The 57,671-nt window shown below is 62.9% G+C and carries 45 protein-coding genes and 4 tRNA genes (2 of these 49 running past the window's edge); 40 read left to right on the plus strand and 9 right to left on the minus strand.

The annotated features are described in order from the left end of the window. From KIH76_RS04865 to KIH76_RS04920, 12 genes are all read left to right on the plus strand, one after another. Window positions 1-95: the 3' end of a response regulator transcription factor gene (locus KIH76_RS04865; protein ID WP_219069607.1), read on the plus strand. It extends 610 nt beyond the left edge of the window; 95 of the gene's 705 nt are visible here — the last part of the coding sequence; the start codon falls outside the window, past its left edge; the stop codon is at window positions 93-95. A gap of 436 nt (window positions 96-531) precedes the next feature. Beyond that, complete coding sequence (locus KIH76_RS04870) at window positions 532-1,677, plus strand: phosphate ABC transporter substrate-binding protein PstS (RefSeq protein WP_219069609.1); 1,146 nt, start codon at window positions 532-534, stop codon at window positions 1,675-1,677. 129 nt (window positions 1,678-1,806) lie between these two features. Further along, window positions 1,807-2,766, plus strand: coding sequence for a phosphate ABC transporter permease subunit PstC (pstC, locus tag KIH76_RS04875; RefSeq protein ID WP_219069611.1), 960 nt, complete (start codon window positions 1,807-1,809; stop codon window positions 2,764-2,766). Further along, the gene (gene pstA / locus KIH76_RS04880) at window positions 2,766-3,764 is read left to right on the plus strand and encodes a phosphate ABC transporter permease PstA (protein WP_219069613.1); all 999 of its coding nucleotides are present in this window, start codon (window positions 2,766-2,768) and stop codon (window positions 3,762-3,764) included. The genes pstC and pstA overlap by 1 nt, the downstream gene beginning before the upstream one ends. 57 nt (window positions 3,765-3,821) lie before the next feature. Next, on the plus strand, window positions 3,822-4,601 hold the full coding sequence (pstB, locus tag KIH76_RS04885; RefSeq protein WP_152359196.1) for a phosphate ABC transporter ATP-binding protein PstB: 780 nt from the start codon (window positions 3,822-3,824) through the stop codon (window positions 4,599-4,601). Window positions 4,602-5,042: 441 nt separating this feature from the next. Further along, on the plus strand, window positions 5,043-6,437 hold the full coding sequence (locus tag KIH76_RS04890) for an NCS2 family permease (protein WP_219069615.1): 1,395 nt from the start codon (window positions 5,043-5,045) through the stop codon (window positions 6,435-6,437). A gap of 300 nt (window positions 6,438-6,737) precedes the next feature. Beyond that, window positions 6,738-8,045: an MFS transporter gene (locus tag KIH76_RS04895; RefSeq protein WP_219069617.1), complete on the plus strand. Its 1,308-nt coding sequence runs from the start codon at window positions 6,738-6,740 to the stop codon at window positions 8,043-8,045. Between the two features lie 434 nt (window positions 8,046-8,479). Then, window positions 8,480-9,001, plus strand: a complete 522-nt coding sequence (gene rplJ, locus KIH76_RS04900) for a 50S ribosomal protein L10 (RefSeq protein ID WP_214372553.1) — start codon at window positions 8,480-8,482, stop codon at window positions 8,999-9,001. A 105-nt stretch (window positions 9,002-9,106) separates the two neighbouring features. After that, the gene (gene rplL, locus KIH76_RS04905; RefSeq protein WP_219069619.1) at window positions 9,107-9,490 is read left to right on the plus strand and encodes a 50S ribosomal protein L7/L12; all 384 of its coding nucleotides are present in this window, start codon (window positions 9,107-9,109) and stop codon (window positions 9,488-9,490) included. Between the two features lie 176 nt (window positions 9,491-9,666). Then, window positions 9,667-11,073, plus strand: a complete 1,407-nt coding sequence (locus KIH76_RS04910; RefSeq protein WP_219069621.1) for a variant leucine-rich repeat-containing protein — start codon at window positions 9,667-9,669, stop codon at window positions 11,071-11,073. Between the two features lie 11 nt (window positions 11,074-11,084). Then, on the plus strand, window positions 11,085-14,690 hold the full coding sequence (locus tag KIH76_RS04915) for a helicase (RefSeq protein ID WP_219069623.1): 3,606 nt from the start codon (window positions 11,085-11,087) through the stop codon (window positions 14,688-14,690). Then, window positions 14,687-14,896 (plus strand): hypothetical protein, encoded by a 210-nt coding sequence (locus tag KIH76_RS04920; protein ID WP_214372550.1) that lies wholly within the window; start codon window positions 14,687-14,689, stop codon window positions 14,894-14,896. Before KIH76_RS04915 ends, KIH76_RS04920 begins: the two co-directional genes overlap by 4 nt. Window positions 14,897-15,183: 287 nt before the next feature. Here the strand turns inward: KIH76_RS04920 and KIH76_RS04925 are convergent, their stop codons facing one another. From KIH76_RS04925 to KIH76_RS04935, 3 genes are all read right to left on the minus strand, one after another. Beyond that, window positions 15,184-15,849 carry an SAF domain-containing protein gene (locus tag KIH76_RS04925; RefSeq protein ID WP_219069625.1) on the minus strand — a complete coding sequence of 222 codons (666 nt, stop codon included), beginning with the start codon at window positions 15,847-15,849 and terminating at the stop codon, window positions 15,184-15,186. Window positions 15,850-15,945: 96 nt separating this feature from the next. Further along, on the minus strand, window positions 15,946-16,143 hold the full coding sequence (locus KIH76_RS04930; RefSeq protein ID WP_214372548.1) for an FmdB family zinc ribbon protein: 198 nt from the start codon (window positions 16,141-16,143) through the stop codon (window positions 15,946-15,948). Between the two features lie 154 nt (window positions 16,144-16,297). Then, window positions 16,298-17,002, minus strand: a complete 705-nt coding sequence (locus tag KIH76_RS04935) for a 5-formyltetrahydrofolate cyclo-ligase (RefSeq protein WP_236036832.1) — start codon at window positions 17,000-17,002, stop codon at window positions 16,298-16,300. Between the two features lie 66 nt (window positions 17,003-17,068). Here KIH76_RS04935 and KIH76_RS04940 point away from each other — a divergent pair, with 66 nt between their 5' ends. The 13 genes from KIH76_RS04940 to dapC all read left to right on the plus strand — a co-directional run bounded on the left by KIH76_RS04940 (window position 17,069) and on the right by dapC (window position 31,008). Next, window positions 17,069-17,761 (plus strand): GNAT family N-acetyltransferase, encoded by a 693-nt coding sequence (locus tag KIH76_RS04940; protein WP_420829252.1) that lies wholly within the window; start codon window positions 17,069-17,071, stop codon window positions 17,759-17,761. A gap of 90 nt (window positions 17,762-17,851) precedes the next feature. Then, entirely contained in the window at window positions 17,852-19,129 is a 1,278-nt protein-coding gene (locus KIH76_RS04945; RefSeq protein ID WP_214372545.1) for a hypothetical protein, read from the plus strand. A 243-nt stretch (window positions 19,130-19,372) separates the two neighbouring features. Further along, on the plus strand, window positions 19,373-19,666 hold the full coding sequence (gene groES, locus KIH76_RS04950; RefSeq protein WP_094730336.1) for a co-chaperone GroES: 294 nt from the start codon (window positions 19,373-19,375) through the stop codon (window positions 19,664-19,666). Window positions 19,667-19,920: 254 nt separating this feature from the next. Continuing rightward, window positions 19,921-20,961 carry an AAA family ATPase gene (locus KIH76_RS04955; protein WP_214372544.1) on the plus strand — a complete coding sequence of 347 codons (1,041 nt, stop codon included), beginning with the start codon at window positions 19,921-19,923 and terminating at the stop codon, window positions 20,959-20,961. Window positions 20,962-21,129: 168 nt separating this feature from the next. Next, window positions 21,130-25,599: a transglutaminaseTgpA domain-containing protein gene (locus KIH76_RS04960; RefSeq protein ID WP_219069627.1), complete on the plus strand. Its 4,470-nt coding sequence runs from the start codon at window positions 21,130-21,132 to the stop codon at window positions 25,597-25,599. A gap of 113 nt (window positions 25,600-25,712) precedes the next feature. Further along, window positions 25,713-25,793 (plus strand) — tRNA-Tyr (locus tag KIH76_RS04965). Window position 25,794: 1 nt separating this feature from the next. Then, window positions 25,795-25,866: transfer RNA gene (locus tag KIH76_RS04970), tRNA-Thr, on the plus strand. Between the two features lie 4 nt (window positions 25,867-25,870). Continuing rightward, window positions 25,871-25,944 (plus strand) — tRNA-Met (locus tag KIH76_RS04975). A 50-nt stretch (window positions 25,945-25,994) separates the two neighbouring features. Next, entirely contained in the window at window positions 25,995-26,165 is a 171-nt protein-coding gene (rpmG, locus tag KIH76_RS04980; protein WP_152359166.1) for a 50S ribosomal protein L33, read from the plus strand. Window positions 26,166-26,232: 67 nt separating this feature from the next. Beyond that, on the plus strand, window positions 26,233-27,423 hold the full coding sequence (locus KIH76_RS04985) for a UDP-N-acetylmuramate dehydrogenase (RefSeq protein ID WP_214372542.1): 1,191 nt from the start codon (window positions 26,233-26,235) through the stop codon (window positions 27,421-27,423). A gap of 149 nt (window positions 27,424-27,572) precedes the next feature. Next, window positions 27,573-29,093 (plus strand): amino acid permease, encoded by a 1,521-nt coding sequence (locus KIH76_RS04990; protein WP_219069777.1) that lies wholly within the window; start codon window positions 27,573-27,575, stop codon window positions 29,091-29,093. Between the two features lie 98 nt (window positions 29,094-29,191). Continuing rightward, a complete protein-coding gene (gene fdxA, locus KIH76_RS04995; protein WP_151916205.1) occupies window positions 29,192-29,512 on the plus strand; it encodes a ferredoxin in 321 nt (106 codons plus the stop codon). Between the two features lie 299 nt (window positions 29,513-29,811). Continuing rightward, on the plus strand, window positions 29,812-31,008 hold the full coding sequence (gene dapC / locus KIH76_RS05000) for a succinyldiaminopimelate transaminase (RefSeq protein WP_214372541.1): 1,197 nt from the start codon (window positions 29,812-29,814) through the stop codon (window positions 31,006-31,008). Window positions 31,009-31,087: 79 nt separating this feature from the next. Here the strand turns inward: dapC and dinB are convergent, their stop codons facing one another. Further along, window positions 31,088-32,386, minus strand: a complete 1,299-nt coding sequence (dinB, locus tag KIH76_RS05005) for a DNA polymerase IV (protein ID WP_214372538.1) — start codon at window positions 32,384-32,386, stop codon at window positions 31,088-31,090. A gap of 195 nt (window positions 32,387-32,581) precedes the next feature. Here dinB and KIH76_RS05010 point away from each other — a divergent pair, with 195 nt between their 5' ends. From KIH76_RS05010 to KIH76_RS05050, 9 genes are all read left to right on the plus strand, one after another. Then, window positions 32,582-33,517 carry an EamA family transporter gene (locus tag KIH76_RS05010; RefSeq protein WP_214372536.1) on the plus strand — a complete coding sequence of 312 codons (936 nt, stop codon included), beginning with the start codon at window positions 32,582-32,584 and terminating at the stop codon, window positions 33,515-33,517. Between the two features lie 129 nt (window positions 33,518-33,646). Then, window positions 33,647-33,737: transfer RNA gene (locus tag KIH76_RS05015), tRNA-Ser, on the plus strand. Window positions 33,738-33,986: 249 nt separating this feature from the next. Next, complete coding sequence (locus KIH76_RS05020) at window positions 33,987-35,453, plus strand: tyrosine-type recombinase/integrase (RefSeq protein ID WP_219069629.1); 1,467 nt, start codon at window positions 33,987-33,989, stop codon at window positions 35,451-35,453. Between the two features lie 398 nt (window positions 35,454-35,851). Continuing rightward, window positions 35,852-36,061 carry a helix-turn-helix domain-containing protein gene (locus KIH76_RS05025; RefSeq protein ID WP_219069631.1) on the plus strand — a complete coding sequence of 70 codons (210 nt, stop codon included), beginning with the start codon at window positions 35,852-35,854 and terminating at the stop codon, window positions 36,059-36,061. Window positions 36,062-36,093: 32 nt separating this feature from the next. Then, window positions 36,094-36,474 carry a hypothetical protein gene (locus tag KIH76_RS05030; RefSeq protein WP_219069633.1) on the plus strand — a complete coding sequence of 127 codons (381 nt, stop codon included), beginning with the start codon at window positions 36,094-36,096 and terminating at the stop codon, window positions 36,472-36,474. Between the two features lie 837 nt (window positions 36,475-37,311). Continuing rightward, window positions 37,312-41,655, plus strand: coding sequence for a SpaA isopeptide-forming pilin-related protein (locus KIH76_RS05035; protein WP_219069635.1), 4,344 nt, complete (start codon window positions 37,312-37,314; stop codon window positions 41,653-41,655). Window positions 41,656-41,867: 212 nt separating this feature from the next. Further along, window positions 41,868-43,754, plus strand: coding sequence for an isopeptide-forming domain-containing fimbrial protein (locus KIH76_RS05040; RefSeq protein ID WP_219069637.1), 1,887 nt, complete (start codon window positions 41,868-41,870; stop codon window positions 43,752-43,754). Between the two features lie 440 nt (window positions 43,755-44,194). Next, entirely contained in the window at window positions 44,195-44,728 is a 534-nt protein-coding gene (locus KIH76_RS05045) for a hypothetical protein (RefSeq protein ID WP_219069639.1), read from the plus strand. Window positions 44,729-44,956: 228 nt separating this feature from the next. Further along, window positions 44,957-45,868, plus strand: coding sequence for a class C sortase (locus tag KIH76_RS05050; protein WP_338023578.1), 912 nt, complete (start codon window positions 44,957-44,959; stop codon window positions 45,866-45,868). A 314-nt stretch (window positions 45,869-46,182) separates the two neighbouring features. Here KIH76_RS05050 and KIH76_RS05055 read toward each other — a convergent pair whose 3' ends face one another. The 5 genes from KIH76_RS05055 to abiEi all read right to left on the minus strand — a co-directional run bounded on the left by KIH76_RS05055 (window position 46,183) and on the right by abiEi (window position 50,591). Beyond that, complete coding sequence (locus tag KIH76_RS05055) at window positions 46,183-46,476, minus strand: hypothetical protein (protein ID WP_219069643.1); 294 nt, start codon at window positions 46,474-46,476, stop codon at window positions 46,183-46,185. A 164-nt stretch (window positions 46,477-46,640) separates the two neighbouring features. Further along, entirely contained in the window at window positions 46,641-46,973 is a 333-nt protein-coding gene (locus KIH76_RS05060; RefSeq protein WP_219069644.1) for a hypothetical protein, read from the minus strand. A gap of 944 nt (window positions 46,974-47,917) precedes the next feature. After that, a complete protein-coding gene (locus tag KIH76_RS05065; RefSeq protein ID WP_219069646.1) occupies window positions 47,918-48,595 on the minus strand; it encodes an HAD domain-containing protein in 678 nt (225 codons plus the stop codon). After that, complete coding sequence (locus tag KIH76_RS05070; protein WP_219069648.1) at window positions 48,592-49,956, minus strand: metallophosphoesterase; 1,365 nt, start codon at window positions 49,954-49,956, stop codon at window positions 48,592-48,594. The genes KIH76_RS05065 and KIH76_RS05070 overlap by 4 nt, the downstream gene beginning before the upstream one ends. Window positions 49,957-50,033: 77 nt before the next feature. Then, window positions 50,034-50,591, minus strand: coding sequence for a type IV toxin-antitoxin system AbiEi family antitoxin (gene abiEi / locus KIH76_RS05075; protein WP_219069650.1), 558 nt, complete (start codon window positions 50,589-50,591; stop codon window positions 50,034-50,036). A 284-nt stretch (window positions 50,592-50,875) separates the two neighbouring features. Between abiEi and KIH76_RS05080 the strand changes: the two genes are divergently transcribed. From KIH76_RS05080 to rplM, 6 genes are all read left to right on the plus strand, one after another. Beyond that, on the plus strand, window positions 50,876-51,031 hold the full coding sequence (locus KIH76_RS05080) for a hypothetical protein (RefSeq protein WP_219069652.1): 156 nt from the start codon (window positions 50,876-50,878) through the stop codon (window positions 51,029-51,031). 754 nt (window positions 51,032-51,785) lie between these two features. Next, window positions 51,786-53,186 (plus strand): CapA family protein, encoded by a 1,401-nt coding sequence (locus KIH76_RS05085; RefSeq protein WP_420829254.1) that lies wholly within the window; start codon window positions 51,786-51,788, stop codon window positions 53,184-53,186. Window positions 53,187-53,247: 61 nt separating this feature from the next. Beyond that, window positions 53,248-53,886, plus strand: a complete 639-nt coding sequence (locus KIH76_RS05090) for an IMPACT family protein (protein WP_214372761.1) — start codon at window positions 53,248-53,250, stop codon at window positions 53,884-53,886. Between the two features lie 83 nt (window positions 53,887-53,969). Further along, on the plus strand, window positions 53,970-54,581 hold the full coding sequence (locus KIH76_RS05095) for an AbrB family transcriptional regulator (protein ID WP_236036834.1): 612 nt from the start codon (window positions 53,970-53,972) through the stop codon (window positions 54,579-54,581). Between the two features lie 162 nt (window positions 54,582-54,743). Continuing rightward, a complete protein-coding gene (gene malQ / locus KIH76_RS05100; RefSeq protein WP_219069654.1) occupies window positions 54,744-56,906 on the plus strand; it encodes a 4-alpha-glucanotransferase in 2,163 nt (720 codons plus the stop codon). A gap of 366 nt (window positions 56,907-57,272) precedes the next feature. Beyond that, window positions 57,273-57,671, plus strand: the 5' portion of a protein-coding gene (rplM, locus tag KIH76_RS05105) for a 50S ribosomal protein L13 (protein ID WP_214372531.1). Its footprint extends 51 nt past the window's final position; the window shows 399 of its 450 coding nt (coding positions 1-399); its start codon is at window positions 57,273-57,275; its stop codon lies beyond the right edge, outside the window.

Consider the following 57,671-nt stretch of genomic DNA (forward strand, 5'->3'; position numbering starts at 1 on the left):
GCGTGCGTGCCAAGATCGAGGTCGATCCGGCGCATCCGAAGTACCTGACCACCGTGCGCGGACTGGGGTACAAGATCGATGCTCCAACGGAGTGACGGGCGAAGCTCGTCACGCAGTACCCGGCGCGTGCGCTGGTGCGCGCGGCTACGGACAGTCCGCTGGACTGTCCGGCTGTCCGTCCACGCAGATGCCGAACGAAGCTCATCACGCAGTGTCCTGTGCGTGCACTGGCCGAACCGGGACGCGTGGCAGAAAACGCTCGCTCAGCTACGGCTGAGCGAGCGTTTTCTGCCACTGGGCGACGGTCGTGGCGGTTTTCGCTCGCTGACGGACCGTCAGCGAGCGAAAACCGCCACGCGGGGATGGGGGATCGCGCCCTGGCTATGTCAAAAAACGACGTAGCCGGGGCGTAGTCGTATTGATTGGCAACTGTTCATCCTGCGTTCACCGATTTTGGCCGGCGACCCCCAAAATCTCCCATAGTCTTGAACTGTCAAAAAGAATTATTGACAGAATAGAGAGAAACAAGACATGCGTAAGAATGTTCTTTTCCGTTCCGTCGCGGCCATTTCCGGCCTTGCGATGCTGGCCGCCCTCGCGGCCTGCGGTGACAACACCACCGCCTCCACCAACAACGGCTCTTCCGACAACTCTTCCGACACCACCTCCAAGTCCGAGCCGATCTCGGGCAACTTCAACGGCGCCGGCGCCTCCTCGCAGCAGGCCGCCGTCGAGGCGTGGGTCGCCGGCTTCCAGGGCACCAACCCGGACGCCAAGATCGCGTACGATCCGTCCGGCTCCGGCGCCGGCGTCAAGACCTTCCTGACCGGTGCCACCGCGTGGGCCGGCTCCGACAAGGCCCTCGCCGACGACGATGTGGACAACTCCAAGTCCGTGTGCGCCGCCGACACCACCGCGTTCGACGTCCCGGTCTACATTTCCCCGATCGCCGTGATCTTCAACCTCAAGGGCGTCTCCGATGCCGGCAAGCACATCAACATGGATGCCGCCACCATCGCCAAGATCTTCGACGGCAAGATCACCAAGTGGAACGATCCGGCCATCGCCGACCAGAACAAGGATCTCGATCTGCCGGATACCGCGATCACCGTCGTGCACCGTTCCGACAAGTCCGGCACCACGCAGAACTTCGTGAGCTACTTCAAGGATCAGGCCGCTGACGCATGGTCCTACGACCTGTCCGAGAACTGGCCGAACGAGGTCGGCCAGGGCGCCAAGGGCACCTCGGGCGTCGTGAACACCGTCAAGCAGGCCGACGGCACCATCGGCTACGCCGACTTCTCCGCGGTCGGCGACCTTGGTACCGTGGCTGTCAAGGTCGGCGACAAGTACAGCGAGATCTCCGCTGACGGCGCGACCAAGGTCATCGACGATTCCGAGCTTGACTCCTCCGTCAAGGGTGACAACCGCGTGGTCGTCAAGATCAACCACGCCACCACCACCGAGGGTGCCTACCCGATCGTGCTGGTCTCCTACATGATCGCCTGCCCGCAGTACAAGGACACCAAGACCGCTGAGTTCGTCAAGTCCTGGCTCACCTACGTGACCAGCTCCGACGGTCAGAAGGCCGCCTCCCAGGCCGCCGGCTCCGCTCCGCTGCCGGACTCCATCGCCCAGAAGGACGCCGCTTCCATCGAGGCCATCAAGACCAAGTGAACCGGTCATCCGGACGCTGACTGAAGTGAAATCCTGTAGGCCGCAGTCGCATCACGCGGCTGCGGCCTACAGGCGGTCAGGCTCCGAATGCGATTCACTCGCACATCGCCCAGATAATAAGGAGAACCTGTGAGTTCGCAAGACAAAGCAGCGGCCACGATGCCAGCTGCGAGCGGCAAGACCGCCGACAAGGTGTTCCGCGTCATCGCGTACGCCTGCGGCATCTTGATCCTCGTGGTGCTCGCCGCCGTGTTCCTCTTCCTGCTCTTCCGCGCATGGCCGCTCATCGGCGGCAACCAGGCCGACAACAGCAAGACCATCGCCGACTTCACCGGCGGCAAGGCCTCCGGCTTCTGGCAGTACGTCGGCCCGTTGCTCTTCGGCACGGTGCTCGTCTCGGCGCTCGCGCTGCTGCTGTCGTTCCCGGTGTCGATCGGCATCGCGCTGTTCATCTCGCACTACGCGCCGAAGAAGCTCGCCACTGCTTTAAGCTACGTGGTCGATCTGCTCGCCGCCATCCCGTCCGTTATTTATGGTCTGTGGGGCGGCCTGATCCTCGTGCCGGCCATCTACCCGTTCTGGAACTGGGTGGCCACGTACTTCGGCTGGATCCCGCTGTTCTCCGGCCCGGCCGCCAACCCGTCGCGTACCGTCGCGACCGTCGCCGTGGTGCTTGCCGTCATGATCCTGCCGATCATCACCTCCCTGTCTCGCGACATCTTCCTGCAGACCCCGCGCCTGCAGCAGGAGGCCGCTCTCGCGCTCGGCGCTACCAAGTGGGAGATGGTCAAGCTGGCCGTGCTCCCGTTCGGCAAGTCCGGCGTCGTGTCCGCCTCCATGCTGGGCCTCGGCCGCGCGCTCGGCGAGACGATGGCCGTGTTGATGATCCTGTCCCCGGGCCTCAACTACTCGTTCAAGCTGCTGCAGGCCTCGCAGAACCAGACGATCGCCGCGAACATCGCCGCGCAGTACCCCGAGGCCAACGACCTCGGCGTGTCGGTGTTGATCGGCACCGGTCTGGTGCTGTTCCTCATCACATTCGTGGTGAACTACGTCGCCCGCAAGATCACTGAAAAGAAGGTGGGATGATGGCTGACCTGACCCAGGATCCCAAGGCGTCGCTCGAAGGCGCGCCCGTCATCGACTTCGACAAGTTCAAGCCGTCGCGTTCGTTCATCGCGTCCCGCAAACGCAAGGACCTCATCATGCGCGTGCTCATCTCGCTCGCGTTCGTGATCGCGCTCATCCCGCTGGTCTCCGTGCTGTGGACGACGCTCGTCAACGGTCTCAAGCGTTTGAACCTCAACTTCCTGAGCTTCAACATGACCGGCGTGGTCGGCGGTAACCCGACCCCGTCCGGCGGCTACGGCGGCGTGTTCCACGCGATCGTCGGCACGCTCGAGATCACGTTCGGCGCGATGGTCATCTCCATCCCGATCGGCCTGCTGTGCGCCGTCTACCTCGTCGAATACGCGCACGGCGGCAAGCTCTCGCAGACCATCACGCTGCTCGTCGACGTCATGAGCGGCATCCCGTCCATCGTCGCCGGCCTGTTCGCGTTCTCGATGTTCACCATCTTGATCGGACCGGGCTCGGTCAACGGCTTCGCGGGTTCCGTTTCGCTCTCCCTGCTCATGCTGCCGACCGTCGTCAAGTCCAGCGAGGAAATGCTCAAGATCGTCCCCGGCGACCTGCGCGAGGCCTCGTACGCGCTCGGCGTCACCAAGCAGCGCACGATCACCAAGATCGTGCTGCGCACCGCCCTGCCGGGCATCGTCTCCGGCTGCATCCTCGCCATCGCGCGAGTCATCGGCGAGACCGCGCCGCTGCTCATGACCGCCGGCTACATCGCGTCCACGAACTTCAACCTGTTCGACGGCAAGATGACCACGCTCCCGGTGTACGTCTTCCAGGAGTACTCCAAGCTCAACGCGAACTGCCCGGCCAACGCGACCGCCGCCTGCGTCACCACGATTCCTATGGAGCGTTCGTGGGCCGCCGCACTCGTGCTGATCCTGATCGTCCTCATCCTCAACGGCATCGGCCGACTCGTGGCGAAGGTCTTCGCCGTCAAGTCCGAACGCTGATGCGGCTGCGCTGATCGCGACGTAAGAACTTCGGTAAATAACAAATAAGGAATTCACATGGGACAACGCATTGATGTCAACCATCTGAACATCTACTACGGCAACTTCCTCGCCGTGGAAGACGTGAACATCAACATCGAACCGAACAAGGTGACCGCGTTCATCGGACCTTCCGGCTGCGGCAAGTCGACCGTGCTGCGCACCCTCGACCGCATGCACGAGATCATCCCCGGCGCCCACGTCAAGGGCGAGGTGCTGCTCGAAGGCAAGAACCTGTACGACAAGGACGTGGATCCGGTATCCGTGCGCCGCGACGTTGGCATGGTGTTCCAGCGCCCGAACCCGTTCCCGACGATGTCGATTCGCGAGAACGTGCTCGCCGGCGTGCGCCTGAACAACCGCAAGATCTCCAAGTCCGACGCGGACGATCTGGTCGAGTGGGCGCTGCGCGGCGCGAACCTCTGGAACGAGGTCAAGGACCGTCTCGACAACCCGGGCATCGGCCTGTCCGGTGGCCAGCAGCAGCGTCTGTGCATCGCGCGCGCCGTCGCCGTGCACCCGCAGGTGCTGCTCATGGACGAGCCGTGCTCCGCTCTGGACCCGATCTCGACCCTCGCGGTCGAGGATCTGATCCAGGAGCTCAAGGGCGACTACACGATCGTGATCGTGACCCACAACATGCAGCAGGCCGCGCGTATCGCCGACTACACCGCGTTCTTCAACCTGAAGGCCGTGGGCCAGCCGGGTCACCTCGAGTACTTCGCGGACACGACGACCATGTTCAACAACCCGCAGAACGAAGAGGCCGAGCGCTACGTCTCCGGCCGTTTCGGCTGATCCGTGAAGCGGGCAATCCAGTGGATTGCCCGTAGGATCAGTCTGAGTGAGCTGATAAGCGAACGAAGGTTGATCTGAGCCTCGTCGTAGACGAGTCCGTTGTTGCAGGATTGATCGCGCGACGGATTAAGCCGTCCCGCATGTTTTCGGAAAGCCCCGCCTCGTGCGGGGCTTTCCGCGTTTTCGGACTTGTGGCCCGATTGCTGGCGCGGATTGGAATAACCGAGTCGGGCGTCGGCCTGTGCCGGGGCTCACGATGCGGATTTCGTTCACGAAACCTCCATGACTTGTGACGGTGCTATCGTGGGCGCGTTCGACAAAACGGACGTACGGCGAGTCGCGATTCTCGCCGGGGCCGTGGGTCGTCGGCATCCGTCCGCCGCCGCGGGCGCACACCGCACGACCGGCCCCTAACAACCCACGAAAAGGAAGCAGAGATATATGGAGAAGTTCTTCCATTTGAAGGAGAACGGCACCACCGTGTCCACCGAGGTCATGGCCGGTCTGACCACGTTCTTCGCGATGAGCTACATCATCGTCGTCAACCCGCAGATCCTGAGCCAGACGGGCATGCCGTGGGGCGGCGTGTTCCTCGCCACGATCATCGCGGCCATCATCGGCACGCTCGTCATGGGTCTGTTCGCCAACGTGCCGTACGCGCAGGCCGCCGGCATGGGCCTCAACGCGTTCTTCACCTACACCGTCTGCTTCGGCCTGGGCTTCTCCTGGCAGGAGACGCTGTGCATGGTGTTCCTGTGCGGCCTGATCAACATCATCATCACCGTCACCAAGATTCGTAAGATGATCATCCAGGCGATCCCGGAGACCCTGCAGCATGCGATCGGCGGCGGCATCGGCCTGTTCGTCGCGTACGTCGGCATGCTCAACGTCGGCCTGATCACCTTCACGCCGAAGGACGCGAAGTTAGCCGGCAAGGGTCTCGCCACCGCCGCGACCCCGGGCCTTGCCGCATTCGACAACAAGGTGCTGTGGGTGTTCCTCATCGGCCTGTTCCTCGCGATCGTCTTTACCGTGCTCAAGGTCAAGGGCGGCATGCTGCTCGCCATCGCCATCACCACGATCGTCGGCATCCCGTTCGGCGTGACCAACTTCGGCCAGTCCGTCTCCATCGGCGACACGTTCGCCCAGCTGCCGCAGACCTTCGGCGTGATCTTCACCGGTGCCGGCTTCCCGGCCCTGTTCTCCGACGTCGCGCGCCTGCCGCTCGTGATCGTCACGATCTTCGCGTTCTCCATGTCCGACACGTTCGACACGATCGGCACGTTCATCGGCACCGGCCGCCGCACCGGCATCTTCTCCGAGGCCGACGAGAAGGCCCTCGAGAACGGCTCCGGCTTCTCCTCGAAGATGGACAAGGCCCTGTTCGCCGACTCCATCGCCACCTCGATCGGCGCGATCTGCGGCACCTCGAACACCACCACGTACGTCGAGTCCTCCGCGGGCATCGCGGCGGGCGGCCGCACCGGCCTGACCTCCGTGGTCGTCGCGATCTGCTTCGCGCTGTCCGCGTTCCTGTCTCCGATCATCTCCGCCGTGCCGTCCGCCGCGACCGCTGGCGTGCTCGTGATCGTCGGCTGCATGATGGCCGCCTCGCTCAAGGAGATCGACTGGGCCGACATCACCGAGGCGATTCCGGCGTTCTTCGCGGCCGTGTTCATGGCGTTCTCGTACTCGATCTCGTACGGCATCGCCGGCGGCTTCATCATGTACTGCATCGTGATGACCTGCAAGAAGAAGGCGAACAAGGTGCACCCGGTGATCTGGGTCGTGGCGATCCTGTTCGTGCTCGACTTCATCCTCAACGCGGTGCTGTGATCCTGATCTACTGATGATCCACTGATCCGCTCTGCGCAATCCCCGTGGGAGTTTCCCGCGGGGATTTTTCGCATCCACGACGTGACGAGGCATTGCTGCCGTTCACTATGTGGTCAAACCTATCCTTGATGACCGGTTATCGGCCACACTCGTGTACCAGCACAGCGGTGTGCGGCACCGCTGGCCAAAAGCCCCTGATGCGGATGTCGCATACCCAGTGCGTTATCTCACGCGACCGCCGCGCAAGCAACAGCAGACCCGCGGCCGCGATCACCAATCAATGAGGGGAAGAGACGCATCATGTCCGCAACCGCGTCGCTGTCGCAAGCTACCACGAAGCGCGATTCCGTGCCAGAGATCATCGCCGCGTCGATGGTCGGCACCGCAATCGAGTTCTACGACAACTACTGCTATTCCATCGCCGCCGCAAGCTATTTCGGCACGATTTTCTTCACGTCCGTCGCCAAGTCCAACCCGGCCCTGGCCACGCTGATGGCGTTCGTCACGTTCGCCGTCTCGTTCCTTGCCCGCCCGTTCGGCTCTCTGCTGTTCGGCCACTTCGGCGACAAGATGGGCCGCAAGAAGACGCTGGTCATCGCGCTGATGACGATGGGCATCTCCACGTTCGTCGTCGGTCTGCTGCCCGGCTATGAGCAGATCGGTGCGTGGGCCGTGGTCATCCTGTGCCTGTGCCGCGCCTGCCAGGGCATCGGCCTCGCCGGCGAATGGTCCGGCGCCGCGCTGGTCGCCACCGAGAACGCGCCCGCCAACAAGCGCGCGCTGTACGGTTCCTTCCCGAACCTCGGCGCCCCGATCGGCTTCTTCTGCGCGTACGGCATCAACCTGCTGCTGACCACCACGCTGAGCAAGGATCAGATGCTCGCGTTCGGCTGGCGTATCCCGTTCCTGCTGTCCGCGGTGCTGGTCATCATCGGCCTGTACGTGCGTGAGCGCATGAGCGAGACCCCGATCTTCGCGAAGGCCGCCGCCGAGAAGCGCACCTCCAAGCACCCGCTCGCCGACCTGCTGCCGTACTGGAAGGAAGTCCTGCTGGGCACGGTCGCGATGGGCATCACCTACACGCTGTTCTACATCCTCGGCACCTGGTCGCTGAGCTACGGCGTGTCCGGCCTGAACTTCACCCAGCCGCAGTATCTCGGCATGCAGATGGTCTCCGTGTTCTTCTTCGCCGCGTTCATCGTCGTCGGCTGCCTCGCCGCGGATAAGTACGGTCGCAAGAAGACGCTGATCTTCTTCACCGCGGGCACGCTGATCTTCAGCTTCTTCGCCCCGGCCCTGCTGCAGCACAATTCGGTGACGATCATGCTGTTCCTGTGCATCGGCTTCGTGTTCATGGGCGGCCTGTTCGGACCGTGCGGCGCGTACCTGCCCGAGCTGTTCCCGACGAACGTGCGCTACTCCGGTGCCGGCCTGAGCTACAACCTCGCCGCGATCTTCGGCGGCGCGTTCGCCCCGTCGCTGGCGACCTGGCTGGTCGAGACGCACGGCGTGATGTCGGTCGGCTGGTACCTGGCCGTGATGGCCGCGCTCGCTTTGGTCGCCCTGTTCCTGATCAAGGAGAGCAAGGACAAGGATTACGAGCTGTGATCCGCTGACTGAGCGATATGATCCCGTGACCACGTGGGTCAGGGATATATGACGTCCGGCACGCTCCAGGCCGCTCGGCCAAGTCTTACGGCCGGACATCATATATCCCTGACCCACGTTCGTTTGTGTGGCGATATTGCGCTTCGTGCAATCATGGGGAGCGACGACACGCCCGGGTTTGACGGAAGTCAAGACCCGGGCGTACTTTATCTATTCGTAAACCACAGACCGTTGGTTTGGGATGCAAGTCCCACGAAGTTTGGTTCGCCAGGCCAGCGCAGGTTGAGAAATGTGTGCCCGTTCGCGGGATGCCGCATGTCGCCAAAACGAAACGCGGTAGATGTTGCTCTGCCTGTGCGCAGGGCTTTTTTATTACCCTGACAGCCCGGGGTTCCGAACCGAGAAGATCAACGGCCGATCTAGGAAGGAACGCCATGAAGAGGCCCGAAAAGGAAGCGGTGGTCGCTCAGCTTACGGAGCAGTTCCGTAACGCCGATGCCGTCTACCTGACCGAGTACCGCGGGCTTACCGTTCCGCAGGTTTCCGAACTGCGCGAAAAGCTAGGCCGCGATACTTCCTACACTGTGGCTAAGAACACGCTGGCGCGTATCGCCGCCAAGGAAGCGGGCATTGAGGGTCTTGACGACCTGCTCAAGGGCCCGACCGCCATCACCTTCGTGAAGGGCGACTTCATTGAGGCTGCGAAGGTCCTGCGTGACTTTGCCAAGACCAACAAGGCTCTCGTTATCTCGGGCGGCTATGCCGATGGCACCGTCTACGACGGCGAGGGTGCGAAGAAGCTGGCGGACATGATGTCTCGCCCGCAGCTGCTCGCCAAGTTCGCCGGCGACCTCAAGGCCACGACCTCCAAGGCCGCGTACCTGTTCGTCGCTCTGCCGACCAAGGCCGTGCGTACTATCGACGCCCTGCGCGAGAAGCAGGAAAAGGCAGCTTGATCCCCATGCGGCTTGCCGCATGAACCATTCGGAAAACAAACAAAACATTGAGACGGTGCGCCGGCGAGAACGTGCAGGCCGCCGCCAGAATGAAAGGAAGCCATCATGGCTAAGTACACCAACGAAGAGCTGCTGGAAGCTTTCGGTGAAATGACCCTCGTCGAGCTCTCCGAGTTCGTCAAGGCCTTCGAGGAGAAGTTCGACGTCGAGGCTGCCGCTCCGGTCGCCGCCGTCGCCGCCGCTCCGGCCGCTGGCGCTGCCGCTGAGGAAGAGGAGAAGACCGAGTTCGACGTCGTCCTGACCGCTGTCGGCGACAAGAAGATCCAGGTCATCAAGGCCGTCAAGGCCATCACCAACGCTGGCCTGGCCGAGGCCAAGGCTCTGGTGGACGGCGCTCCAAAGGCCGTCCTCGAGAAGGCCAAGAAGGAAGACGCCGAGAAGGCCAAGGCTCAGCTGGAAGAGGCTGGCGCCACCGTCGAGCTCAAGTAATGCACGCGGGAGTGAAGCCCGCACATTACCAAGCTTTTGCGAATACCCCGTCATCGCGCTGCACGCGCGGAGGCGGGGTTTTTGCGAATAAACGCGCAATGTCGAGAGAAACATGACACAATGGCACGTAGCATATTGGCAGAAGTCCCGTGGAAGGCAGAAAGGAAGGCTGCGCGGTGAGTGATGAACAGCGGTCTCGCAGGTGGCTGGTGAAGGTCAAGGGCTGCGATCAGGTGAGCGTGCTGCCGTCCGAAAGCCTGGAGATCGGACGCAAGCCGATCCGTCCGCTGCCGGATGACGGTACTGCGCGGTTCGAAGTGAACGACGAGACCCGTTCGATGTCCAAACGTCACGCGGTGCTGCGTGTGCTGACGAACGGATCGGCGACGCTGCGCGACATGCGTTCGACGAACGGCACGTACCTGGTACGCGACGACGGCCGACTGGTGCGTCTGCCGGCGGACGTGGATTTCCCGATGCCGTCCGCGGCGGTGCGCATGCAGTTCGGCGACGTGCCGGTCGATTTCGTACAGGTCGAGGAGACGGCGGAACCCGAACCGTCCGTGACCGATCTGTTCGAATACGCGACCGACGACGGCAAGCCTGCAGAACCCGACGTGGCCGACATGTCGGTCGACGACATCCTCGACCTGCGTGCCGGCGAGCCGACCAGCGCGTTCGACGCGAGTAGCGTGGAGGCGCGCACCAAGGCACTGCGCGCGGCCGCTCTGCAGAGTTTCACGCCGATGGTCGCACCGGTCGATGACCCGAATCGCCCGGTCGCCATCGCCAACCCCGTGCCGCTGCACGTCGAGCAGCCCAAGCGCGAAGAGCCGCGCGACCTGTTCGTGGACGCGTTGTCGACCACGTCAGGCGTGACCGCGGACGGCATCGAGATGCCGAAGACCGATCAGGCCACGCAGAGCGCCGACGAGGCGACGCTGCCGGTGGCGACCCGTATCCCGGTGCTCGACACCACGCCGCTCGACACCTTCGATCCCCATCCGACCGACGCCCAGACGGCAACGCCGTCCGAAACCGCTGTGCAGCCCGAGACTGCCACGCAACCCGAGACCGCTGTGCAACCCGAAACCGCTGTGCAGTCCGAGTCGACGGCATCGGACGATCAACCGGTAGGTGAATCGTCGGATGCGCGCTTCCGTCCGGCCACACAGGATGACCAGCAGTCCGTGCAGCCGGTAACGCAGCCGGCGGACGAACAGTCCGTGCAGTCCGTGCAGCCGTCGGCAGGCGAATCGTCCGAGCCGGAGACGACCGCCGCGTACACCCCGGTGTTCGAACCGGGTTCGGTGTTCGACCGTGTCGCCAAGGGCGAGTTCCGTAAGCCCGAACCCACCGTCGAGATCGACGGGCTGACCTCCGACGAGGCCAAGCGCACCACCGACTTCACCGTGCAGTTCAGCATGGCGGCTCATCGTCAGCTGCTGCCGTTCCTCGCCATGAACCCGTCGCTGTACGACGACCTGTACGCATGGCTGTCGGCCCGAGGCGACGCCGACATCGACGCGGCGCTCGCCGACAATCCCGGATACCAGGAATACCGCCATGCGGTAGGCAAGTGAGGCCATGATCCATGAGTGAGAACACCACGAACGCCGCGTTGGCCGACATCCGCGCCTGGCGTGAGCAGTACCGCGACGGGCTCGATCCCTCGCCGCTGGAGAACATCGGACAGCTCAACGTCAAGCTCGACCTGACGCATGCGCATCCCTCCGGCATCGCCCAGCTGTTCGCCAGTGGCCACGCCCCGATGGACGCGTTGTTCCGCGACACGGCCATGCGCCGCGCCGCCGGTCGCCGCATCGAACGCGTGCTGGACGACAAGGCCACGCGAGCACGCGTCAGCGGTGTATCCGAGCTCTCGCTCGCGGTCGGCGTGGCCGACTGGGACGGCAACCAGATGCCCGTCCTGCTGTATCCGGTCGACGTGACGCGCGACGAGAACGGCCTGCGTGCGACGATCCGCTTCACCGGACGGGTTGAACTCAATCCGGCGTTCGTCGCGGCGATGCGTGAGCACGGCGTGACGGTGAGCGCCGACGATCTGTTCGACGGCTCGCACTACGCGAACGGCACGCCCGACACCGCCGCGGTGTTCGGCGCGATCACCGACTTGGCGACCGTCGCGTTCCCCGACTTCACGATCGAGCGCCAGCTTGTCGTCGGCTGCTTCGTCGATCCCTCGTCGATGGTGCTTGCCGAAAGCCAGCGCATCATCGACCAGCTCGAACAGGGCCACAGCGGCAACCGCATGCTCGACGCACTCGCCGGATACGAGGACGCGACCGGTGAGCTCAACGGCGAGGCAATGCCCGATTACAGCCCGTTCGACGCCGATCCGCACACCGAATACGAGATCGGCGACGTCGACAACACAGTGCGGTACGCGGCGAACATGGCCGCGACCGGGCGCAGCCTGTTCGTCGACAGCGAGGTCGGCAAGGACAGTGCCGACCAGGCGGCCGCGATCGCGTCTCGCTGCGTGATGACCGGACGTACCGTGCTGTATGTGCCGTGCGTGGCCGATCAGAAACGCCGCTTCCAGCAGGCGGTGCGCGAAGGCGAGATGGGCGGGCAGATGCTCGACATCGCCGACGCGAAGGCCGCATCCGACATCGACCGCCAGCTCATCGCCGCGGTCGGCTTCCATCCGGGGGTCGCATCCTCTCGTTTCGACCAGCTTGCCGACGAACTCGTCGGTGTGCGCTCGCGTCTGACCCGATACCTCGGCGACCTGCACGGCACCAACGAGCAGTGGGGCGTCTCCGCATACCAGACCATCCAGAACCTCGCCAACATCGCCGCGCTGCCCACGCATCCGGCCACGCACGTGCGCCTGCAGCCGCAGGCCGCGCACTCGGTCGCCGCGAACCTGGACGAATGGGCCGGCAAGCTGCGCCGTGCCGCCGAGCTCGGCGAATTCACCATCGGACCGGAGGACACCGCATGGTTCAAGGCCTCGCTCAACAGCGAGGAAGAGGCGATCAACGCTTACCAACATGTGGTCGACCTGCTCAACAAGCTGCTGCCCGCCACGCGCGAACAGGTCACGTCCACCGTGCAGGCGTGCGGGTTCCCCGTGCCGAACACGGCGCGCGAATGGGGTCGGCAGGTCATGGTGCTTAAGAACCTGCGCCGCGTGCTCGACGTGTTCCAGCCCGAGATCTTCGAACGCGACATCGACTCGATGATCGAGGCGAGCAAGCCGAAGGCCGAACGCAAGGCCGAAGGCACGTCGATGGGCTTCTGGGAGCGTCGCCGCCACATCAAGGAGGCCAAGAGTCTGCTGCGCGTCGGCGCCCAGGTCGAGAACCTGCACGAGGCGCTCAAGGTCGTCTCCAAGCAGGCCGACCAGTGGCGCATGTTCGTGCCGCACGGCGGCTGGCCGGTGCTGCCGCCCAAGCTTGATTCGATCATCGAGACGCAGGAAGCCCTGTCGGCCGGCATGACCGCGCTTGACACGGTGCTGGCGACTACCCCGGCCGGCGGCAATATCGATGCGGTGGACTTCAACGACGTCGAGACGCGGCTCAAGGCGCTCTACGACGACCGTCACGCGCTCGACACCCTGCCGGAACGCTGCTGCCTGGAACAGGAGTTCCAGTCGGTCGGATTGACCGAGCTGGTCGACGACCTGCACAACCGTCGCGTCGGCGCGGATGCGGTCGCCGGCGAACTGCAGCTCGCATGGTGGACGACCGTGTTCGAGAACATCGTGCAGTCGTCCGCGATCATCTCGAACCAGGACGGTTCGGCCATGCAGGCCGCAGCCGACCGGTTCGCGCAGGTCGACGTCGAGCATGTGCGCTCGATCGGCCCGATGGTCGCGCAGGAATCCATGCGCAAACTGTCCGATCTGCTGTTCTCTCGTACACAGGAGGCGAACCAGCTGCATACGGTGCTCGCGGGATCGGCGTCGCGCGCCTCGTTCGCGCGCGTGCAGCGCGACTACGGACAGATTCTCGCCGCCGCCAAGCCCATTCTCATCGCGACCCCGTCCACGCTAGCCGCACTCACCGGCCCGGCCCCGGTCGCCGACGTCGTCATCATCGACGCCGGCGCGCATATGCCCTCCATCGAACTGCTTACGATCCTCGCCCGCGCCCGCAGCGTGGTCGTGCTCGCGCACCGCGCCACGGTCACGTCAGCGTCTCTCGCCAAGCTCATCGGGCTGCTGCCCGGGGTCGAGGCCGGCACGCATCCGGTGCGCCGCTCGCCCAAGCTCACCGCGTTCCTCGAGACGCACGGCTACGGCGAGGTGAGCCACGACGCGGCCACCGTGCAGGGGTACGTGCGATTCCATCCCGTCGACGGCAGCGGTGTGCCGGTGATGAGCTCCGGTCTGGTCGAATCCAGCCAGCAGGAGATCGAGGAAGTCGTGCGTCTCATCACTGAGCGCGCCGGCACCTTCACCATCGTGCCTGCAAGCTACGTGCTGACCGTTGTGAGCCTGACCGACACGTTCCGTTCACGGCTCGGCGCCGAACTGAAGACGCTGGCTTCGCGCGACAAGACGATGGGACGATTCCTGCGCCACGTACGCATCGTGAACATTACCGAGGTCGCCGGGGCACACGCCACCGACGCGATCGTCGCGATCAGCTACGCCAAGACCACGCACGGATGGCTGCTGCAGCAGTTCGGCACGCTGGAGATTGAGAACGGGCAGAACCTGCTGCTCGACGCGCTCGCGCTCGCCGACCGCAACGTGGACATCACCGCCGCGTTCACGGCGGCCGATCTGGACGAGGATCGCATTCACCAGAGCGGTCCGAAGATGCTCAAGGCCGTGCTTGAATGGGCCGGCCAGCTCACGCAGGATTCGGTCAGCGCCTCGCCGGCTCCGATCGACGGCAACGTGCTGTTCGACGATCTGGCTGAGAGACTGCGTATGCGCGGGCTGAACGTGGCCGTCAACTACGGGTTTGACCGTGGCCTGCGCATCCCGTTGGTCGTAGGTGTCAACGGCAAGCCGTTCGCGTTGGCCGTGCTGACCGACGATGTGCAGTTCATGAGCACCCAGTCCACGCGCGACCGTCACCGTCTCATGATGCAGAACCTGACGACGTTGGGATGGTCGGTCATGACCGTGTGGAGCGTTGCCGCGTTCGTCAACCCGGACAAGGAAGTCGACCGCATCGTCTCGCGCATCAGCGAACTGTACCAGGAGACGCGATGAACGATCAGCCCGCCTATGATCCCAATCGCCGCACCACGCGCAAGCACCGGCGTGTGGTGTTTCATGGCACCGAACTGTTCGACGCCGACGGCGTCAAGCTCGAACCCGGCGACATGACCACCGCCGCCCAGCGCGACGCCGACGACGACAAGCGCATCCTCGGAGAGCTGCCGCCGCATTGGGGTATCTTCAACGACAAGCGCTGAAGATACCCCAATGCGGCGGCCTTCGCGAGTTGCCTGTCTTGCAACTCGCTCACCTCGCCTACAGACAGTCCACTGGACTGTCTGTTTGACGGCTCGGCGCATTGGGACATCTTCAACGACAAGCGCTGAACATGCTATGGTATCGCCGTACCACGGCGATACCAGCCGGCGGAGCCTCAGCCCCTCGGCTGCAGGGGCTGTCCACTCTTGAGTTCTCAAACAACTGCTCGCCTCTCGCGGAGGGAGTTGGATTGGGACGCAGCGCGCAAGCGCGTCGCGCGACCTCGCTACCGCGTCACTGCCACGATGGCGCCGGCCTCCTGTGCGGCCATCACCCGCAACGCGTCCACGGCGCTCATGGCCAGCGGTGTCGTGGACACGGCCGCATAGCCGTTCGAGGTACGTCCTGCGCTCGTACCTAAACGCATCACCACGGCCCGTTCCACCAGCACACAGGCATCTGAACTCGGCCCGTCATCGGCCGCATCCGTACATCCCGTAGCCGAAGCCAACGCGATCTCATCACCGTTCATCAGCGCGTCCCCATCACTCGCCAGACGCACCTCCACCACGGTGAATCCGTCCGGTATCGTCGGCTGGTCGCGAATCATCGGACGGTACATCGGCTGTCCGGCGACGATGTCGACCTGCGCGATCCCACGCAGACCGTCCAACGAATCGAGCGCGTCCTCCAGCACAGCGCCATCGCCGATCGGCCATTCAGCCAATCGCAGCATACCGGTCTCGATCGCCGTGCCCCGCTCGATATCGACTGCGGCAACCACCACCGTGCGCGTGGCCACCGTCCCCAGCACGCACATCAGCGTGGCGAGCATCGTCAAACCGGCCGCGGCCGCACACGCGACCCGCCGCATCGCATACGTGAATCTGCGTCGTCGCAGACTCCTTGCCGGTCCGACCAAGCGGCCCAGCGAATCAAAAAAATCCGTCACCATCTCATGATGATGACGGATGCGAAATGCATTACGCAAGCCGAAACGGGGTATGTGGTCGAAAGGTCGAGTTATCCACATTCCGGCGTGTCGAGGTCACTTGGACTTGGAACCCGAACCGCTATCGGTGCGGTAGAATCCGCTGCCCTTGAACTCGATGGGTACGGCGGAGAACACCTTGCGCACCTGCTCCTTGCCGCACTGGGGGCAGACGGTGATCGGGTCGTCGCTGAACGACTGCTGCTCGGTGAAATCGTAGTTACAGCTCTTGCAACGGTAATGGTACGTAGGCACGGCTCTTCCTCCACGTCAAACGGTTCATCACGATACTCAACGAATCATTATCCTAATCGCAAGCCCGACAGCAGCGACAGAAGTTCTCGCATGGCTGGACATGGCCGCCGTGAACGCGCACACCGACGGGATTCGCCCGCCGCCGCACACGTTGTCAGCGCAACGTCAGCAGCCCGTCCGGCGTCAGCGCGGATTCGACCGGGATGTCGTGCGCCTCGCGGGGAAGCGGGCCCTCCACGACCTCCCAGGGCCAGCAGACCGTGACGGTGTGTGCGGCCGGATCAAGCCATTCGAGCGCACGATCGTACCAGCCGCCGCCGCGACCGAGTCGTGTGCCGGCATGATCGACCATGAGCGCGGGCAGGATGACCAGATCGGCGTCGCGCAATGCCTCCTTGCTGAATACGCGCGTATGCACCGGCTCGTCAGGACGCGTATGCTTACGCGGGGAGGACGCGAGACGATCAGACATGCCGCCTCTCGCCGGCGTCGCATCGCCGCCGACCGCGCGCAGATCATCCAGCGACGCCAGCTCGCCCCAGCCCACGTCCATGCCGCTGCCCAGCATCGGCACCAGCAGCCGCACGCCTCGCTCCAGCAACGCTTGCAGCAACGATTGCATCGGAATCTCGCTGCCCATCGACACATACGCGGCCACCGTGTTGCCCGCCCCATACTGTGCGATCAACGATTGCGAGACGGCCGCCAGCCGTTCGCCGGCCCGAGCGCGATCCTCGAGCGGCACCGACTTGCGTCGCGCGATCGCCGCCTTGCGCAACGCCCGCTTGCGTTCGGCCTCGCCGCTCATATCGTCCGCCGCACGGCCGATCCCGTCCGGCTGTATCCGCATGTTCTGCATACGCACGTTGTACCACACTGCACCATCGCACGCTCGCCGGCGATGTCATCGTGGCACAATGGGGGCGTGTCAGTTTTCCAATCGTTGCGGGCGGTTTTCCACCCCTCGGATGCGCCGGCGATCCGTATGCCCGCGCGGCTGCCCGAACGGCCGGTGATCGTCGCGTCGGGTGGCGTCGCCGCGCAGCCGCCGATTTACTTGCGCCCGCTGACCCTCGACGACGAGGACGAGTGGAACGCCGTTCGCTGGGACAATCGCGACTGGCTCGCCCCCTGGGATTCCGGCGACCCGACGCACGGCGCGCCGCTCACTTTCAACACGTGGATCCAACGTCAACGTCGCAGCGAGGAACAGGGTGCAGGCGCACTGTTCGGCATCATCCACAACGGCCGCATCGTCGGCCAGATCTCGCTCGGCGCGATCAGCTACGGTTCGATGCGCACCGGTGTCGTCGGCTACTGGGTGTCGCGGCAGGTCGCCGGCCACGGCTTCGCGCCGCTCGCGCTCGCCCTGCTCGCCGACTGGGCGCTCGCCGATCCGGACGGCCCGAGGCTGCACCGGCTCGAGATCGCGATCCTGCCCGAGAACTATCGTTCGCGCCGCGTGGTCGAGAAGATCGGCGCGCATCACGAGGGATTGCGCCCCAAATACATGTACATCAATGGTCGGTGGCGCGACCACGAAACGTACAGCCTGCTCGCCGAGGACGCGGGGGAGGGCTTCGCGGCCCGGCTGATGGCGGCTCGGCGGAGCGCGTGACCCGTCTGCTCGCGGCGCGTTTGCGACACGTTCACGACACGCCCGAGCGCAATTCTCGATTTGTGCCCGGCCTCTCCTATTCTTAAGGGCATGGGTTACGAGTCGTTAAGTGCTGTGGTGGTACTGGCGATATTCGTAATCATCATGGTTGGCTGGCTGCCTGTGCGGACGGCCAAAGGCATGAGAAAAGTGGCGGAGCACCGTGAGGACAAGTACTCGTCGTCGCTGCACCTGATCAGTGCAAACGATGGCACGCGGTTCTGTGACGAGCACACGCCGCAGGCGAAAGGGATTATTATGCAGTCTGACCCGAAATACACGGCGGAACGTGTCGCCCGTGTGCGGCAGCTTCGTCGCGCAGCGATTCGTCGTCGCCGTATGCTTGTCGTGTCGCTGCTGGCCATCACCGTCGTGGTGCTCGCCATCGCTTTCCCGCTCAAGTTCAGCCCGTTGTTCGCGTTGATCCCGTTCACCCTGACGTTGGTGGTGGTCGCGTTGGGCGCCCGCGCCGCGGCTCAGGCCCGCGCATGGGAGCGCAAGGTCGCCGCCTCGCGTGCACAGACCAGAAAAGCCAAGAAGACGCCGGCGCAGACGGTAGTTGAATCCGCGGCGCAAGCTGCCCGGCAGATCCATGATGTGAAGCCGGCCAGCGGTGCGGCCTCGGTTGACGGTGCGGTTCAGACCCGCGTGGACGAACCGGACACGCATGTGATGGAACAGCGCGAGATCAGGCGAGCCTTGGAACAGGCACGTCGCGAACAGGCGCAGGCGTTCGCCGAGCGCGAGGCCCGTCGCCGGAACGAGGAACGGGCAGCCGCTCAGGTTGCAACCGAGCCGGTGCGGGAATCCTCCGACCCGTCCCAGGCCACTATCGCCGACGAGCTGCCGGTCGATTCCGTCGCGGAATCAGCCCAGGTCGTCTCGACGAGCGAATCCGTCCAATCCGATGAGCAGGTGCCGGACGAGACGAGCGAACTGGCCCATGTGAGCCCGTCCCGCGCGCTCGATGCGTTCGACATGGCGTCCGGACAGGATCTGATCTCGTTCTCGCTGGGTACGCCGCGCAACGGCGTGGACGTGTCCGTCCCCGCGCCGGAAAGTTTGGAGATCAAGTCGGCCAAGCAGGTCGCCAAGGCCGTGCCGGTCGAGCAGAACGCGGCCGAGTCCGTCGCCGAGCCGGCAGTCGAACCGACCGAAGACGCCACACCGGCCGATGATGCGACCAAGTCTGATCAGACCGCCGAAACGGTCAACGACACGGCCGCCTTCCACGCTTCGGAAGAACAGGGTGCGGTCGACGCACCCGAGGCGACGTCCGACTCGCTGGGCAACGGTCTCGAGGCGATCCTCGCTCGCCGATCTGTCTGACCGCACGAGGCCGGCCATACGAGGCCGACACCGCAGCACATGAGGCTCCCGAACGGGAGCCTTTCGCCGTTTCCGGGGCGTTTCACTCTCAGCGTTAGCACTCGAGTTGGCAGAGTGCTAAAAACCGCGCTACGATGTGTAGCAGCGCAAAGGAGAAGCGCGGCGGGTGATCGTCAGCCTCTCGCCTCACGGTTCTCTGGCGCGGACATACTGGTTTTTACTAGATATACGAGGTGACCTACAGTGTCGATCAAGCTCACACCGTTGGAAGACAAGATCATCGTCAAGCAGGCTGAGGCCGAGACCAAGACCGCTTCCGGTCTGTACATCCCGGACAACGCCAAGGAGAAGCCGCAGCAGGGCGAAGTCCTGGCTGTCGGCCCGGGCCGCCGCGACGACAAGGGCGAGCGCATCCCGATGGACGTCAAGGTCGGCGACAAGGTGCTGTACTCCAAGTACGGCGGCACCGAAGTCCACTACGAGGGCGAGGACTACCTGATCGTCTCCGCTCGCGACATTCTCGCCATCCTCGGCTGAGATACGTGCGCACAGCGCGGTATCGTATCTGATCCCGTTCGGCATTCCGCCGGGCGGGATTTTTGTATGCGCTGGGAGTGATGTGGCGTTTCCGTGCGCGGCGGTTTTCGCTCGCTCAGTGGTGTCTCAACAAGCGTTTTCCGCCACGTGGGAACAGTTGTGGCGGTTGTGTCGCGTATGGTCTGCCGGCAGCGAAACGCTGCATCCTCACTGCTAAGCTGGACAGCGGATAATCGATGTTGATTGGGGGACTTATGCAGGGTGGCGCACAGGCCGATACGGTTGATCGGCGGAACGATCTCGACAATCCAGCTGCCACCGATGCCGTGGCGTCGTCGACCGGCGCAACGCCGTCGACCACCATCGCCGCGCTGTCCGAGGCGCTCGCCGGCGTGCTTTCATGCTCCCGCGAGGTCATCGACCTGGCCATCACCACGTTCGTCGCTGGTGGTCACCTGCTGCTCGAGGACGTGCCCGGCGTCGGCAAGACCACGCTCGCCCGTGCGATGAGCATCGCGATCGGCGGCGAATCGCGCCGCATCCAGTTCACTCCCGACCTGCTGCCGTCCGATCTGACCGGCGTGAGCGTCTATTCGCAAGGAACCGGCCGTTTCGACTTCCATCCCGGCCCGCTGTTCGCGAACATCGTCATCGCCGACGAGGTGAACCGCGCGAACCCGAAGGCTCAATCGGCCATGCTCGAGGCGATGGGCGAGCGCCAGATCAGCGTCGACGGGTCCACGCACGAGCTGCCCGATCCATATTTCGTCGTCGCCACGCAGAATCCGATCGAGCTCGAAGGCACCTACCCGCTGCCTGAGGCGCAGCTCGACCGCTTCATGGCGTGCACGAGCTTCGGCTATCCGAGCGCCGCCGCCGAATCCGCGATGCTCACCGGATCGCACATGCTGCGTCCGTTGGAGGGACTCGCGCAGGTCTGCTCGACCGACGACGTGCTCGCGATCCGCCACGCCGCCGAACAGGTGACCGTAAGCGCCGCCGTGGCCGACTACATCGTCACGCTGGTCTCGGCCACACGCACGATGGACGGCGTCAAATACGGTGCGTCGCCGCGTGGCAGCCTCCATCTGGCCGCGATGTCGCGGGCCCGTGCGATCGCCGCCGGGCGTTCGTTCGTGACCCCCGACGATGTGCAGGCGCTCGCCGTACCCGTGCTCGCACACCGTCTGGTGCTCGACAACGCCGGCTACGGGTTCTCCTCGATGGAACGTGCGCGCCGACTCGTCGCCGATCTGGTCGGCACGGTCGCGGTGCCGCGTCCTGATCGGCTCTGACGGCGGGAGCAGACCATGCAGCGCACCCGACAGTCTCATCGTCGTGCCCGTTCGCGGTCCCGTCAGCGGTTGTTCGGACGACATCCCCGCCATTGGCGCACGCACGGTACGATCCGGCCTAGCGTGGCCGGCGTCGCCGCGGTCGTGTTTGCCGCCGGATTCCTGTTTATGGGGTTGCTGCTGGATGACCGTGCGCTCATGGCCGCCGCGGTTGCGGTCGCGGTGACGTTCGGCTGTTCGCTGATCCTTGCCGTTACGCAATGGCGGCTTGTCGGGCGGTACGGCGTCGCACTGATCGACGAGCGTCGCGGGCTTGTCGACGTGCCGCAATCGGCCCCGCGGCTCGCACGAGTGCTGTTGCCGCGCGCGATGCGCGTCCGCAGCCAGTACGAGCGACTTGATCAGGACGGTGGCGTTGTCGCCCGCATGGTTGGCGATATCGGCTCGTCGCGCGGCCTGTACCGTCGCGCGGCCATATTCGCACGCTGGCATGACCCGTTCGGCCTGTGGTCGGCATCGCGCCTGCTGCCCGACCGCGACGAGCGGATCGTACTGCCCGACGTGCCCACGCAGCCGGCATCCGGTCAGCGCATGGCCGACCAACGATTGCAGGGGCTGACGCAGTCCGAGAACACGGGCGGCGTGCGTGCGTACACGCCAGGAGACCCGCCGAAACTCATCTCGTGGAAGGCCACTGCACATCGCGGCGAGCTCATGACCCGCGAAACCGGTCGTGACATACGCGTCTCCACGATCGTCATGCTTGACGCAAGATCGGCGGGGATAACGGACGCGCAGATCGACGCGCAGGTCGAACAAGTGCTGCCGTTGCTGGAATCGACGTCGATGGATTGCCGACTGATCGTGACGGACGGCATACGATTCGCGGATGATGCCGAGGATTGCGCGCGACTGTTGGCCGCGATGTCACCGATCTCGACGGACGGGAGTGTGACGGCCGATGATGCGGCCAGGCAGACGCAGCCCGACAAAACGCAGGATTCCGCCGCGACTGATGTTGCTGCGACGGATGCTCCGCAGATGGGCGCCGCGCCCGACCGGCTCGCCGCACACGTGGCTGAAATCGCGATGCGGCAGACTGGTGCGGTCGGCGTGCGGCTGCTCACGCCACATCCGCAGGGAGAGCTGGCCACGGCCCTGCGCCAGGCCGTTGGAACTGATCATCTGCGCGTCATCGAAACCGCCGCCGCTCCCGTTATTCCGGAGCGGAAGATTGCTCGACTCGCTTCGCTCGCTCGGAATGACAGGGGAAGAGCGGTTGCGTCCGTTCGAAATGACAAGAGAACGGCTCTCGTCTCCCGCGCTCTCACTGCAGCCGCCCTGCTGGTCTTCTGCGAGCTGTCGGTCGTCTCGCTCACCGGACTGGTCGCCGCCACCGGATACTGGCCGTGGTTCGCGCTCGCCGCGCTCGCGGTCGTCGCCGTCGAATCGAACGTTCCCTCGCGATCCCGACTGCGCTACGCCGTCCGCGCCGCATCCGTCATCATCGCGACCCTCGTTGCTGCCGTGACTCTCGTCGTCGTCCGCATCCACGACATAACGCAACTGTGGTTGTTCGACTCCGCCGCATTCCGTCGGGTCAATGCGGAAGCCGCGACCCTGGCCGCGCGCAACGCCACCGGAACGGTCACCAGTGTCCAACGAGTCACACCGCTCGGCGTCGTGCGGGACGTGTTCGAACGCGGCTTCGACTCGCTCGATTCGCAGCTGCCGCCGCTCACCGTCGACGAATACGGTGACATCATCCTGATCCTCGCGGTCGCCGTCGTCGTCATCGTCATCCGCCTGATCCTGGTCGCGCGCCGCACGGCCCCGGCGTTCGCCGTCCTGCCGGTCATCGTGCTCGCGTCGAACTATGCGCTCATCGGACGGCAGACCGACTGGTGGCAGATCGCGCTGATCATACCCATGTTCCTGATCGCGCTCTGGCAGACCCGGCCCGAGCGAACGTTCGCACCCACGCCCGCCGCTGTCACCGCGCTCGTCACCGCCGTCACGCTCGCCCTGACCACGCCCGCCGTCAGCCTGGCCGAAGCCGTGCCCATGTCGTTCGGCGACTCGACCGGCTTGCTCTCGGCGAATACGATCAATCCGATGGTCGACCTCAAACGTTCGCTCCAGGCCGGCTCCGACTCCATCGTGCTCACCTACCGCGCGACGAAACGCACCTACCTGCGCATGACCACGCTCGACGGCTTCAACGGCGACACGTGGAGCTTCGACGAGGCGCTCGCCAAGGACGCGAACCTGTACGGTTCCGGCATCCAACTCGGCCTCGACTCGAGCAACATGATGTCGGACGACGACCGGTATCGCAACGCTGACGATCCACTCTCGTACTACCTGTACATGGGCTATCTCGGCATGTACGGATCGACCGCAGACAGTGCGGGCACTGGCGCGATCGGCTCCTACGAATACGATCCCACCGGCTCCGGGTATGGTGCGGGCTCCGGATCCGGCGTGGGCGTCGGCGCCGGTTCGGGTTCCGGTGCCTCGGACGGCGGGGAAGCCGCCATGTTCTTCGGATCCTCGGAATACACCGACATGGCCAGCATCACCATCGAAACGCTCAGCTCCCGTTTCCTGCCCGTGCCAGGTGTCACCAACTCGCTGATGAACGGCATCGGCGGGCTCGGATCCGACTGGGATCAGGCCGGTTCCACGATCTACAGCCGCATGGCCACCACCACGCAGGACATGCACTACCGTGCGCTCGGCATCGGCCTGCAACCGATCTCATCAACCAGCGGATTCACGCGGATCGGCGACGTTCATGACATCCAGCAGCAGATAGAAAAGACGGCGCAGGACAACACGGTCCCGTGGTCGCAGCGCACCGCCGCACGCGAACAGGCCATTGAAGACGGACTGGCCGAACGACACGGTCAATGGCTCGTCATGCCGCTTGAGGTTCACTCCTCCGGCACCGCCGCCAACGTGGCGGAGGTCGGGGATTCGGTGACCGACAAGCAGGGCAACCCCGTCGCCAGCGTGTCGGGAATCTCCGGATACATCGGCCGCAACGGCGCGACTCCGACACCCACGTATTCGCTGGAACTGAGCGATTCTTTCCTGACGGACTACGGCATCGGATCGGATGAGACGGTCGGCATCATGTTTTCGGAAGGTGGCGGCATCGCGCTGGCAATGACGGTCGACGAGCCGGACAACACGGAGGCCGATGCGGACAGTTCCTCGGATGACGACGTACAGGCCGGCGATGCGGATGGTGCGCTGGATGGCGGGGCGAATACCATCGAGGGCCGGTCCACGATGCGCTGGAGGGAGCTCATCCAGCTGTACAAAGAGCTTGGGTACGAAATGTTGTCCAGCAGCAGCAACGCGCCGAGACAGGCCGAGTACGCCAGATCGGCACTCAGCACCGTGCAGGCGATGGACCGGAACACCGCGTCGAACTATCGCACGCTGCCCGACGACCTGCCCGCGAACGTGACCGCACTCGTCAAGCAGGCCAAGGCGGACGGTGTGGCGACCGATGGCGACGGCTACGACCATCAGATCGCGGCGATGCGTTGGCTGGTCGACTACTTCACCGATCCGGCCAACGGTTTCGTGTATTCGCTCAACTCGCCCGACGGCAACGGTCGGTCGAACCTCGACGTGATCAACAGCTTCCTCGATTCGAAGTCCGGCTACTGCACGCACTACGCGTCGGCGCTCGCCGTGCTGGGCCGGGCGATGGGCGTGCCGACGCGCATGGTGATGGGCTACAACGCGGGCGTCGAGAAGGCGAACGCGGACGGCGAGTTCGAGGTGGCGGCCAAACAGCTGCATGCGTGGGTCGACGCGTACATCGACGGGGTCGGCTGGGTGCCGTTCGACGTGACGCCCGCGACCGTCGACAACGGCAGCGCGTCGCAGGACGGCACGACCTCGGCCGGCGCGACCGGCAGCGCCGGGGATTCGGTCACGACGACGATCACGCCGGACTCGACCGGTGCCGATACGAACGGTGGTGGTGCGGATGCGACGGATCCGAACGCATCCGACACGCAGGATGATACGAATGCCGACGGTTCGCAGTCCGGTACCACACAGCAGTCCGGTTCGGCCGTAACCGGTGCGCAGCAGGCTCGGCCGTGGTGGAACCGGCTGGAACTGCCGAAATGGCTGGCGATCGCGCTGTGGGTGGTACTCGGCGTGACCGTGTTGGCCGGGCTGGCGGCGGTTCCGTCGATCGTGCGGGCATTGAGAAGACGCAGGAGACTGCGGCTGATCGCCGGCATCGGCGCTGTCTCAGACTCCGGCAGGAACGCCGGCGATGACGGCGATGCCCGCGCATGGCTGGCCGCATGGTCGGAGATCTGCGATACGGCATGGGACGCCGGCATCCGCTGGCGGCCGTCCGACACCGAACGCGCGATCGCCGAGCGAATCGCCGATGCGATCGGTACCGCCCAGCCGCTCACCGGCATCGCCGATCAAGCAACCGCCATCGCGTTCGGCGTGTCGCCGCAGCCTGTCGCGTCGGCAGGTGGCTTGCACGAGTCGGTCATTGCCGTACTGGCCGACCTGAAGACCGTCCGAAACCGTCTTCCGATCCATATCCGGGCAAAGTTTCTTCTCCTGCCTCCCTCGTTGTTTCATCGGTAAAACCGTTGCAATGACTGGGGACACGCCGTAAGACGCGTGGACTTGCGTTCGGCGCTGAGTCATGGCATATTATTCGAGTTGCCGATTGCGGCCCCGGTCGCTTGAGACAACATGGCGGATTTCCCAAGCGGTCAAAGGGAACTGACTGTAAATCAGTCGCTTCGGCTTCAGTGGTTCGAATCCACTATCCGCCACGCCCCGATAGCTCAGTGGTAGAGCACTTCCTTGGTAAGGAAGAGGTCGTGAGTCCAATTCTCACTCGGGGCTCTCTGGCGGGATAGCTCAGCTGGCTAGAGCGTACGACTCATAATCGTAAGGTCAAGAGTTCGAGTCTCTTTCTCGCTACAAATATCGGCGGAACTGCCGATGGACAACGAACACAAGAGGTGAACCAAATGGCAAGCAAGAGCGCCGAGATCCGTCCGGGCATCACGCTGGCATGCACCGAGTGCAAGGAGCGTAACTACATCACGACCAAGAACCGTCGTAACACGCCGGATCGTCTTGAGCTGAAGAAGTTCTGCCCGCGCTGCGGCAAGCAGACCGTGCACCGCGAGACTCGCTGAGCCGGTTCCGCATCAAGCTTTCAAACCCGACCTTCACCGGTCGGGTTTTTTGTTTATGCTGACACACATGACTTCTTTTGCGGATATCACCACTATCGGTGTCGGCGGTAAGATCACCCGTTTTGTCGAGCCCACGTCGCGCGTCGGCGTCATCGAAGCCGTCGAGGACGCGGATTCGCGCGGATTGCCGCTGTGCGTCATCGGCGGCGGCTCCAACATGCTCGTCGCCGACGCGCCGTTCGACGGTGTGGTCGTGCGTGATGCGCGCCGTCGCATCACCGTGCCGGACGAGGCCGCCCCGGTCGAGAACGGCGAGCGCATCGTTCACGTCAATGCGGAAGCCGGCTGCAACTGGGACGATTTCGTCGCGTTCACCGTCGAACTTGGACTTGAGGGCGTTGAGGGGCTGTCCGGCATTCCCGGCACGGTCGGCGCGTCAGTCGTGCAGAACATCGGCGCATACGGCCAGGAGGTCGCCACAACGGTCGAATCCGTGGAGGTCTGGGATCGTGCGGACAAGAAAACGCTCGATATCCCGGCTGTGGACATGGGCTTCGGCTATCGCATGAGCCGGCTCAAGGCGAGCATGTACGCGGCTCCGGCGACGCCGGCGGCCGAGTTTTTCCCGTCTCCGCGCTATATCGTGTTGTCGGTCACGTTCGCGCTTCGGCACAGCGCGACCGGCACGGTCGGCTATGGTCAGCTCGCCAAGGCGCTCGGCGTCGAGGTGGGCGACCGCATGGAGACGAAGGCGATCCGCAACGCGGTGCTCAAGGTCCGTGCGGCCAAGGGCATGCTTGAGGATGCGGGCCGGTACGCGAATCCGGCGATGGCCGGTACGAAGCGTGACGATCAGATCGAGATCGCGCAACGCGCGCAGGAATCCACCCCCGATTACAACCGTCACAGCTGCGGCAGCTTCTTCATGAACCCGATTCTGACCGACGACGCGGCGGCCGTGCTCCCCGAAGACGCGCCGCGGTTCGACGCGACGCTGCCGGACGGCACCCCTGGTGTCAAGACGTCTGCCGCATGGCTCATCGATCACGCCGGCTTCCACAAGGGATTCGCGATCGGCGACGGGGCTGCGGCCACCGCCAGCCTGTCCACGTTGCACACGCTGGCTCTGACCAACCGCGGCAACGCGACCGCAGCCGATATCGCAGACCTCGCGCGCTCCGTGCAGGACGGTGTCGAGGCCGCGTTCGGCGTCCGTCTCGTCCCCGAGCCGGTCGTCGTCGGCCTTGATCTGCGGTAGGAGTATGCCTCTCGGCTTGCGGATTGCCCGGAGTGCCGATGAGATTCGTTCTTGCGCGATGTAACACGCTTCGCTTATGCTCGAGTGTTGATAATCACACGACCACCAGTCGAAACGACGCCGACAGAGAAGAGGCGAAGCGCATGTCCATGCACATATTCCGCACGAAATCAGTCGAGCAAACCATCGCCGAAACCGGCGAGGAGGGCCGCTCGCTCAAACGTAATCTCACATGGTGGGATCTGTCCATCATGGGTGTTGCCGTCGCGGTCGGCGCGGGCATCTTCTCGGTCGGTGCACAGGCCGCCGCGTTCCACGCCGGCCCGGCCGTCATCATCAGCTTCCTGATCGCCGGCATCGTGTGCGGCGCGGCCGTCATGTGCTACGCCGAATTCGCGTCCATGATCCCGGTCGCCGGCTCCGCGTACACGTTCACCTACACCACGGTCGGCGAGATCATGGCATGGGTGATCGGCTGGGACCTCATCCTCGAAATGCTCATGGCCGGATCGGTCATCAGCAAATACTGGGGCGTCTACCTCAACGACTTCATGCGGCTCATGGGATGGAACGCGAACACGAACCTCACGTTCGGCTCGTTCCACATCGATATCGCGCCGATCATCATCGTCGCGTTCTTCACCACGCTGCTCGTGTTCGGTACGAAGATCGGCGCGCGCGTCGACGGCGCGATGACCGTGCTCAAGATCGCCATCGTCTTCTTCGTCGTCATCGTCGGCTTCTTCTACGTCAAGGCGTCCAACTTCACGCCGTTCATCCCGCCGTCCGAACCGGCGTCCGCCGTGTCCGGCTCGATGGTCACCGGCGAGATGACCCAGCCGTTGTGGCAGTTCCTCACCGGCATGACGCCGAGCGTGTACGGCGTGCCTGGCATCCTGTCGGGCGCGGCGCTCGTGTTCTTCGCGTTCATCGGCTTCGACGTGGTTGCCACCGCGTCCGAGGAGACTATCAATCCGAAGAAGAACGTGCCGCTGGGCATCGGCGTGGGCATGGCGCTGATCATCATCATGTACATGCTCGTCGCGATCGTGACCACCGGCATGGTCTCGTACAAGGATCTCGCCGCGCAGGACAGCCCGTCGCTGGCCACCGCGTTCGAACTGGTGGGCGCGAACTGGGCCGCGAAGATCATCAGCTTCGGCATCGTGCTGGGACTTGCGACCGTGGTGATGGTGCTGCTGCTGGGATTGACCCGCGTCGTGTTCGCGATGAGCCGCGACGGTCTGCTGCCGCGAGGACTCTCGAAGACCGGCAAGCACGGCACGCCGGCCGCATTGCAGATCTGCGTCGGCGTCGTGGTCGCGCTGGTCGCCGCGTTCTTCGACATCGGCGTATTGAGCGACATGGTGAACATCGGCACGCTGTCGGCGTTCACGCTGGTCGCGATCTCCATCCCGATCATGCGCAAGAAGCGTCCGGAGCTGCCGCGCGCGTTCAAGATGCCGGGCAACCCATGGGTGCCGATCCTGATCGCGCTCGCGAACCTGTGGCTGATGCTGAACCTGTCGGTGCTCACATGGATCCGGTTCGTGGTGTGGCTGATCGTCGGTTTCTGCGTGTACTTCGGCTACAGCTACCGTCACGCGCGTCTCGGCACCGGCGAGCTGGATGCCGAACTGGACGAGGGAAGTCTCGCCGCCAACGCATGATCCGGACACTGCGGCGGACGTTGGTTGCCGTCGGTCGGTCGGTCCGGGGCGTCCGAAGTGTGGACTACTCTGGAGTGAGCTTAAACGAAGGAGAAACCATGCCATACGTTGTCGCTCAGCCTTGCGTGGACGTCAAGGACAAGGCCTGCGTGGACGAGTGCCCGGTCGACTGCATCTACGAGGGCTCCCGCTCGCTGTACATCAACCCGAACGAGTGCGTCGACTGCGGCGCGTGCGAGCCGGTCTGCCCGACCGAGGCGATCTTCTACGAGGATGATCTGCCGGAGGAGTGGGCGTGGTACAAGGACGCCGCGGTGAACTTTTTCGCCGAGGTCGGCGATTTCGGCGGCGCCTCGGCGCACGGGCCGATTGGCAAGGATCCCGAACAGGTCGCCGCGCTGCCGCCGCAGAACCAGTGAGACCACGGTTCGACTGAATATACGCATGATGGCCGTCGCATATGATGCGGCGGCCATTGTCGTATGCATGGCCTGCTTTGCCGACGTGGGCGGTCCGGGGCGGTGATGCGTCGGCGGATTGCCGTTGTGCCGTGATTCGGTGGCGCGGCGTGATACGGCCGGCGTGGCACGCCCGCCGTCGTCTTACCTGTCAGATGCCGTGCGCTGTGTCCCGGCACGCACGGCTACTATGTGTGTAGAAATCGCCGTTACCGGCCGGCGTCCACGGTCGCCCGAGCCGTATCGCAAGAAGGAGCATCATGGGGTTCCACGAATTTGCCTCGCCGTATGACTGGTCGCGCCTTGCGACATACAGGCGCACCGCGAAAGCCGCGTTCGGAGGCATGATCGACCTGTCGGTCGGTTCTCCGATCGACCCGGTGCCCGACTCCGTGCGTCAGGCGTTGGCAGACGCGTCCGACGACCCGAACGCATACGGATACCCCGTGACCGTCGGCACCCCTGACCTGCAGGCCGCGATCGCCGAGTGGTTCCGCGACTGCCGCGGCGTCGACCTTGCCGCCGTCGACGCGGCCGTGGTGCCGACGGTCGGGTCCAAGGAGGCGGTCGCGCTGATGGCCTCCCTGCTGCGCTTGGGTGAAGGCGACGTGGTCGTGCAGCCGACCGTGTCGTACCCGACCTACGAGATCGGCACGCAGCTTGCCGGCGCCACCGTGCTCAAGGTCGACGACGTGACCGACGTCGACTCGTGGAAGCATGTGCCGGGCGTACGGGCGATCTGGATCAACTCGCCGTGCAATCCGACCGGCAAGATCCTGCCCGCGTCGCAGATGGCCGGCATCGTGGCCGCCGCGCGCGAGATCGGTGCGGTGGTGCTGTCCGACGAATGCTATGCCCTCATGACCTGGGGGCAGCCGGTCTGGAACCGGTCCGATGCGTGCGCGGCCGGTAGTTCGGCCTCGCCGTCCGACGAGAAGAACGCACTGGGCCGAATCGCGGCCCCGTGCGCATTGAGCCCCGAAGTGTGCGGGGGGTCGTCGCAAGGCGTGCTCTCGTTGTACTCGCTGAGCAAGCAGTCCAACATGGCCGGATACCGTACCGCGTTCATCGCCGGCGACCCCGCGATCGTCAAGCCGATGAGCATCTACCGCAAGCAGATCGGCCAGATCATCCCCGGGCCGGTGCAGGCCGCGATGGCAGCCGCGTTGCGCGACCGCGAGTCCGTTCGTATCCAGCATGACCGGTATCTCAACCGTCTCGGTGTACTGGTCGGCGCACTGCGCGCCTACGGGTACGCCGTCAACATGCCGGACGGTGCACTCTACGCATGGGTCAAGGCCAAGTCCGGCGACTGCTGGCAGGACATGGCGGCGCTCGCCGAAATCGGCATCATCGCCAGCCCTGGCGAGTTCTACGGAGCCCCGCAGTACCTGCGGTTCTCCGCCACCGCCACTGACAAGGCCATAGCCGACGCCGCCGAACGTCTCGCTCGTTAGCTGGTCTTCTAGAGCTTGTTCACAGGCCGTCCGTTTACTCCGTCGCATGCGCCGGCTACGTGCGCGACGGAGTAAACGTTTATAGTCCCAGACTGGCTGCCTTGCTGCCATACTTGCGCCGCACAGCGTCCAGCGCCTGTTCCGCGCCGCGCAGCCGCTCGGTACGGGTCACCCCGCCGTGGCCGTCACCTCCTTTCGCATCAGCAACAGCCTGTTCCTCCAACATGTCGTCCAGCGTCGGCTGCACCTCCAATCCGGCCGATTCGACCAAGCCGCTGGCGCTCATGCCCGCCAGCCGTATCTTGCGTGGCAGTGGCATGTCGCCGCCCGCGCCCGGTGCCATGCCCAGCATCGCGTGCAGCAGTGCCACGGTCTGCGGATACAGGGCACTCGCCGTGTCCGTGGGCCGTTCCATCGTGCGTGCCTTCGTCATGTAACTCAGATCGGCGAACCGCAGCTTCACCGTCACCGTTCGGGCCGACAATCCGCGCCGTCGTAACGAACTGGCCACTTCGTCGCAGCATCGTCGCAGCAGATCGCATACACGTCGTGCGTCGCGCGTGTCATGCGTGAACGTACGTTCGGCTCCGATCGACTTCTCCGGCGTATACGGCGTGATCTGCCGGCCATCCATGCCTCGTGCGGCCAGAAACAGGCCATGTGCCGTTGATTGCGAGCCGCATGCCTGCGCCAGCGAGGTTTCGTCCAGCAACGCCAGATCGGCCACGGAATCCACGCCCCAGCCCCGCAGTCGTTGTTCCAGAGACGGCCCGATGCCGGGAATGCCGCGCAACGGCATCATCTGCACGAACTCGGCATGCCGGTTCAGCGGAATCAGCAGCATGCCGTCCGGTTTCGCATTGGTCGACGCCATCTTCGCCACCAATTTGTTCGATGCAATGCCCACCGAGCACGTCACGTGGTAGCGCGTGGCCACCTCGCGCCTGATCCACGCGCCGATCGCGCTCGGCCGTTCCCAGCGCAGCAATGCTCCGGATACGTCCATGTAGCACTCGTCCACCGACACCCGCTCGATGCGGTCGGTGATCTGCGAGAACACTTCCGCGAAGATGCGGTGCGACATCATCCGGTAATACTTCATGTCCACCGGCAAGAACACGCCGTCCGGGCATAACTGGCGCGCTCGGGCCGACGGCATCGCCGAATTGATGCCGTACCGCCGTGCCTCGTAGCTCGCGGCGGACACCACCGAGCGAGGGCCGGTCCCGATAATCACGGGCCTGCCCTTGAGCTCGGGATGCCGTGCCACTTCCAACGATGCGTAGAACGCATCCATGTCGATGTGCAGCACCGTGCATCCGGTCTCGTCGTGCCCCCAATCTCGCTTGGCGGCGGCCAGCCTCGGTGCAGTGCTCATGACGACAGCATAGCGTAAAGCTAGAACAAATGTTCGACTGTCGTGTCGTGTATCCGTGTTGCGGATGCGGGGTTCTCGGAGTGTGGAAAGGTTTGCGACGCGATGCCACGCCGATCCTGTGCGCCGCAATACAAAACCCGGCAAAACCGCCGTACGGCTACGCGCTTCCGTGCTACGCGAGTAGGCTGAACAATCATGAAGAGAGCAGTGCTTGACATCCTGAACCGCGTGCCGGTGTTCCTCGTCGTGATGGGGGAGGCCGTGGTCATCTACCTCGCCACGGCCATCGCGAAAGTCGCCTTCACGCAGCTCGATCCGCTGTACGCAGTGTGGTACCGCGTCGGTTTCATGGCCGTGATGCTGCTGGCGTGGCGTCGTCCATGGCGTGCCGCGAAGCGCCATCACCTGCCGCACAACCTGCCCGGCTGGGCGATCGTCGTCGGCTGCGGCATCGCGGTCGTCGTGATGAACACGATGTTCTACGTGGCCATCAGCAACATGGATATGGGCATCGCGGTCGCGATCGAATTCATGGGACCGCTGTCCGTGGCCGTGATCACCGGGCGCAGCTGGCGCGAGCGGCTCGGCATCTGCATCGCCGCATGCGGCGTGGTGCTGCTCGCCGGCGTATCGCTGGCCGGCGCGTCAAGCAGCCACTTCCTGATCGGCCTGATCGCGATCCTCATCGGCGGATCGATGTGGGGCGTGTACATCGTGCTCGGTCGCAAGGTCGCCTCGCGCGGTAACTCGCTCGACAATTTGTGCGTGAGCATTGCAATCGGCTGGGTGCTGCAAACGCTGGTGCTCGGCCCCGGTGCGGTCGAGCACGTGATCCGGCCGAAGGCGAGCGCCACGTGGGCCGCGGCTCCCGGCGGCGCGTGGAAACTGCTCGGGCTGCTGTTTCTGATCTCGATGCTCGCCTCGTTCATTCCGTACATGGTCGACCAGGTGGTGATGCGGCGTACCACGTCCGGCGCGTTCTCGGTGATGCAGTCGATCAACCCGGCCGTCGCGGTGGGTGTCGGCCTTGCGTTTGGCGAGATTCCGACAGTATGGGAGTGCGTCGGTGTTGCGTTGGTGATCGTCGCCGTGATCGTCACCTTCTCCGGCGATCAGGCTCCGGCCAAGTGAGACGCCGGAGATGCGCGGTCGGGTGGTTCGTCTGAGCGGAAGGTTTCGATGATTTCCGGCAGCTTCGGTGTTTTGTCCGGCCGTTGATGGTACAGTTACATGCTGTTGCGCTGCTGAGTCGCGCAACACGGAGTCATGCCTGAGTGGCCGATAGGGGCACCCTGCTAAGGTGTTAGTCGCTTTTCGCGGCTCGAGGGTTCGAATCCCTCTGACTCCGCCACCAAGGGTTTTTGGGACTTCCCGAAAACCCTTTTTTCATGCCGAAAACGGCGGAATAACGCCGATATTAGGCCGTTTCGGATGCTCGCCGGCCGGTCTCATGACGATGCGTAGCTTCACGAAGTTATGGGTAAGATATCCGGTAAATAGTCCGGTATTTTTTCCGGCCGTTCCGGTTTTTACCGGATATCTTGTGAAAGGGTGCGACATGCCGAAACAGATGCGACGTAAGCGTAGGAGCTTCGGCAGCGTGGAAGAGAAGATCAAGAACGGGCGCAAGTACCTGTACTACAGCTTCACGACGCCGGTATGGGCGTTTTCGAAGTGGCCTGAGTTGAATCTGGGCGCTCGTCAGTGGCACTGCGTCACCCCGGGGTACGAATACGAGGGTGAAGCGTGGCTGGCTGCCGCGCAAAAGGCGATCAAGACCGAGACTTGGGAGCCTGACAAACTCAAGGAAGTCGACGAGCGTCGTGAATCGATCACGTTCCGCCAATACGCCGTGCCGTGGGTCGAGAACCGCAAAAAGGCGAACGGCGATGACTTGAAACAGACCGCGAAGCAGAAGTACCGGGAAAGTTTGGATCTCTACCTGCTGGACTTCTTCGGGAACATGCGCATGACCGCGATCAAGCCCAAAGATGTGCAACGGTGGTGGGACTCGTTCACGCCGGCGCGATTGGACGCTGATCTTGAAGACCGCCGTTACCACGTTTACAAGCATCTGAAAACGATCATGAAGTCTGCCGCCACGGAACCCGTAGATGACACCGGCAACACGCTTATACCCATGAACCCGTGTCAGATCAAGGCCGAGCGTCCGAAACCGAAGCATACGCCCGTACGGCCGACCGAGGCTCAGCTTGATGCTTTTCTGGCGGAATTGCCTGACTGGGCGCGTATGGTTGCCATGATCTGCGATATGGCTGGGCTTCGGGAAGGTGAGGCGCTCGGTCTACAACGTCAGCATATCAATTTGGATGCGCCGTCCGTTCGTGTTGTGCAGCAGGTTCAGCGGGTTCCTGATGGCAAAGGCAAGCATACGACCGAACTCATCTCACCGAAAACTCGTTCGAGTGTGAGGGACGTACGAATACCTCCTGATCTCGCAGACGCGTTGCGTGACTGGATGGTCGAGCATGAGATCGATGCGCCGGAAACCCCGCTGTTCACGTCTCCACGCACGGGGCGTCAGCTCTATCCTCAGAATTATCGGGGAGTCGTTGCGCGTGCCCGCAAGAAGGTGCCCGGTCTTGAGTCCATGCGACCTCACGACCTGCGTAAAGATGCCCTAAGCCGTATGCAGGAGTCGGGAGCTACCCCGGGCGAGGTCATGCGTCAAGGTGGCCATGCATCCATGAAAGTGGCCAGCATCTATCAGACTGCGGGTAGTCATCTGGGCGAAGTCATGAGGAATATCTCCGGGCCGACTTTCGCGAGATCATCTGCGTCTGACGGATCGCGGAAAACATCGACTGAGAACACTGCACAGGATTTGAAAACCGATGGAAGGACGTCGACGGTTGCGGTCGATCCTCCTGTGACGGTCTTGAAAGGCGGCGAACTGGAGGCGCTTTCCGGCGTGCTCGGCTTGCTGCCGTTACCTGATCGCATAGCGGTGCTTCGCTCTCTGACGGTCGAGAAACGAGCCCGCGTTATTGGCAGGCTACCTGATGCGGTGAGAGTGGAAACACTCGAGGCGCTGCTCAAAGACTGATCGAGACACGCCGGGAGGTATTTTTTTGGGCAAATTTTTCCGCTGGATATATCGCGGCTCGGCATGGTAAACGTCACATTACAAGAAATCCGCCGTTCTCCGCCGTTCTCCGCTATTTGTGACATAGGGGGTTGGAATAATCCGGAAAGCAACATGAGTAATGTTCGTTTTTCTATTTTGTAGACGCTCTAGTGTTTTGAAACAAGGGGGTAATTTGTAATTTTGCTTAAATAAGCGCTGTCTTTTCGCGCTATTATCACAATCAACGCGCATGAATGCGACGGCGTGCATGTGTGACATATAACAAAAAAGCGAACGCCTCATGGGTGCAACCGTGAGGCGTTCAGACCCCCGTCCGCGTCAAGAACGCGGCATTCAATAGCAATTAAGGAGTCAAGATGAACAATATCACCAATGCTATCCCCGGACCGAACGCCAACACCAATATGAAGCGTCTCGAATCCCTCAAGGATGCCACCCATTCGCTTGGTTTGCGGGACACCCGCGTGACCATGCGGCTCGTGCGCGAAGGCAAACTAAAGGCAATCCAGATCGGGAATAGGATAATGATCACCACCGCATCCTTGAACAAGTTCGCAGGATGCTGACTGTTGTCAGAGGATGTTAGGTAGGTGACAATATGGGTAGTGTTCTCGTGGAGAAAGCGGAATGGCTTGGAGGTCGGAACCAGTTCGATCTGCCTCCAACGGCTCGTCTTGTACTTCAGCACATGGCGTTGAAGGCGATGGACAATGGCGGCGTAGGAGTAGGCGACGACCGCGTGTATGGGCAAACGGCGAAGGGTGCCCCCGCCCAGCTGTTCTACCAGTCGCGGGAACGGGCATGCAAAGATATGGACATGGATTCCAGCCAATATACGCAGCAGATAACCAAACTCAAGGCGTGTGGGCTTGTGGAGTCCGTGAAGTCGGGCAGACGCGGACAAATAGCTGAGTACCGATTACATGTGGCTGAAATATACGATGCTCGAAAATCTCTTGAGGCCAAGCCGGCGGTGTGACGGGCCGCGGTTCATGCCGAAACATCATCCGATGCAACATCTTCTCCGGATTGAGGGAAGGGTGAACGAATCGTTCACCCAATATCCGACAACATCCGAATAGGGAAGGGCAGTTGCATGAACGAATCGTTCACCCTTAACGAACAATTCGTTCACCTTTGAGTGACAAATCATGTCTTATTGGGTGAACAATTCGCTCATTATAGGGTGGGCGATTTGTTCGCCCCTATTACAACCCAATACAAGATATATTTAAGGATTACTTCTACTTGAATTCAAGCGCGGGTGAAGTGCCTGCATAAGGATAGATAAATCGTTCACCCTTTACGCGCTGACATCGCAGGTTGAACAAGTCCATGAAAAATCAGGATTGGATGGAGACGACACATGCGGTTTATGCAGCTCATATCGCGTGAAACCTGTCTTAAGCAGTTGCTGACTTGACTCGATACGTTGGCGCATATGTGCAGGTTGGTGGCCGAGGCTGATCTTGTTCGTCTGATGATTGGAATCAATTGCTCGAATAATGAATTGATCTGCAAGTGCTTGCAAACGTAAGCACGACACGCGGGGGTGTCAAAAGGGTGGAAAATGTAATCAACCAGTTGGAAATATTAGGTTTTGAGACGGTTGTAACGGGGGATTGCTGCAAAAGCCGACTTGCTGATTGACAGCGTTTGCAGTATGGTAAATGCCAGTAACGAACATATGTAAATGCAGGCCGAGGGCGGCAGCGAGAGATACAGCCCGAAGGAGAGACGGAATGCACGGACGCAATAGATATGCCACCGGGGGGGGTATCGTAATCGGCTGATCGCGGTGGGCGTGGCCTTCGCCATGTTCGCCAGCACCGCTCTTGCAGGCGTTCTCGCCCCTTCCAATTCCGCTTTCGCCCAGGACGGCACCGCGACCCCGGGCATCTGCACTCCCACGAACATCCAGCTTGGTGATACGGATACCGATGCCAACGGCGATGATACCGGCGTGGCCACGTATGTTGGTGGTGACATGTACATCGGTCAGAAGCCGTCCGATGTCAGCCAGATCACGAACGACAATGGTACCGGCCCGATCGGTTCGTATGCGGCCGAGATGGAAGGCCTGACCTACGTCAATGGCAACTTCCTGCTCCATCCGTTGAAGGGCTTCTTCACCATTGGCAACGCCCAGTTCGGCGGCAAGTTCAATCCCGCGGACGGTCAGTCCGTGCTTGCGGTGAACGGCAAGAGCAGCGCATATTCGCAGGTCGACGGCAATGCGAACGTTCACGCCAAGACGTGGGAGAACGAGTTCAAGGGCAAGCGTCAGGGTGCGGGCATTAGCGATGTCGCCGGTACGAGCCCGAAGTCGTTCCATGCCTACATCGCCGGTGCCGAGAGCGATGTGGAGGGCGGCACCGTCAACCCGGAAGCATACCGCAACAAGAGCGTATACCACTACGATTCCACCAAGACCGGCCAGGTCCACTGGAATTCCGATGCGAACGCGTTGAATACGGTCAACGGCATCGACATGACCAAGTACCTCACTGATTCCGTGAAGTCCACGTCCACTGTGCTGGCGAACTCCAAGTCCGACAAGACCACTGTCACCACCACCGGCTCGCAGTCGTTGGAAGGCTACAAGCGTTACAAGTACAACTGGGACTCGGGTCAGGCGTCCCGCAGCTACGAGTTCACCGCGAACAGCGGCACCGAGAAGATCATCGAGTTCAAGGGCGACAAGGACGACAAGGGTACCCAGTACTTCACCGTCAAGGCGTCCGACCTGAGCACGGCGGGCACCAACTACACTGGCGTCTCGTTCAGGTTCACCGACATCAACGAGGCCAGTTCCGTGGTCGTGAACGTGGATGCCTCCGAGAACAATGACACGGTCGATTTCACCAATGGCTGGCGTTTCTGGTGGAACGGCACGGAGATCTCCAACGGCTACCGCACCAAGGAGACCGATGCGGTGAAGAACGCGTATTCCCATGCCGCGCAGAGCATCATGTGGAACTTCTACAACGCCAAGCAGGTCACGATCCGCGGTGGCGTGGCGAATCATGGCACGTGGGTGTCACAGAACGTGAACGGCAGCGGCATCTGGGGCGGCAACAACGAGAAGCCGACCGACATCAGCTCTACCGATGATCCGGCGGCAGCGATGCTGGGCAGCATCATGGTACCGAACGGCAGCTTCGAATCGCATGTGACCACGAACGGCCGCGTGTGGGTCGGCGGCGACCTCTCCATGTACAATCCGGCCAGCGCGCTCGTGAAGAACTCTCAGGGTACGACGGTCATTTTCGGCGCGAACGCGGAGGGCGTGCTTACCGGTTCCACTTCGATCATCGACATGGATCAGGAGCGTCATAACCTGCCGTGGTCAGGTTCCGCCAGTTCCGAATGCTCGGCGATCGGCTGGCAGAAGGTCGATTCCGCCAATCCCGACACTCATCTCAAGGGCTCCACGTGGGGCGTGTACCCCACCCAGAACGATGCGGCCAACGGGACGAACCAGCTGCTGGTCGTCGTCGACAACGGCAACAACGATTCCGACACGAAAGAGGGTGTCATCAAGGTCGGAGGCCTCGTCCCGAACGCCAAGTACTACATCAAGGAACTCAAGGCCCCGACAGGCTACAAACTGAGCGACAGGATCTACACCGTCATCACCGGCAAGACCGGCGAGACGGTCAACATGGTGACCGGCACTATGGACGGCGAGACGATCACGGACGGCAAGATCGGCAACACGGTCGCGGGTGCGAGCGTCTCGTGGGCGAAGATCGCCGACGGCGACACCGGATCGACCGTGTCGAAGGGCCTTGCCGGCTCCGAATGGACGCTCACCAAGAAGGCGTCCGGCACGGAGGCCAATGACACGTCGTGGACGGTGCAGGACAACACGTATTCCGTGACCTCCGTGACCATCATGAGCGGCGACAAGACCGTCCACTCGCTCGCTATGAATATCGGCGAGACCTTCGGCCTGACCGCCAGTGTCGCTCCGAACGGCGCCAGCCAGGCCGTGACATGGAGCTCCACCGATTCCACCGTCGTGGACGTGAACTCGTCCGGTGGCGTGATCGCACTTGCCGCCGGCACGGCGACCGTCAAGGCCTGCTCCGTATCGGACAAGACTGTGTGCGGCAGCGTGACCGTCACCGTCAACGCGCCCTCGGTGAACTCGATCACGATCCGCGACTCCTCCGGCGCGCCCGTCGAGGCGGACGACACGTTGAACATGAAGACCGGCGGCACGCTGACGTTGACCGCCGTGGTCGACCCGGCCAACGTGAAGGCGGTGTGGTCGTCGTCGGATACGACGGTCGCGACGGTGAACGCGGCGTCGGGCATCGTGACCGGCGTGGACACGGGCACCGTGACCATCACCGCGCGTGCCGGCGACAGGACCGCGACCGTGAAGGTGCGCGTGACCGACGACGCGAACACGCTCGTCTACGTCAAGCGGTCGATCGTGGCCAACTGGGCCGATCACTGGCTGTATTACGGGCAGAAGGGCGCGGCGGCGAGCTCGTGGAGGTTCGTGCACCTGGAGGCCAGCTGCAACAGCGACTACCTGTACGCCGAGGTGCCTCGACTGAGCGGAAACTACGGGTTCGACCTGCACGACGCTAACAACACGTCCAGCAGCGCGAACTGGTGGCCGGGCGGCACCGGCAAGGACGTGCTGTTCAACGACCGCACCATCATCGTGGTCGACTCGTACCGCGCGGACAACAAGTATCCGGAGACCGCGCCCGACTGCACGTACACCGCCGCCGCAACGCAGGCCGCGACCGCAGACGACAGGTCCGGCGCCGCGCAGGCCGACGAACAGGCCGTCGCCGACGAAACCGGCGTCGAGACCGTGTCCGTGGACGGGCGCGCGCTCGAATCGTGCGGCGTCGACAAGGCGTATCGTTGCGACATCGACGGGCGTGAGGGCATGTTCACGGTCAACGATCTGACCGACGGCACGTACATGCTCGTGGAGAAGACCGCGCCGGACGGGTACACGCTCAACACGACCGAGTACGAGTTCACCGTCAGCAACGGCAAGGTCACGTGGGTCGACGGCAAGAAGCCGAGCATCCTGGGCGATGGCGTCGCCGCGATCGCTGACAAGCCGACCGAGGTCGCGTGGTCGAAGACCGACCATAAGACCAACGACAGGCTCGCCGGATCGCAGTGGAAGATCGCCGCGACCGACACTGGGCGCACCGACACGTACTGCGTGGCCGACAACATCAACGGCAAGTCCGACAAGATCGAGAACTGCGACGGCGCCGAGGTCAAGGACACGGACGGGACGGCCGGCCAGTTCAAGGTCGCCGGCCTCGCGTTCGGCACCTATCACCTGACCGAAACGAAGGCTCCCGCGGGCTACGACCGGACGAACGACGTGTACGTCATCGTCATCGGACAGAACGGCGCGACCATCACGAACGCGAGCGGTCAGACCGTCACGGAGATCGGGAACATCGACACCCCGGTCCATGTGGAGATCCCGGTCAAGAAGAGCGTGAAGTACACCGGCTGGCCGACCAAGGGCGGCGCGTACGTGCCGTTCGAGTTCAGGATCGCCGCGTGGGATACGGACCATCCCGGTTCCATCCCCGTGCCTGCGAACTGCACGTCGCTCGACGCGTGCACGATCACGATCGCGCCCGGCGAAGGCCAGGATGAGACCAGCGTGACGGGCTCGTTCGGCAGGCTGACCTTCACCGAAGGCACCCTCGCCGACCAGGCCGGCGAGAACGACGACTACGCGAAGACGTACACGTACCGGATCACCGAGGTCGTGCCGGACGCCGCCGACCAGGTTCAGGATCTTCGCTATTCGAAGGCCGAGTACAAGGTCGAGATCACCGTCAGGCACAAGAAGACCAACGGTGTTCCGTCCGGGCTCTCGGTGACGACCAGGATCACGCGCGTGACCGACGACTCGGGCAACACCGAAGCCAACGGCGGCGTGCAGATCGGCGAATGGACAACGGACTCCACCACCGAGACCAACCCGTTGACCGCCACCGAGTTCACGAATACGAAGGTGCTGACGGGGTTGCCGTCGACGGGTACGGATTGGACCGGTCGGATGGTGCTGCTCGCGGGTGCCGGATTCATTCTTGCTGGCATGTTGATTGCCGGCGGATACCAGTTCGCCAAACGACGGGAGGCCGTATCTGCCTAAACCATCATCACCAGCACGGTGACGGGTAGGCTCCTCTCGTGCCGCGAAGCGGCCTCGGCCCCCTCGGCTGAGGGGGCTGTCAGCGAAGCTGACTGGGGGAGCGTCACACCCTGCCACCCATAACACCAACGGAAGCCTCCAAAAGCTTCCACCCCACCCCAATAGATTTTCCCCAAATTGTCCAACTCCTTAATCCAAGGAAAGGAAGAGAAATGAACAAGATCATCAAGCAGGCGCTTGCCGGCGTCGCCGCCTTAGGCATCGCCGCCAGCGGCCTCGCCCTCGGCGCCGCCTCCGCCTACGCGGACGACCCGACGACGGGCAATATCACCATCACTGGTGCCAAGACCGACCACACCTTCAGCGGTTGGCATCTGGCCTCGCTGAAGAGCATCACGTACAAGACCGATAAGTCTATCGATGGCTTCCTCGTGGATACCGACAACGCCCATGTCTCCGACATTGAAGACGCGATGAAGGAAGTCAAGGCCGGCGCGGACGGCAATGTGTCCGAGACCGGTACGTCGCTGTACGACACGTACAAGGCGGACAAGAACTACTTCCTGGGTGATTCCAACGTGGATAACAACCCGATGGGTTGGTTTACCGCTACCTATAAGGGCACGGAAGTCACCAGCCCGTGGGGTGGCGGCGGCAAGACCGGTGCCCAGTCGGTGCTGCGTGCGTTCGCCCAGGCACTGTCTAAGCAGGTCGCGAAGGACGATGCTTCTACTCCGGACAAGACTGATTTCAAGGCCAATGCAGCCGGAGAGGCCAATGAGAACGTGACTCAGGGCCTGTGGTTCCTCAAGGACACTACGGCGACGTCGGATGAGACTGCCAAGGAGGAGACCAACTCCATCCCGATCATCACGCCGACCACCTTCGAGGGCGCTGACGGTTGGGGCACCATCGCCATCAAGAACACCACCCCGACCATCGACAAGAAGCTCGTCGACCCGAACGCAAACGGCGGCTACGATGCCAACACGCAGCCCGATTACGCGGTAGGCAACACCGTCACCTACGAGCTGACTTCCACGATCCCGACCTATACCGGCTATGACATCGACCCCACGATGCAGGACGAGGCCAAGACCCGCGTCTTCCAGATCGTCGATACCGCGGACAAGGCTCTGACCGTTGATCAGGCTACCGTTGTCAAGTCCGTCAAGGTCGGCGATACCGAGTTGACCAACGGCAAGGATTACGATGTCACCGTCGCTAACTACTCCGGTACCGAGGAAGCTTACAAGAACGGCCATGTGACCACCATCGATCTCAAGCGGTACGTCAACAAGTCCAACAACAACACTCCGGACAATACTTCCGATGATTCCGTCTCCGCGACCGCCGGCATTGATGAAGGCGCGACTGTCACCGTGATCGTTCAGGCCACTCTGAATGATCAGGCGCAGATCACGACTCCCGGCGACACCCCGAAGAAGAACCTGAACAAGGTCGATCTGAAATACTCCAACAAGCCGGAGGAAGTCAAGGACGCCCACAAGGTGCCTGGTCCGGAAGTCCCGGTGTACTCCTACCTCTTCAACATCCACAAGACCAACAAGGCCGGCAACGAGAACCTGCAGGGTGCCGTGTTCACGCTGAAGACCGTGACTGCCACCTCCAAGGTCGAGAAGGACCATTACCTCGGCTACGAGAACGGCGCTTGGAAGGATCTCGGCACGACCGAGCCGGCAAAGACCGCCACCACTACGGCTGCTGGCGCCTTCACGACTGGTACGGATGGCAAGATCGCTTTCGAGGGTCTGGACGCCGGTACGTATGAGGTCCACGAGATCGTGGCGCCGAAGGACTACACTTCCGTTGGTCTTCCGACCTTCACGTTTGAGCTTAAGCCGACTGTGGGTTCCGAGAAGAACGGTCACAAGACTATTACCTCTGCTTCCCTGGAATACACGGCCAACAGCAGCCCGTATGTCTCTAAGGATGGTGCCACGCTCAACGTGTGGAACGCGAAGAACATCACCGAGCTGCCGAAGACCGGTGGCGCTGGTCTGGCTCTGATCGTGGTTGTCGGTGGCCTGTTCATCGCCGCGGCCGGCATCTTCGGTCTGCGTGCCCGCCGCTCCTGACTGTTCGGTCAGTCCGTCCGCTCCCTTAGGGGAGCGGATCATAATTGAATCTTGGCGTCATGGGAACCGGGCGACTTCGTCTCTCCGAGGCTCGTCTCCCGTGGCGTCAACCCGACCTCCGGCCGTTTTCCACTACTACATGCGGCCGGAGGTCTTCCCATGCTCTCGCCCGGATCGGTGACCGGTCATGCGTCTGAAGCCGTACTGCTATAGGCGTATGAGGTTGCCGGTGGGCGGTCAGTCAAGTCTTGATGGCACGGGGGATCGTGGGGATACCGCTTTACTCTCTCACCTCCCGCGGGACTCCCGGTTCTCTCCGCCCCATCACCCGCGTGTAAGTCAGGGTCTTTTCCGGGGCGTGCTCGTTACTTTAGCGCCCCGGAAAACCCCGCCTCTTTCCGATACCTGTATTGGATGGGCGTATTTCAAGGAGGAAACCAATGACGATTCGTGCATGTCGGAATCACGGTAATCAGTGCGGATACTTCGAGTGCACGGATGCTGCGTGCCAGAACCCGCAGCATATGGTGTTCGACTCCTATCTGGCGTTGCTCCAATACGATATCGCTATGAGCTTGAGCAGCGGTGACTTGCATGAATTGAGAAACCACTGTAATTCCGCCCCTCTGATTGCCTTCTCAGGTAGTAGGGAGAAAGCGATGACGCTCGTCGACCATTTATCCGCAGGTCGTTCGATTGGCGCCTATTTTTACGAACTGATGACCGATTGGGGCATGAATGAAGTATTGTTCGGCTCCGCAAAGAACTCTATATCGAGCAAACTGAAAAACGAATGGGATCTTGTCAAGCAGATAAAGAACTGGCTGGCAGATCGTGCTTGTAATTCGTTGGATAGACGAGATCTTCAGGATTATCCGAATGAATTTCTTGCCGACTCTCTTGGTTCCGCTTTGGTGACGGACGGAGTCGGCGTATCACAAGTCGCTGACTGCTTGAAGACGATCCTTATCTGATCAATAAGCTGGGTGAATTCGGCTGGATGCTGGCCATACTGCTCTCGTTAATGACTGTGATATTGAGAGCTTGTACTGTCATGAAAGGCGATCATGAGTAATTCCGCGAAGACGGATATGAGACGTTCTGTTCGGATAAATGACGACCAGCCGTCTTCGCTGACAATCATCTCAACTGAGAGTGCGGATAAAAGCAAGACATCAGCGCAACGTTCCAACAGTTCGCGTGTGTTTGGTGTGTTGTCGGTGGTGTTCCTGGTTATCGGGTTTGTGATTATCGCGACGCCGTTCGTGATGCGTGCGATCAACGAGTATGAGCAGAGTTCGCAGGTGTCGCAGACGCAGAGTGAGGTGGCGGGTTGGCCGTATCCGCAGGCGGAGAACATGTTGAAGGCGGCGCGCGCGTATAACGAGCGGCTTGCGGCGTCGGGTCAGACGACGATCGGCGAGGTGCATGACCCGTTCTCGAGCAATGCGGGCCAGTCGTCGGCGTCGGGCGCGGATGATTCGCTCGCCGCGCGGGACAAGGAATACCAGGGCCTGTTGGATACGGGTCAGGGCGTGATGGGGTCGATCCGTATTCCGAAGATCGATGTGAACCTGCCGATCTACCACGGTACGAGCGATGACGTGCTGGCGGTGGGCGCGGGGCATTTGTATGGCACGAGTCTTCCGGTGGGTGGTTCGTCGACGCATGCGGTGATCACGGGTCATCGTGGCCTGCCGAACTCGCTGCTGTTCACGCGGTTGGATGAGCTGAAGGTAGGCGATTCGTTCTATATCGACGTGATGGGCGAGACGCTGGGCTATAAGGTGGACCGGATCAGCGTGATCACGCCGGACGATTCGAGCAAGCTGCGCATCACCCCGGGCGAGGATCGGGTGACGTTGATGACGTGCACGCCGTATGGTGTGAACTCGCATCGTCTGCTGGTGTCGGCGGTGCGTGCGGAGATCCCGAACGAGATCCCCGAGCCTGACGAGATCCGATCCGTGAACACGACGGCGTTGGCGTTGGCCGGTCTGTTGATTTCGTTCCTGTTGATCGTCTCGTGGGCGGTGCTCGCCTCGCGCGCCCGCCGCAACCGCGCACAATGGAAACCGCAGCGCCACTCCACCCGCCGACTGATTGGCAGATAAGGAGCAGTAACTTTTATTGATTGATTGTGGTTTTATCTAATGTGCACTACATCACCTATAACGAGTGGTCGACGTACCACTATCTCAACAGGTCAAGGCTCAATGAAGACTGTACGGGTATTGAACTGATCATCATCACAGGGATGGGGCGAGAACCAAAGTGCATAAGATATCGGGCACTATTGATGACGATCCCATGTGCATGTATTCGCATGGCATGCGCATATCGGTTTCTGATATATGGAAGCCCGGGAGAAGCGTCGGACGCGTGTTTGGGCGTCTTTCCTGTCCCGGGCTCCTCTTGCGGTTGGCTGTTACCGGTCGCTGGTCTTATCCGTGGCGGTGATGCTCGGGAATGGTTTGATGCCGAGTGCTTCCGCGAGCATGTTGTACGCGGCGACGAGATTGTCTTCCGGGATTCCGGCGGTTAGCGCGGCCTTGTACTTGCCGTATGCCTCCTTGCCTGCCTTGTTGCATTCGGATTGAAGTCGCACTGCCTTCTCCGCGGCGTCCACGTAGGCGGTTAGCGCGTCTTGTGCTGCTTGCAGAGTGGCGCCCGTCTCCTTGATGACGCGACGCTTTATGTCGCGTGAGTAATTTCCAGACATGATCTGTCCTTTCTGTTGTTAATTTCGGCACGGCTTTTGCCGTGTGATGATCATTGTGTGCCGGGGAAAACATGCCCGCGGGTCGGAACGTCACCTTTTTCCGGGACGTATTCGGCTGGTCGGTTATGGTTGGTGATTCGGCCTGCGCGGGCGTGTTCGCCTGTCTAGCAGGAGAGGGACGGGACGTCGGGATCGGTTGCGGGAAGCGTGGCTTCACCGGGGTCTGTTTCGTCTTCGACGATGGCGTCCGTGATGCTTGTCCTGGCGGTGATCAGACGGTCCGCCTGAGTGAGTTCCTCTTCCGTGTTGCCGGCGTCGAGCGCCGCGTCGCGTGTCTGTTCCGCCGTTTTCCGTGTCTCGTCGATCTGGATCGACAGCAGGGTGAGGTTCGTTTTCGCGTTGATGTAGGCGCGTAGCGCGTCTTCCTTGGGTTTGGTCAGCTCGAGTACCTCCTTCAGGATGGAACGTTTCATGTCTCGGGACCGGTTGCTGCCCATGACAGGCTCCTTTCTTGGATTCATCGCCGCGCGGCGGATTGCGTGCGGTCGCCACCAGCGTGCGGCCGATTTCGCGTGTTCGCGGGTCGGATTGTCGGCTGGGTTCGTTGTCCCCGAAAAATGTGACGTTCCGACCTGGGGGCGTGTCGTGGATGACGCGGGTCGCGCGCGGGGCATGGTGCGTCGCGCGCGACCGGTCTCCGACCGGTCGGTAACGATCGCGCACGGCTTTCGGATGATGGCTGTCGCAGTGGGAGGAGATTGTTATGAAGCGGTATACGATACCTGTGCCTGTCCGGCTTGATCAGAGGATCATGGATCGTGTCGAAGCGGCGTGCAGACAATCCGGTTCGACCAAGGCAGCGTTCCATCCCGTCGACAAACACTGCCGGTAATCGTCCGATCGGATGCCGGCTTCCTTGGTCGGGGATATTCCTATGGAGGACCTGTGCCATAACGCGCCGGATTCGTGACGATGCCGTCATGATATCTGGCGCGTTCCATCGGCTCTTGACTGGACGTCGGTAGTGGAGTGACGGAATCGATCGTTCGTGGATGTGATATGCAAGTACTGCCGGCAGTGTCGCAAGCAGCACTGGTCGCAGTATTGGTTGCAGCACTGCATGCAGTGCCGTTGGCAGTGTTGTTGGCAGTGCTGCATGCACATGTGGCGCCACATAAAACGCCACATGTGGCGACACATGTGGCGGCATATCCACCGGCCTGTCAAAAGTCGGGGAAGCAAGCTAGACGGTTTGTATAGACAAACCAGGCGTGACCGCGCATGGCCCCTTGTGGGGCGTGCGTGTGTTGACCCGAGTGCCGAAGGCTCGTGATGATCGGGAATATTTGATTGTGATGGCTGTGGCAGTGTCATCGGGGATGTCGGTCGTGTGGCCGGCGTCCGTCGCGTGGAGGCCGGCCACACGCTGGTGATTGTGTGGTCAGAAGCCCCAGTGCCGGTCGTGGTGGTCGCCGTGGATGTCGAACGTGGTCGTGGGTTCTTTCGGCGGCTGGTGGACGAACCGTTCGATTAACGTCATTTGGGTTCGGCTGATGCCAATATGGGCGTTCGGGCCGATGCCGAGCACGGGCGCCAGGGGCGGGGCGGATTGGATCGCGAGTCCCGCGTCGTACGTGGTTTCCTCGTCGTCGATCCAGACGATCGGCCGGGCGAGCGTCAGGTGGCGCAGCACGCTGCGGCGTTTGCCGGTGCGAAGGCCCTCTAGGGTGACCGGATCGTACCAGGTGACGGTCTTCCAGTCCACGCCGAGCGTTTGGTTGAGGATGCCGGTGTACGGCTGCCATGTGCTCAGCCACAGGACGCGCGCGTCCAACGCGCGCAGTCGGTCCACGAGCTCGCCGGACCAAGTGAGGGTCAGGTGCCCGTGCCGCCGGTCGGTCCACACGCGCTGTTCATGGTCGGGGACGAACCAGTCGGCCGGATCGTGCCGGTTGGGTGTCATGTCGTCGGGGAACTGGTTGATCACACCGTCGAAGTCGATCAGGATGATCGGCCGTGTGTCCTCCAGGCCGACACCCGCTTCCATCTCGGCCGCGACCGTCTGGCCGAACGCGTCCAGCTCGGCCCGTTCGCCCGCGGGCAGGCTGGCGAATCTCATCTGGCGGCCTCCTCCTTGCCGGGCTCGTCGCCCATCCGCGTCTCCTTTGTAGTGTGGTGATGACGTGCGAGCATCCGGTCGTCGGCCACGTCCCCGGTCGTGCGTTCGTCGGAAGCGCGGGACGGGGTGACGCGGTATGCGTCGCCGGTCGCACGGTCGTAGACGAGCATGGAATGGTCGCCGATGGGTCGGCCTCGTCGGTCGCGCGAATGCGTGTCGCAATACCACAGCCGGGCCCGCCGGCAACCGTCCGGCTCCGGTGACTCGTCGGATGACGGGGACATGCCGCCGGCCAAACGGTGCTGGACGGTCGGCACGGGCGTGTGGGCGACGATCTGGTCGAACCCGGGGATCGGGTCGCGGGCGAGCTCCTCCATGCCGGTCCATACCGGGGAGGGGATGCTTCCGTGCCGGCCGCCGCGTTCGGTGCCGGCCATCGTGCCGATCATGAGCAGACCGTCGCCGTCGGGAATCCCGGTCGCGTACCGGTCGACCATCGCCGCGACCCGTACGGCGCTCGACGGCGTCCCCGGCAACACATCCTCATCCTTGTCCGCGGGCAGGGGCATCCACTTCCACCAGTCCAGGGTCAGGCCTGCGTGCGAGGCAAGGATCTGACGGCCGGTCGCGTCAGAGAACCCGTACATGATCCTCGGACCGTCCGGGCACAGGACCTCGTGCAGCAGATGATACGCGTTCAGGTGCGCCTCGGGCTTGAACCCGGGACAGTGCATGCCGATCTCGCGCGACGCGGCACCGTACGGGCCGGCCCAGTAGGCGAGATCATGGTTGCCGAGCAGCACGACCACCTCACGGTCGTGCCGTTGGCGTTCGACCCAATCGGCCAGCAGGGCGAGCGAATCGATCTCGGCCCGGGCGTCGGCGTCCCACTCGTTGAGCAGGTCGCCCAACAGGACGATCACGCCCGCGCCGGTCATATCGGACGTCTCGTCGATCAGAGGGCAGACCAGACCGGCCTTGTCATGGATGTCGCCGACGAACAGGATACGATCCATGCTCGAATCGGGCCTGCCGCCGCCGGCGGGCCATGCGCTTGCCGGCATCGCGTCGGGTTCGGGCAGCATATGGCCCGGACGGCACACGAACCGTTCCGCGACATGCTTGAACAGCATGTCGCCCGTGTCGTTCACCTCCGTGTCCGCGTCGCCGGCATCCGCGACGGCGGGGCGCATGATGTCGTACGACGCGTCACGCACCCACCGGTCCATGCCATCCCCGTCCACGCCGGCATAACACAGGCCACGGGAGTCGGCCGTGACGACCACGCCCGACAGCATCCCGCCGCCGCTGCCGAACAGCACCGTCTCGCCCGCCCGGTACAACGCCCGCCCATACGGCATCACACGCCTCCCAACATCATCATCGGCATCGGCTCCCCGCATGTCCGGCCAGTCCCGGACACGCGGCTTCCCGACGGTCAATCATCCCGATCATCGTCGTCGCCTTCAAGCTCGTCCATGTCCACCAGGCCGAGGTTGCGTCCGGTGGCCTTCAGATCACGGTACGCCCACCGTTTCGACGCGATCGGCGTCAACCCGTTGCCGCGCGGGACCAGGTTCGGCAGGATGCGGCTCCACCTGAGCTTGCAGTGCGTGAACTCGATCACCCCGTACGGGGTACGGAACTCGCCCTCGCGTCCCGTGGTCATGAACGTGACCCGATCCACCGGGATCTGGCTGATCACGCCCCAACGGCTCAACGCGCTCTCCAGACTCTCCCACACCAGCTCGTGCGGACGCAGCTTGCGCGCCACCCGGTGCAGCGTGCCCTCGCCGCGGTGCGCCGAATACGCGAACACGTACACGCCGCGCGCCGCCCGCACCAGAATCCCCGCCGAAACCAGGCTCGACAACGTGCGGTCCAACGCCTGCCCCGACTCGCCGAACAACATCCCAAGCTCCACGTTGCGCCACACGTCCACCGCATACCGCGCGTCCATGTCACGCAACCGCGCCATCGCCACACTCCGCCTCACACCAACCAGTATGCACCAACACCCACAAAAACACATGTCCACGTACACCAAAACTGAGATCTTTGACAGCAAGACGTTCCGGTCGCGAGCCGATTGTTGCCGAAAATGACGAGCGTGTCGAGGTTTACGGAGCTGATACATTGGACTACGACGCCGTAACATGCGGCGTCCCCGTTGATATGACGGGCCGTTACTGGCGGAAGCTGGTAAAAGAAAGGCCCGGCGCTACCAACACCGAGCCTTTGCGTGGTTATCGGCTTTCGCCCCTAACCAAAGGTTACGAAATGAATCATATCACGATGCACGGCACCATCACCGTGAACGGACGTACCGTGATCGTCCACGTAGGCGATCACGAGGCGACGGCCACGGTGGACGGCACACCATTCAACGTGTGTAACATCTGGCAGCTCTACCAGCTGCTAAGGCTGCTCGTGTAGCGGTCATTAGGGCGCGGCGCTCACCCGTGGGCGTCACGCCCGTAACCTTGCACATAAGCCGTACGTCGGTGAGCGCCTGCGGTATGCCGATTCCGGCTGGTCAGCGTAACGACACGCCGGAGAGCATAGATAATTGTGATTTATCCGGTAAATAGTTCGGCCATGGTTTTGTAGATGCCTCAAACATCAATGATTGCAGCGATTTGCGTAAGGGGCGGTGGTATCCCTCTGACTCCGCCATCAAGGGTTTTCGGGACTTCCCGAAAACCCTTTTTTCATACCAGAAACAGCGGGCTATAGGAACCAAACGTGGTGTTTTAGGGTTATAGGAACTAGACGTGGTGTTTTAGATTCCGGGTTCGTTACTGGCGTGAGCTGGTAACAAAAAGGCTCGGCGCTACCAACGCCGAGCCTTTTGCCAGGTTATCGGCTTACGCCCCTAACCTAAAAGGGTTCAAGATGAATCAAGACGTAATAATATCACGATGCATGGCGATCTGACCGTGAATGTCGAAACGCTGACGGCCTTGCAAAGACAGCGAGTATTATCGGGCGATCTTCGAGGAAGTAAACGGAGCCGGAGGTACGCCCTTGTCCGTCCGTCTCCATGTTTTATTGTAGCGGTACGAGCGTTGGGACGCGGCTGATTTTCGTTGATTTTTCGCCGAAATTGTATGTTAGCGTTAACTATGTCGAAGATCACGTTGAAGATGGCAACAGGAGAAAGAACCGGGAATCGGAAGGTGCGACTGCTATGAAGCATGTCAACGGATTTGGTCAGCATGTGGACACTCGTATGCTCACGTCTGCGAATGATACGGCAGGACGCATGCGTCGGCTCGTCGTCATCGCCGTCTATCTGATCGCGGTCTGCTGTTTCGGCGGCTGGGCGATCGCACATTACCTGACTCCGTCCGCAAACCAGCCCGCGGCCGGTCAATCCTCCGGTCGCAATGCGGCAGACGGCACCTCCGACACCGCTCTCGACAAATCCGAACCCGCCCCGCAGCCCGTCGCCGAACACCACGGAAACTCGCCAGACTGCCCCGACACCGACTGCATCTCCATCCTTGTCAACGGCGACCTGCTGTTCCACCCCGGCCTGTGGAACCAGTACGCCGTCAACCCCACCGCCACCGACGGCACCGCCTTCGACTTCACCGGCCTGTTCGAGCCGCTGCGCAAGTACATCGACGCCTCCGACATCGCGATCTGCGAGTTCGAAACCCCGATCGCCCAGCGCGGCGGCCCGTACTCCGGCTATCCGGTTTTCAACATCCCGCCCGAAGTGGCCGACGCGGCCGCCAAGGTCGGCTACCGCGCCTGCACCCACGCCACCAACCATTCGTGGGATCAGGGTGCGGACGGCATCGCCCGCCTGTGGGACACGCTCGCAGCCGACGGCATCGCCCAAACCGGCTCGTACAAAACCGAAGCGGACTCCGTCAAACCGCTCGTCATCGACTCGCCCACCGGCGGCGGCAAACTCGGCCTCGTCACCGGCACCGTCTCGCTCAACGGCATGACCGCCGACCACGACTGGCAGGTCGACCGTCTGCGCGAATCGGGCGATCCCAATCATCAGGCCGACATAGACAAGGCCGTCGCCAAGGCCAAGGCCGCCCGCGACCAAGGCGCCGACGTGGTCGCCATCGCCATGCATTCCGTGCAGGAGTACCTCGACTACGCCGATTCGTGGCAGCAATCCGAAGCGCATGAGCTCGCCGACACCGGCGCATTCGACGTGATCTACGGCGCCGGCTGCCACTGTGCCCAGCCGATCGAGCAGTACAACGGCACCTGGATCATCTACGGTCTCGGCAACGCCGTCACCGAATCCGCCGGCCCGGACACGATCGTCAACAACCAAGGCGTCACCGCACGCATCCAGTTCGCCGGCAAACGCGGCCAATCCGGCACATGGCGCGTCACCCGCATCGACTGGACGCCCAGCGCGAACGAGACGCTCGGCAAATACCAGTGGTGCTCGCTCGCCTCCGACCATCCCGACGGCGTCTGTTGGAACGAAACGCAGGATGCGGCTGTCCGCGAACGCATCGAAAGCGTCATCTATTCGATGGGAGCCGACCGCAACGTCGTGCGCGAATGGGACATCACCGCCGAACAGGCCGCGAAACAGCAGTCCGGCAAGTAGACCGGCCCCGCGCGACTGCACAACAGGCCAGACCGCAAGTAGACTGGCCGGTATGCCCACCATGCACACCATCCTCAACCCCGCCGGCGAGCCTGCGCACGACTCGTTCGTCGAGAAGAAGTCCGAATTCATCGGCGACGCATGCCACATCGACTCGCTCGACGAGGCGCTCGCGTTCGTGGAGACGATCCGCGAGCGGCATCCCAAGTCGCGGCACGTCGCCTATGCGGCGGTGTGTGGAGGTTCGGACGGACGCATGACCGAGCGTATGAGCGACGACGGCGAGCCGTCCGGCACCGCGGGCAAGCCGATCCTCGACGTGCTGCGGCAGAACGACCTGACCGACTGCGTGGTGGCGGTGACCCGGTATTTCGGCGGCATCCTGCTCGGTTCGGGCGGGCTGATCCGCGCGTATTCGACCGGCGCGTCGATCGCGGTCAAGGCGGCGAAATTGGCGCGAATCGTGCCGTGCCGACGGTATGCGGTGCGACTCGAGTATCCGCAGCTCGCGCAGTTCCAGCGGCTGCTCGCCGATTGCGAGGGCCTGGCGGACGACGAACGGTATACGGATCGCGTGACGTTGCGTGCCGCCCTGCCGCAGGACCGGTGCGGCGATTTCGAGGCGCGCGTGCGGGAGACGTTCAACGCATCCGTCGTTCCCGAGCCGATCGACATGGTCAACCGGCCGGTTGCGTTGTGACGGTTGCGCCGACGATTCTGTCGTGGCGATCGCGCCGTGATCGTCGGCGGCCGTGTTCGCCGCCGCCGGTTATGCTGGTCGGCATGACCGATGAGAACGAATCCGTGGACGATTTCGAGCCGCTGACCGCCACCTACGAGCATCTGCGGCATTCGACCGACGCGGCCGAACTGTCCGAGTTCGCGCGCCGTCCGTTGCCGGACCGGTCCGATCAGGCCGGGTTCTCCCGTGCGACCGCATTGCTGGAGGCCGTGGCCGGCAACCAGCACACGCCGGTCGCCGACCGCATCTACCTGGCGCAGTCCATGCCGTTCCCGAACATCCTCGTCAAGCTGTCCGCCGACGCCGACGACGAGGTGCGCAAGGCCGTGGCCGCGAACACTGACGACAAGAACTGGCTGGTCGGCCGCCTGACGAAGGATCCGTCGCCCGAAGTGCGCGACACGGCGCTGCGCAACAAGCGCACGTCGTGGAAGATGCGGCTCGAGGGTGCGCAGGATCCCGAGCTGGATGCGGACACGCTCGATTTCCTGAGTCGGTTCGGCGTGGAAAGCGAGCCGAACGCCCCGGCCGTGCTGACGGCGATGGTGCGTCGCGCGGTCGCGCTGAATCCGAACACGTCGGCGGACACGTTGGCCCGCCTGGCCGCCGATCCCGACGCATCCGTGGCGAAGGCCGCCGCCAGTCGCGGGTGATCGTGTCGCGCTCCCGGTGATCCCGGCGGGACGCATGGGAGGGCTGTCCACATGGCGGAATCCCGTTATGAGACGATTGTTAAGGCTAACATTTGACGAAGATCGGCGTTTTGGGCGTTTTGGCGTGCGTGGCGCGCCATGCCGGGGCATAGACTAAGGACTATGACTGAGAGAACAGAAAGTGCCGAGCGCCTCGCCCGCCCCCTGATTCGCCTTGCGAAGCTCGTCGGCGTCGCCACCAGCTACGTCGGCATGTCTGATGACTACCACGAAATCGAAGACGATGTCCTGGTCGCCGTGCTCGCCGCCTTGGGCATCGATGCCTCCAACGACGAATCGATCACCGCCTCCACGCGTCGCATCCTTGACGAGCGTCACGGCCGGCTCATCAGCCCCACCGTGCTGCATGTCGCCGGACGCGAAGACACCGCACTGATCAACACGCCGATCCTTGCCGTGCCGAAGGCCTCGCTCACGCTCGAGAGCGGCGAGGAATACGGCAAGCTGGAGGTCGGCCCTGGCGACGGTTCGCAGGCGTACGTGATCAACGGCAAGTTCATCGCGACCGCGGCGGTTGTGCTGCCGGCTGACCTGCCGCTGGGCTATCACACGCTGCACATCACCGTCGGCGACCGCACGCAGGACGCGACGCTCATCAGCGCTCCCGAAAAGGTCGAGATGCTCGACGAGATGGAGCACGGCCATCTGTGGGGATGGATGGCGCAGCTGTACTCGATCCGCTCATCCGAATCGTGGGGTGTGGGCGACTACGAGGATCTCAAGCGCATGCTGGTCGATGCCAAGGCCAAGACCGGCGCCGACTTCATCCTCGTCAATCCGTTGCACGCGGCCGAGCCGGTCTCCCCGCTCACCCCGTCGCCGTACCTGCCGGTGTCGCGCCGTTTCGTCAACTTCACGTACATTCGCCCCGAGTCGATCGAGGAATACGGCAGGCTCAGCGAAACGGTAGCCGCACAGGTGCGCGAGCTGCACGCGCAGGTCGAGCCACTCAACGGCGACTCCCAGCTCATCGACCGCGACGCGATGTGGCGCGCCAAGATGGGTGCGTTGTGGCTGATCTTCAAGGCCGGCCGCAACGCCGAGCGCCAGGCGGAGTTCGATGCCTACAAGCAGGAGCAGGGCGGCGAACTCGAGTCCTACGCCACGTGGTGCCTGTGCTACGACAAGTGGGGCGCGCCGAGCGCCGACCCCGACAACTGGGAGCGCAAGTTCACCAAGGACTCGCCCGAGATCAAGGCGCTGCGCGAGCAGTACCCGGACACGCTCGACTTCTACCGCTGGCTCGAATGGATCGCCGTCGGCCAGCTTGAGGCCGCACAGGAGGCCGCCCGCAAGGCCGGCATGCGCATCGGCGTCATGTCCGATATGGCCGTGGGTGTGCACCCGCTCGGCTCCGACGTGTGGTGGAACCCGGAGCGCTTCGCCAAGGGCGCGACCGTGGGCGCCCCGCCGGACATGTTCAACCAGCAGGGTCAGGATTGGAGCCAGCCGCCGCTGAGCCCGATCGATCTGGAGAACACCGGCTACCGCACGTACCGCGACATGGTGCACGGTATGTTCCGTCAGGCCGGAGCGGTGCGTATCGACCATATTCTCGGTCTGTTCCGTCTGTGGTGGATTCCGGACGGCAGGTCTGCGACCGATGCCACGTATGTGCATTACGACTACGACATCATGCTCGGCATCCTCGCGTTGGAAGCCAAGCGTGCCGGCGGCGTGGTCGTTGGCGAGGATCTCGGCGTGGTGCCGAGTTATGTCGCCAGTGCACTGTCCTCGCACGGTATCCTCGGCTGCGCGGTCGAATGGTTCGAGCAGTTCGACGGCACGTTCCGTCCGCCGGTCGACTGGCGTCCGTACGCGCTCGCCTCGGTCAACACGCACGATCTGCCGCCGGTCGCCGGCTACCTCGAGTACGAGCACGTCAAGCTGCGTGAACAGCTGGGACTGCTGAGCGGGCCGAAGGAAGAGTTCGAGCAGTCCGCACAGGCCGAGCACAAGGCGATGATGGACATGCTCGTCAAGAACGGCTATCTGGATGAGTCGTTGCTGGCTGACGAACAGGCCAACGAATGGCAGATCATCGAGGCCATGTACCGCGCGCTGCAGGATTCGCCGTGCAAGCTGCTCGCCGCGTCGATCACCGACGCCGTGGGGGAGAAGCGTGCGCAGAACCAGCCGGGCACCAACAACGAGTACCCGAACTGGCGCATCCCGCTGGCCGACGGCGATGGTAACGTCGTTCCGCTCGAACAGCTCTTTGACAACGCCAAGCTGCAGCAGCTCACCGCCATCATGCGCGGCTGAGCGCGCGTCGCACGTTTCATCAGCGGTGCCATTCCGAACGAGGCGGTAGCCAAGTCGAGAAATCTTCTGGAGGTCGTTCTCCGTCGGAGATTTTCTCTGTCCCGGCTATCGCTTCTCTCGAAATGGCACTTTTGCATATACGGAACCGGTGCGCAACACGCCCGGCATAATGTCAAGGCCGGCGATACACTAGTAGATTGTTGTGTTTCCCTAAGGGGTCCTTCAAAGCGCTTTCCCACTCGCCATCGAGGACTTTCAGGGAGCCCACGGATAATGAGGTCGAAGCCTCTCGCCTCGCGCGCCCTAACCAAGCGCACGATCGAGCAGCCGAAACCCGGAACACAATAGTTAAGAAAAGGTACACCAGTGAAAACTTTCACTCCGAAGCCAGCTGATCTGACTCACGACTGGTACATCATCGACGCCACCGACGTTGTTCTCGGCCGTCTGGCCACTCAGGCCGCCACGCTGCTGCGCGGCAAGAACAAGCCGACCTACGCGCCGCACGCCGATTCCGGTAACCACGTCATCATCATCAACGCCGACAAGATCGCTCTGACCGGCAACAAGCTGGGCAAGGAACTCTACTCGCACTCCGGCCGCCCGGGCGGTCTGCGTCGCGACACCTACGCTCAGCTCCTCGCCAACAAGCCGGAGCGCATCATCCTGGCTGCCGTCAAGGGCATGCTGCCGAAGAACCGTCTGTCCAAGGTGCAGCTGGACCGTCTCCACATCTTCCGTGGCGCCGAGCACCCGCACACCCCG

It is taken from the genome of Bifidobacterium simiiventris (assembly GCF_019331715.1).
In the GTDB taxonomy this organism is placed as follows: Bacteria; Actinomycetota; Actinomycetes; order Actinomycetales; family Bifidobacteriaceae; genus Bifidobacterium; species Bifidobacterium simiiventris.

Excerpts from the sequence above, each read along its gene's own strand:
- KIH76_RS04870 (WP_219069609.1), top strand. The coding sequence starts at position 532 with ATGCGTAAGAATGTTCTTTTCCGTTCCGTCGCGGCCATTTCCGGCCTT.
- pstA (WP_219069613.1), top strand. The coding sequence starts at position 2,766 with ATGGCTGACCTGACCCAGGATCCCAAGGCGTCGCTCGAAGGCGCGCCC.
- pstB (WP_152359196.1), top strand. The coding sequence starts at position 3,822 with ATGGGACAACGCATTGATGTCAACCATCTGAACATCTACTACGGCAAC.
- KIH76_RS04890 (WP_219069615.1), top strand. The coding sequence starts at position 5,043 with ATGGAGAAGTTCTTCCATTTGAAGGAGAACGGCACCACCGTGTCCACC.
- KIH76_RS04895 (WP_219069617.1), top strand. The coding sequence starts at position 6,738 with ATGTCCGCAACCGCGTCGCTGTCGCAAGCTACCACGAAGCGCGATTCC.
- rplJ (WP_214372553.1), top strand. The coding sequence starts at position 8,480 with ATGAAGAGGCCCGAAAAGGAAGCGGTGGTCGCTCAGCTTACGGAGCAG.
- rplL (WP_219069619.1), top strand. The coding sequence starts at position 9,107 with ATGGCTAAGTACACCAACGAAGAGCTGCTGGAAGCTTTCGGTGAAATG.
- KIH76_RS04915 (WP_219069623.1), top strand. The coding sequence starts at position 11,085 with ATGAGTGAGAACACCACGAACGCCGCGTTGGCCGACATCCGCGCCTGG.
- KIH76_RS04920 (WP_214372550.1), top strand. The coding sequence starts at position 14,687 with ATGAACGATCAGCCCGCCTATGATCCCAATCGCCGCACCACGCGCAAG.
- KIH76_RS04935 (WP_236036832.1), bottom strand. The coding sequence starts at position 17,002 with ATGCAGAACATGCGGATACAGCCGGACGGGATCGGCCGTGCGGCGGAC.
- KIH76_RS04945 (WP_214372545.1), top strand. The coding sequence starts at position 17,852 with ATGGGTTACGAGTCGTTAAGTGCTGTGGTGGTACTGGCGATATTCGTA.
- KIH76_RS04955 (WP_214372544.1), top strand. The coding sequence starts at position 19,921 with ATGCAGGGTGGCGCACAGGCCGATACGGTTGATCGGCGGAACGATCTC.
- KIH76_RS04960 (WP_219069627.1), top strand. The coding sequence starts at position 21,130 with ATGGGGTTGCTGCTGGATGACCGTGCGCTCATGGCCGCCGCGGTTGCG.
- rpmG (WP_152359166.1), top strand. The coding sequence starts at position 25,995 with ATGGCAAGCAAGAGCGCCGAGATCCGTCCGGGCATCACGCTGGCATGC.
- KIH76_RS04985 (WP_214372542.1), top strand. The coding sequence starts at position 26,233 with ATGACTTCTTTTGCGGATATCACCACTATCGGTGTCGGCGGTAAGATC.
- KIH76_RS04990 (WP_219069777.1), top strand. The coding sequence starts at position 27,573 with ATGCACATATTCCGCACGAAATCAGTCGAGCAAACCATCGCCGAAACC.
- fdxA (WP_151916205.1), top strand. The coding sequence starts at position 29,192 with ATGCCATACGTTGTCGCTCAGCCTTGCGTGGACGTCAAGGACAAGGCC.
- dapC (WP_214372541.1), top strand. The coding sequence starts at position 29,812 with ATGGGGTTCCACGAATTTGCCTCGCCGTATGACTGGTCGCGCCTTGCG.
- dinB (WP_214372538.1), bottom strand. The coding sequence starts at position 32,386 with ATGAGCACTGCACCGAGGCTGGCCGCCGCCAAGCGAGATTGGGGGCAC.
- KIH76_RS05010 (WP_214372536.1), top strand. The coding sequence starts at position 32,582 with ATGAAGAGAGCAGTGCTTGACATCCTGAACCGCGTGCCGGTGTTCCTC.
- KIH76_RS05025 (WP_219069631.1), top strand. The coding sequence starts at position 35,852 with ATGAACAATATCACCAATGCTATCCCCGGACCGAACGCCAACACCAAT.
- KIH76_RS05030 (WP_219069633.1), top strand. The coding sequence starts at position 36,094 with ATGGGTAGTGTTCTCGTGGAGAAAGCGGAATGGCTTGGAGGTCGGAAC.
- KIH76_RS05035 (WP_219069635.1), top strand. The coding sequence starts at position 37,312 with ATGTTCGCCAGCACCGCTCTTGCAGGCGTTCTCGCCCCTTCCAATTCC.
- KIH76_RS05040 (WP_219069637.1), top strand. The coding sequence starts at position 41,868 with ATGAACAAGATCATCAAGCAGGCGCTTGCCGGCGTCGCCGCCTTAGGC.
- KIH76_RS05045 (WP_219069639.1), top strand. The coding sequence starts at position 44,195 with ATGACGATTCGTGCATGTCGGAATCACGGTAATCAGTGCGGATACTTC.
- KIH76_RS05055 (WP_219069643.1), bottom strand. The coding sequence starts at position 46,476 with ATGTCTGGAAATTACTCACGCGACATAAAGCGTCGCGTCATCAAGGAG.
- KIH76_RS05060 (WP_219069644.1), bottom strand. The coding sequence starts at position 46,973 with ATGGGCAGCAACCGGTCCCGAGACATGAAACGTTCCATCCTGAAGGAG.
- KIH76_RS05065 (WP_219069646.1), bottom strand. The coding sequence starts at position 48,595 with ATGAGATTCGCCAGCCTGCCCGCGGGCGAACGGGCCGAGCTGGACGCG.
- KIH76_RS05070 (WP_219069648.1), bottom strand. The coding sequence starts at position 49,956 with ATGCCGTATGGGCGGGCGTTGTACCGGGCGGGCGAGACGGTGCTGTTC.
- KIH76_RS05080 (WP_219069652.1), top strand. The coding sequence starts at position 50,876 with ATGAATCATATCACGATGCACGGCACCATCACCGTGAACGGACGTACC.
- KIH76_RS05085 (WP_420829254.1), top strand. The coding sequence starts at position 51,786 with ATGAAGCATGTCAACGGATTTGGTCAGCATGTGGACACTCGTATGCTC.
- KIH76_RS05090 (WP_214372761.1), top strand. The coding sequence starts at position 53,248 with ATGCACACCATCCTCAACCCCGCCGGCGAGCCTGCGCACGACTCGTTC.
- KIH76_RS05095 (WP_236036834.1), top strand. The coding sequence starts at position 53,970 with ATGACCGATGAGAACGAATCCGTGGACGATTTCGAGCCGCTGACCGCC.
- malQ (WP_219069654.1), top strand. The coding sequence starts at position 54,744 with ATGACTGAGAGAACAGAAAGTGCCGAGCGCCTCGCCCGCCCCCTGATT.